Here is a 45,747-nt window from a genome sequence, read left to right on the forward strand (position 1 = left end):
ATTACAATTGTCCACCGTGCATGTATACCTGACTTATCCCTTTGTGTTGAGTTGGAGTTTGCTGGAGGCGATGAGTGCAGGTTGTGCGATTGTGGCGAGTGATACGGCGCCGGTGCGGGAAGTGATTAAGCATAATGAAACGGGTTTGTTGGTGGGTTTTTTTGATGTGAATGTAATTGCTGAGCAAGTGAGTTTCTTATTAACGAGTCAGCTAGAAAGACAACGATTAGGCGAAATTGCTAGAGGGCTTATTTTGCAACAGTATGACCTCAGCTCAATAAGTTTGCTGCGGCAGAAGTGTTGGGTTAATTCTAATTTAATATTTTGAGTAGCAAAGTTCTGATATATGAATGTTATTCATGCATCCTACGTGATTTTATAAAAATTTAATTTAATGGTTATTTTATGCGTATATTTAAATTTCTATTCATTATTTTTGCATTTTTTTTGGCTTATGTTTTTTCTGATAATGTCAAAGGATATTTCAAGTTTAAGGAGTATTGCAAAAAAGAAGCTGGCTTTCATTTTTATAAGCCCATAGTTAAAAAGAGTGCTTGGTTTGTGCCTTCTAGAGCTGATGCTATGGAAATTTCAGCGCTTAAGGATGTTTCATTCGCACGCTATAAAGATGGTGACGAATATTTTGATGTCAAATACAACTCGGGAAAGCCTTATGAACTCACTTCTTTTGAGGTGAGTCCTTCAGATATGAGTATGAAGACAGCATATAAATTGGTGAATATCTCAAAAGCCATTCACGGAGAGCAGAGATTAAGTGTCTCTGGTAGAGAGGTTGTTGACGAGTCAGGAGGTAAAGTTCTCAGTTTTTATATGTTTTCATATGCAAATTTCGATAGGGATTACACCCCCTTAGATATGAATCCATATCTTTTGTGCGACTCACCAGTAGTTAGTGACAGGCTTACATATGATGATTATTGGGCTGCATTCAATTCAGCATTTATTCAACAGGAAGATTAAGGAGATTTTTGATCATGTGGAATATTGAACTATTAATTAAATATATTTCTGCTGCACAGGCTTCATATGGCAATGTGTTGAGCGGTTCATTTGCTGGTTTAGTTGGCACTCAGGAAAGTGGTTTTACTGAAGTCCAGAAAATTGAGTTAGGGAATAAGTTTTCGCTGGTGCCAAAATCCGGCGTACATAATGAATCTGGATTTCAGGCTGTTCTACTTCAGCCATCGGATGGTGGAAATAAAATTCTTGCAATTCGCGGAAGCGAAGAGATATGGAATGATTTTGTAGACGCAGATTTAACGGACATTGGTCCTGAGGGATTTGCTACAGACCAAGCGCTTGATTTGTATCGATATTGGAAAAGAATAACAACACCAGCAGGTGTCGATGTTAGCTATTCTTTGGCTGAAGTTAATGCATTGTGGGGAATATATGAACTGGGTGATTCCTTTTGGGGATTGTTTGGGGATGTCGCTGCTTTTGCAGACATGCTTAGGTCCGACATTGGGCTAGGTGTGCTTGGTGTTAATGAAGTTGTAGATATCACTGGTCACAGTTTGGGTGGAAACCTGGCCTATGCTTTTGCCTCTATGTTTCCAAATAATGTGAATAGAGTTGTTACGATAAATGCTCCAGGTGTTGATAGGGTGTGGATCAATCCACTGGGAGATGGACAGGATGAATTAGTTGATTTGGGTTTTTCTATTGTTGATGGGTCTAAAGTTACATCAATAAATGCTGAGGGTGATCTTGTTCATCTTGTCAGTGGTGCGCAGCCTGGCACTATTGTTGATATCTCTCAGGAGGTTGGCACGATTCCACTTCTCGATGGGCTGAGTATTAATCACAGTGTTGTAAATAGCCTTGATTCTTTAAACTTAATGAAATTGTTTGCGACATTAGATCCGACTCAAAAGGCTGATCCATCTGGCATCTTGATGCGCATCATTCAACGATCATCTAACGAAGGGATAAACACCTTCGAGAATATGCTTGATGGACTGCGTAAGTTATTGATGGGTGAAAACATTCAGTTTACGCCTGTGGGGTCGAAAAGTGACTTGGAAAAGCGCGAAAAGCTATATGAAAATATAAAAGAGCTTAGTGAGAGCGGACATTTTGTTAATTTAAAGGGGCATGTAACTCTCATTGATTCGTCAACAAATTCTAATGCTGCTAAAACTAATTGGAGTCAATTTCTCTCTTTATATCATGGGTTGCCTTATGCGCTGGATGGAAGTGAGGCAATTCTATCTCAGCTAGATTTCACACTTTATTCAATGTGGAAGGCTGACTCTAATCTGACAATTGAGGAGCGTAAAAATGGAAAGGCCAATTTTTCCGATAGTTGGTATGAAGACAGAGCAAGATACTTGCAACTGTTGATAGAGCGCAATGAAGATAACACAGATTCTGATAACAGCACTGATTGGTTTGGCAAAAATGGTGCTTATATCAGCATTGGTAACTCTTATAGTGATTCAGGAAAGATCTATTCGGGTTTTATCGATGGGGACGATTTAAACGAGGAGCCTTATCCTCCTCGGTTCGTGTTTGGCACCAATGAAAGCAACACTCCAGCCAATACCGGCTCCGACGGTTTTGTCGGCGGCAATGGCAACGACCGCATTTATGGTTTAGGTGGTGATGACAAACTCAATGGATTAAAAGGTCACGATGTTCTTGATGGCGGTGCAGGCGTTGATGAATTGACTGGTGGCGAAGGCGCCGATGTATTAAAAGGTGGTCAAGGAAAGGATGTTTATGTTTTTGATGGCAACTTCGGCCGCGACATTGTTATCGATAGCGATGGCAGTGGAACTATTGTAATCGATGGAGTAACCCTGAGTTCAGTCAAACAAACGGTGAAAGATGGCATTGCGCATCGTGACTCAACCAATACCGTAGAAGTTATAAAGTTTGACGAAGGTGGAAGCACATCCTTATTGGTGACGTCCTTAACAAATCGCAACAACAGCATCCATATTAAAAATTGGAAGGAAGGCGAACTCGGCATTAACCTTGCTGAATTTGAACCCGAAGAGGTAGCAAGCGTAAAACACGTTAGTGGAACTGGCGCAAACGATGCACTCTATGCAGAGCGTGGTAAATACCTAGATGATCGTGGTATGGAACAGATCGGCAATTATGTAGCAAGTGAAATTCACGGAGGCGAAGGTAAAGATTACATTGCCGGCAGTTACGGTGCGGATCGTTTATACGGTGATGGCGGTAATGATTGGATAACCGCCGAAAGTATTCATTTTATTATTCCAGAAGATCCATTACCGAGCACCAGAGGTGATGATTACATTGATGGCGGTGAAGGTGATGATGTCATTACTGGCCGTGCCTGGTCAGGTGCAGAATGGCATGGTGGCGATGGTAAAGATATGCTGCTTGCTAATGTACACATGAATATTGGGGAAACCCAAGCGGACATTAATAATGATAACAAATCTGATGATATTGTTCGTTGGAGTGATTTGCTCAATCATCTAATTTCGGGTTTTAAAATATACGAAGAGCTACAAGGCGATATAAATCTCTATACCATGTCTGCTTGGGCAGGTGTAGAGCCTGGAACCTACACGGGTAATTCGGCGCTGGGTAATGGATGGACTTATGAATTTGTGTTCACTGATCCCGAACCATTACATGATCCCGCTGAGACAAAAGGCAGCGGCATCTCACTTTATTCATATATTAAAGCGTCCAAAAACAGCGAATTTAATTACAGTAATCCTAATGTAAATGACGGCGAAAAACTGTTTCTCCCATCTTCACTACAACTATTGCATGTCCCTTTGCCTCAAGGCGTCACAGCAGAAAGTATTGTCAATACAACCTACTCTTATTTATTTGGTGATAAGGGCGATGATTTGCTCGTAGGCTGGTATGGTCGTGATGAGCTGTATGGCGGTGAGGACAATGATGCACTCTATGGTGAGCAAGGTAATGATCTACTTGATGGTGGAATCGGAAACGACACACTAAGCGGCGGAGACGGTGCAGATATATTACTGGGCGGTGATGGCAACGACGTTTTGATTGAAGATCACATGAGCACTGGCGGTGGCAATGATCTGATGCTGGGTGGAAAGGGAGACGATAATCTTAATGGGTGGCAGGGCAATGATTACCTGGAAGGTGGAGCTGGGGCTGATACACTTCTCGGTGGTGACGGCGATGATATCCTTGTTGGCGATGTTGAAGATAGAGGCTGGGGAGGAGGCCAAGATAACGACATTTATATTATTGAAAATCTTGTCTTTACCAACAGCGAGCTGGAAGCTGCTGCTAATGCATCGCCAGTGCAAAATGCGAATATTTTACCTAACATCACTCCAACAGCTGCGCAAAATAACGAACCCGCGAACACCATCAGTCTGTTTGATGACAACGGCAACAACACCTTGGCAATTGCCGGTGCAACGCTGCTCGAACAAATTAGCCTTAATGCACAGGGGCAAGATTTAATCCTGCGTGTGGGCAATGGAGAAATAATTATCGTTAATGGCCTAAACGACACAATCAATCAGATAGTGTTTGGAGATTCAGCAGAAACTCTCATTAGTCAAGCACAAATCGGCAGTATAAACACCAACGCTGTTGCTATGGATGATGTGATTGCCGCGCGCTTAACTAACGATATCGCACGCACAGCCCAAGCTGCGGGCAGCATGCTGGTGGGCGGTTTGGGTAATGACACCTTAACAGCACATGCCGGTGGCTCTACTTTCCTTGGCAGCAAAGGTAATGATGCACTTATCGGCAATGGCGGTGACGATGTTTATGTTATTCGCTCTAACGATGGGCAAGACACCATCACTGAAAGCGGTGGCAATAATAAAATTAAATTTGCAGAAGGTATTGCGCCTGAGCAAATAATTCTACGCCGTAGCAATGGAAATTTATTGGTACTGGTTGCCAGTGGAGAAAGCATCACCGTCAACGGTATGTTCAATACCATCACAGGTGAAGTGATTGACAGCAATGCGATTCAATCTATTGAATTCGCGAATAAAACCCAATGGGATTTAACACGGATTCTGCAAGAAGCGGAAAAAGGCAGCACCTTAACAGGCACTGATTATTTGGATGTGCTCACCGCCTACGAAAGTAATGACACGCTTATCGGTGGCAAGGGCAACGACAAATTGCAAGGCGATAAGGGCGATGACCATTATCACTTTGCCCTCAATCACGGTGCAGACATCGTCACTGATCTAAATGGCCATGATCACATTCATTTAGCGGATGGTATTAGTGAAGCACACGTTAGCCTGCGCAAAGATACCAACAATAATCTCATCATTCGCATTAACAATACCGACAGTATTACCGTTACCGCCATGTTTGATGCGCAAGGTGCATTAACGACAGGTGCTATAGAAGAAATTCATTTTGGCAATACGGGCGTATGGAATGCGGAGCGTATTGCCTCGGAACTTGCACGCAATCAAGCCCATGTATTTATCGGCACAGATAGCAATGATGTGTTGATGGGCGATAACGCCAATCAAACGTTTATGGGGCATGAGGGTGACGACCAACTGAATGGCGGTGCGGCTAATGATACTTATCAATATGCATTAGGTGACGGCAAGGATGTTATTCAGGATGTAAATGGAATAGATCGTTTGCAATTAACCGGTATTGCGGAAAGTGGTGTTCTTGCACGTCGTGTGGGAGCGGATTTACAGTTAACTATTAATACTAGCGACAGTATCACCATCAAAAATGCCTTTGACGTAAAAGCCGCCAATGTTGTCGCGCCTGGGATAGTCGGCATTATTGAGCAATTACAAAATCGTTGGTTATCACAAGCCGAGGCATTGATTGAAACCCATTATGGATTAACCGGTAGCGGTAACATGCTGCTTGAGTTTGAAATGGATGCCGTGGGTGGCCACGCCGCACATGTAGAGACAATCTACACCCAAGGTGTTAATACGAGTACAAGCGTCAAATTGGTGATTGATTTAGCTGATTTTACTGGCCTGCCAAATGGTGATGGTTATTTATATTACGACCGCATTATCGCGCATGAAATGGTGCATGCAGTGATGTCGCGTAACATGAATACTTCGGTGTTGCCTGGCTGGTTTAATGAAGGTGTTGCTGAATTTATTCATGGTGCGGATGAGCGTGTTGCGGCTGATCTTGGCATTATTGGTATCCAACATAATTTCAATGTATTGTTTAAAACCACTGTTGGCTCACCGGGCATCGGGGCTGGATATTCTGTCAGTTATATTGCGGTTAAATTGTTAGATAAAGAAATTCGCGACCAAGGTGGGCTTGGCATTAAAGAGGTGTTTGATCAACTAAAAGCGGGTAAAACATTAGATCAGGCACTTACCACTGTAAGTGCTGCACATGGTGGTATGTCGGGGGTGTGGAATAATCTTGCATCCTTCGAGTCCCATTTTTTAACAGTCGGTTTTTCGCTATACCCAACATTGCTTAATTTCTCTGATACCGATACCGGCTCAATTGCCGGGTCGGATTATGGCAATGCTTCTCTATCGGCTGAGTCTGTACTTCCTGAAATATCCACTGGTCCCACAAAAAATTTCTCGCTCGTTATACCTGAGCAATATATTTCCTCACCGGAAATGAACGGCGCATTGGAATCCATCGGGTTCGATTCGGGTGCGGAATGGGATCTTGCTCGCATTACACAAGAAGTGCTCAAACCCACGAGCGGCAATGACACCATCCATGCTTTTGATACCAACGATATATTGAGCGGTGCGAAAGGCAATGATCAATTAATTGGTTATGCGGGCGATGACATTTATCGCTATGACTTAGGTGATGGCGCTGATGTCATTATTGATAGTGCTGGAACTGACATGATTGAATTGGGCCAAGATATTTTGGAGGCTGATGTCGGGCTGAAACGTGATGCTGAAAATAATTTAGTCATCACATCAAAAGATAACTCTACTATCACTGTAAATGGTGCATTCGATGCGACTGGTAATTTCTTAGCTGGTGCGGTTGAATCTATTAAATTCCTGAGCGGCGGTATATGGGACTTTACCCGCATTATACAAGAGGTGCTCAAACCAACGAATGGCGATGACACTATTCATGCCTTTGACACTAACGATATCTTGAGCGGCGCGAAAGGCAATGATCAATTGTTTGGTTACGCGGGTAATGATGTTTATCGTTATGCATTAGGTGATGGTAGTGATGTCATTGTTGATAGCGCTGGTGCGGACCAGATTGAATTGGGTACAGATATTTTGGAGGCTGATGTCAGGCTGAAACGTGACGCTGAAAATAATTTACTCATCACATTAAAAGATAATTCCACTATCACTGTAAATGGTGCATTCGATGCGACAGGTAATTTCATGGCTGGTGCGGTCGAATCGATTAAATTCCTGAGCGGTGGCATATGGGATAGTGTAAAAATAAAAGCAGAAGTGGACAAGTCGGGTGAGTTCATTTTAACCGGCACGGTTTCCAATGATACGTTAGTTGGCACGAGCTCGAAAGATGTCCTTATTGGAGGGCGTGGTGACGACCTTTTAATTGCAGGTGCAGGTGATGATGTTTACCAATATGGATTAGGTGACGGCAATGACACTATTGAAGATTCAATGGGAATTGACCGCGTTGAATTAGGTCAAGGCATTTCATCGGGTGACATCACCATTTGGCGAATTAATAATGATTTGATAATTTCTCTGGCAGATGGTGGTGGAATTACTGTACGCGATTCTTTCGATTTTGCTGGCAACTTTGTATCAGGTGCTATTGAAAAAATAATTTTCTTTGGCGGTGAAGAATGGGATTCTACAAAAATTAAATCCAAACTTAGAAGGCTTAACGTTATTGATGGAACTAACGCGAATGATAATTTGCAAGGTACCAATGACGATGATTATATCAGTGGTTTCTCAGGGGCGGACGTACTTACAGCCGGTGCTGGTTTTGATACGTTAGATGGAGGTAGTGGTGATGACCAATTAATGGGGGGAATCGGTGCTACTGCTTACGTGTTTTCTGTAGGTTATGGTTCCGACTCTATCAATAATGCATATCGTGACTGGGGGGCTCTTGGGTTGCATGCCGACACGATTCAATTTCATGAGTCGATCACAGTCGAAAATATTTTGCTTACCCGTGCTGGTGAAGATTTGATGATTGCAGTGCAGGGGAGAGTGGATAGGCTTGTTGTGGAGAAATACTTTTCCGAGGACGTATTATCCAATTATGCGGTAGAAAACCTAAAATTCTTTGATGGAACAGTATGGGATATTAATTATGTGAAGCAGCAAGTTTTACTTGGTTCTTCATCTAATGACGTAATTTATGGTTATGTGCAAGCGGAATCGCTGAATGGGTTTGCTGGCAATGATATGGTTGATGGAGCGGGGGGCAACGATACCCTGAGCGGTGGGCACGGGAAAGATAGCTTGGTTGGTGGTGTCGGGGACGATCTATTAGTCGGTGGTGCTGGTGATGACTTGCTTTATGGTGGGCAAGGTTCAGATACCTACTTTTTTGAAATAGGCTTTGGACACGATAGAATCCTGAATGATGATATTGATCCTTTCGGAGTCAATGTCGATATCATTAAATTTGGCGAGGGAATAAACCCTAATGATTTATCCATATCCCAAGTATCACATGCAGGACAAATTTCTCTTTTACTATCCAGCAGTAATGGAGGTAGTTCTCTTTCTATTGATAGGTATTTTGAAAATGACGCAAATAGTAATTACGCGGTTGAAAGAATAAAATTTTTCAACGGCGTGGAGTGGGATGTTGATTACATCAAGTCAAGTGTCCTGAGCTCTACTGGGGCAAATGATTTCCTTCATGGTTTCGCTACAGGCGATGTTGTCAAGGGTGGTGCGGGAAATGATGAAATATATACATATGGTGGAAATGATTTTATAGAAGGTGAATCAGGTAGCGATCTATTGAGGGGCGGCACGGGCATTGACACGCTTAAAGGCGGCACAGGAAATGATAATCTGTCGGGAGACGATGGAGCTGATATCTATCAGTTTGATGTGGGTTCTGGGCAGGATACGATGCATTTTTATCAAAATGACACTTTAAGATTTGGTGCTGGAATATATTCCCATCAGATAGAATTTTTAAATATTAATAATAACTATATTGTGCTTAAGGTAAATAATCAGGGCGATTCAATTGTTATGTTCGATACCCCCTCGTTGGCGGAAATACAATTTGATAATGGCCAAGTGTGGAATAGTCAATCTATAAGAGATCGCATATCCACTGCTTCTTTTGTAGAAGGGGGTATTGTAATTGGTACCGCAAGTGGAGACATTCTGAATGGTGGTTTCGGCGATGACACTGTGTCAGGTAGCGCAGGAAACGATACGATTGATGGCGGTTTTGGTAACGACTCTCTGGATGGGGGCATCGGAAATGACATTTATATTTTTGGAAAGGGATCTGGGCATGATGTCATTAATAGCAATGACAATACTGCAAACAAAATAGATACTATTAAGATTGAAGAGGGATTGTTACCTTCAGATATTTTGGCTCGACGTTCAGGCGCTGATTTGATTCTTATTGCTCATGATTCTATTGCCAGTTTGATGATAAAAAACTACTTCCGGAATGATGGGACATCTGGTTATAAAATAGAGAATATATCTTTTTCATCGGGAGATGTATGGGATATTGCTGCTGTTAAGTCGATGGTTTTGGTTCCTACTGAACGTGACGATACAATTTATGGTTATGCGGTGAATGAAGTCATATCGGCCGGTTTAGGTGCGGATAGTATTTATGCTGGCTCAGGTGACGATATTCTTGATGGTGGTGCGGGATCAGATGTTTTGGATGGAGGTGTTGGTGGCGACATCTTCAATTTTGGCCGAGGTTATGGCTCAGATACAATTGAAGGTGTTTGGGATAAAGTTGGCGTCAAACCAGATGTCTTGCAATTAGGTGATGGTATTGTCATTGATGATCTTTCATTCGTTCATTTTCGCGGTGAGGGATTGATAATATCGATTAAGGGAACGCAAGATAAAATTTCAATTTATAACTATTTTTCTGATGGTGTAATAACTAATCGCGTTGATTTGGTTAGGTTTTTCGATGGTACCACATTAACTTTTGATCAAATAAGGTTGATGACAAATATTGGCACAAATGCAAACGATCTTCTTTACACCAATAGCGATACTTCGTTAATCGGTTTTGACGGTAATGATGATTTGTACTCAGAGGGTGGACTAAGTTCTTTGCTTGGAGGCGATGGTGACGATGCATTGCATACAAATGGAAATAATCTGTTGGATGGTGGTGCAGGTATAGATCTTCTTAAAAATGAGTACACCGATGGCATAGACAACAATATTCATATCGGGGGGCTTGGTGATGATGTAATTTCCGACCAGGGTGGGCATGATACATATCGTTTTAATCTAGGAGATGGATTTGATAAGGTTGTCGATAGTTCTGGAATAGATACTCTTGAATTTGGCATTGGAATTACTCAGGATGACATCATTTTTACTAATGAGCATGGCGGGGTTGTAGTTACTTTTAAGCATTCACCTTATGATAAAATACAGTTTTCCGGATGGAATTTGGATAGTAGGGCGTCATATCTAGATGGAAAAATCGAAACAGTTAAATTTTTTGATGATACATCGATAAGTTTTGATGATGCGCCATTATTGGATGAAACTATTCCATGGGTTACACCGCTTGAAATTAGAAGTGACGCCAGCTGGCTATATGTTGGTGGGCGTGCAGAACAAAGTGCCGCGGTATTTATTCATGATTCTGATGGCTTCCAAGTAGGTGCAGGCAATACCGATACCGTCCATGGATATTTTAATATAACTTTGGATAAAGTTTATTTAACGGGAGAAGATCTGTTTTTGTCTGTCCGTGATGCGGCAGGAAATACATCGGCTCCTCAAATTGTTAAAACTCCCGATAAAACGGCACCAACAGCACCGACCGCGAGTTTCGATGAGGTAGGCAAAGTTATTACCGGTGTAGCGGAGGCAGGCAGTACTGTCAGTGTTAAAAATGCAGGCGGCACCGTATTAAAAACGGCTACAGCAAACGCCACGACCGGTGCTTACACAATTACGCTAACCACGGCCTTAATCAATAAGGAAGCAGTTAGTGTTACCGCAAAAGATGCTGCGGGAAATGTTTCTGCAGTGACACCATTGATTGCACCGGATAAAACCGCACCCTCTATACCAACAGCAAGTTTTGATGCCGCTGGCTTGATAATTAGTGGTGTAGCTGAAATGGGTAGCACGGTGATCGTTAAAAATGCGAGCGGAGTTGAATTAAAAACGGCTATCGCAAACGCAACAACAGGTGCTTATTCGATTACGCTGACCACAGCGTTAATTAATAAGGAAACCGTAAACGTTACCGCAAGAGATGCAGCAGGAAATATTTCGGCAATCAAAGCCATTAATGCCCCTGACAAAACAGCGCCAACAATTCCCACTGCGAGTTTCGATCCAACAGGAAAAATCATTACCGGTGTGGCTGAAGCAGGTAGTACAGTTAGCGTTAAAAATGCGGGTGGCACCGAATTGAAAACAGCCATAGCAAATGCAACCACCGGCGCTTACACGATTACGTTGACTACGGCCTTGATCAATAAAGAAACCGTTAACGTGACTGCAAAAGATTCAGCAGGCAATATCTCTGCCATCAGAGCCATTATTGCACCGGATAAAACAGCGCCAACAATTCCCACTGCGAGTTTCGATCCGACAGGAAAAATCATAACCGGCGTGGCTGAAGCAGGTAGTACAGTTAGTATTAAAAATGCAGCTGGTACTGAGTTAAAAACAGCTATTGCAAACGCAACAACTGGTGCTTACACGATTACGCTGACCACAGCGCTAATCAATAAAGAAACCGTTAACGTTACTGCCAAAGATGCAGCTGGAAATATTTCGGCAATAAAAGCTATCGTTGCACCGGATAAAACAGCGCCCTTAGCGCCGACAGCTAGTATTGATACTTCCCGTAAAATCATTACGGGTACTGCGGAGCCGGGTAGTGTGGTTGAGGTAAAAAACACCGCGGGTACAAAGTTGGGTCAATTCACGGCTCACGCAACAACTGGGGCCTACACCATCACTTTAGGGACCGCACTAGCCATCAATCAAACGGTAAATGTTACAGCGAAAGATGCAGCGGGTAATGTTTCTCCAATTAGACCTGTGGTTGCTCCCGCCATGGCAAATAAAATGTTGGCTAGGCCCCAGTTTGCTAACAATCTTGGAATTCTCGAAACGGTCGCTGCTTACGCAAGTGAAAAGGCATCATTGGCTGCTTTTGGTAGTCATACAGAGACGGTTATTGCCAGTGCCACATCAGATTCCTTTGCTGCAACTCTGCCAGATAATAGAGATCGGTACATATCGGGCAATGTTGATATTAATGCATTGATTCAGGCTATGGCGTCATTCGAGCCAGCCGTTGGAGTGGATATACGTAATCGCATAGCTTCTGTTGATCAGCATCAGGTTATACTTGCTACTAGTAGTTAAATCTTGGTTATTATGTCCGGCGAAAATATCAATTATCGATATGAGTAGCCGGATGTAAGTTCTTATTTTTTAATGTAGTTTCTTCTCAAAAAAGCTTTCTATAGATTGCATCAGTACTATAGCGGTAAATATAAAAGAGTATTTTCAATCATCAACATTTATACTGCATTGGCGCCGACTAATGCCGGTGGGCAGAATACTGTCAATTAATACTCACATTTATAATGAATAATTCCATGTCAGTTTCACGTTATTGCTCTGCAATTGTCAGTGTGTTTGCGTTACTGCTGGTGATCTTTACCTTGATTATCCCCAATCGCCTCACTGATATTCACTTTTCATCCCTCCTGGTTTTTCCACTTGAATTATTGCTTGTCGGTCTATTGCTATTGCCGCCTGGTCGTATCGGCTTGGTTGTGCGTTGGGTGATGGCTGCTCTCCTGGCTTTGGGCGTCATTTTTAAATGTGCGGATATGGCGACTTTCAAGGTGTTTGCGCGACCGTTTAATCCGGTATTTGATGGCTATTTATTTGCTAACGGGATGAATTTGCTCAACGGGGCAATTGGTAAGGCTGGGGCATTGTTAGTGGCAGTGCTGCTGGCGTTGCTGGTGCTGGCAATTATCGCAGGTGCTTTCTGGGTGTTGGGGCGGGCACAAGGAGTGTTGTGTGTTTCAGTGCGCAAGTCTGCGACCTTGTTAGTGGGTGGGTTGGCTCTCTGGTCGGTATTATTTTTTGTTGAATCTCCGCGCGCATCAGTAGCGTTTTATCAACACTTGGCCGCGCATGCGCGCGATATTCTTGTTACTGCAGCGGATATCAAATCATTTAATGCGCAGTTGGCTAAGGTTGATGCGGTTGCCCCCACTGATGCAAATTTATTTGCTCTCTTGCGCAGCAAAAATGTGCTGGTGATATTTGTTGAATCCTATGGCCGCACGGTGTTGGATAATCCTGAATTTGCGCCGCAGATCAGTCCCTTGCTGGAGCGCACCACGGGAGAATTAGCGGAGAAAGGTTTTACAGCGCGCAGCGGTTTTTTAACCTCGCCGACGGTGGGTGGGTTGAGTTGGCTTGCACATGGCACTGCTATGTCGGGCTTGTGGATTGATAACCAGATTCGCTACAACAGTTTAATGATCAGCGAGCGACCATCGCTCAACCGTCTATTTAACAAAGCGGGTTGGCGGACTGTAGCGGTAATGCCTGCAATTACCATGGATTGGCCAGAGGGAAATTATTACGGTTATGAGCATATTTATGATGCGTATAATCTTGGTTACCAGGGCAAACCTTTTAATTGGGTCACCATGCCCGATCAATTCACTCTCGCCGCGTTTCATGCGCGTGAGCTTGCCAAGCCCGCTATTAAATTGGCGCATACACCGGTAATGGCAGAAATTGCGTTGATTTCATCCCATGCCCCCTGGACACCTGTTCCGCAATTAATCGATTGGCATTCTGTTGGCGATGGCTCTGTGTTTAATGAGCAAGCGATAAGTGGTGATAGCCCGGAAGAAGTTTGGAAAGATAGCGTGCGCATTCGTTTGCAATTTCGTTTATCCATTGAATATGCGCTGCAAACCATTGCGTCTTATGTCATGAATTATGGCGATGATAATTTGGTGCTGCTGGTGTTGGGTGATCATCAGCCCGCGCCTATTGTGACGGGTGATAGCGGTCACCTGACAAGCAGCGCGCGCGATGTACCAATCCATTTAATTGCGCGCGATCCGAAGGTGATAGACGCGGTAGCGCATTGGCAATGGACGCCGGGAATGTTGCCCGCGGCCGATGCGCCTGTGTGGCGCATGGATGAGTTGCGCAATAGATTAATAGAGACTTTTTCACTGCCCGCGCATTAGCGCGGCAGCGCCAATAAATCCCAATGTCCAATGGTGCAATTACCCTCTGCAATATTGGTAAGCCGAAATTTTTTCCAATCGTCCAGCTCGCTTTCTGTTAAACCATAATGTTCATTGACTGCTGCGGTAATACCATTAATTAATTCGTTTAGCATAGGCTGGTCTTTTGCTCCCAATTGCCAAGGGCTGGGTTTAAGGCTGACGTTATAGCCTTTGTTTTCCAGTGCTTTTTGCAAGTAGCCAGTGCACTCGGGGCCGAGTGCAGGCCCAAAACCTTTATCGCGGCGTTGGTCCTGATTAAATGCGGCCAACACTTTTTCATCGAGCGGATGTGCCGGTGTCCATGTGGTGGTGCCATCATAATTCAGCGCTGCGTAGACGGCGGTTTTGCGTGCATCGAGTCGATCGATCAATGCATCAATAAATGCAGCTGATGCGAGATCAAATAAGGCCGAGGCAGAAACTATATGTGTACCTGTGAGTGGCAGTTCACCCACAATGTTCAAATCCGCCTGATAATCTTCAATTAAATATTGTTTGCCATGGCGGCGCAGGGCTTCATCCAATAATTTTCCATCCAGGTCCACCAGTCGCCACACAATATTGCTTGCGCCCAATTTATTCAGTGCACGCAAGCTGGAGCCAGTACCTGCACCCAGGTCAACAATAATGCGGTCGGGTGATACAGGGTCAGTTGCCTGGCCAAGCCATTCCAGCGCTTGTGTTGCCAGTGTTTTATCGCGCGCGGCAAAATCGGCGCCTTCACGTAAATCCAGCCATGCGATTGAAAAACTACTCATTGGTTACTCACTTTTTCTGTTCGTTTGATTAATCAGGTGTGCGACTACTGCCGCTGTATCTTTCCAGTTTGGGAGATGGTGTGCAGCAGCTTGTGCGCCGGTTTGGAATTGTTTGCGCAAGGATGTGTCGGCCAATAATTTATGCAGCGCATCTGTGAGCGCAATCAAATCATCTGGTGCAACTAAAATACCGGCGCTATCGGGCACAACCGCAGGTACCGCACCGGTGCGCGCGGCCACAATGGGTAAACCAAAGCTCAGCGCTTCCGCAAACGCCATCCCATAGCCTTCAAATAATGATGGCAGCACAAACAGATCGGCATTGGCATATTCGCTGGCTGAATCGGCCACATTGCCGACAAACAGGATGCGCTCTTTCAACCCGTAAGTGGCCACTTTATTTTTTAACAGTGCAACCCATGCAGGATCAAAATTCATTCCGCCAACAAAACGCGCGCTCCATTCGAGGTGTTTAATTCTGGCGAGTGCATCAATCAATAGATCATGGGCTTTGCGGCGGGTCAGTGTTGCCAGAGTTAACAGTACCGGCGGATTGCCATTGCAGGGCGCAAATGTTTGTGGGTCAGTGCCTGGCAGTGCAACAACAATTTTTGTGGCGGGAATCGCAAATTGTTCGATGAGAATTTTACCGGTCATATGGCTGGTGACTATCACCGCTTTTGCCGCATTAAGCGCGCGTTGCTCTGCTAAAAAAAGTTGCTGCATTTGCGCAGTCGATAAACCTGCTTCCAGCATCAGTGGGTGATGGCAGAGTGCAATAATATTCAAACGTGCTGCATGTTGTATAGCAATAGTGTCCATGACTCCGTAAGCGAGGCCATCAGCAATCACTATGGCTTGGTCGGGCAGGGCAGCAAATTGCGCGGCAGCATCGGCGAGCGCTTCTGCATCGGGTACCGGGAAGCGATTGGATAAGTGGAGATGTTCAATCTTGTGACCCAGTGCTTGCAACTCTGCGATCAATCGTCTGTCATAGGAATAACCACCGGTCAAGGTGTTGATATCGCCAGGGATTGCAAAAAAAAGTTCAGCCATTACCGCAACGCTCGTTGAATTTTTTAGTTAAACAAAGCCGCACAATTCTCTACCAGTGCCGGGTGTATTGCCAGTAAATTAACTGGCTGGATTTGGCCATTTATCAGCAAAAATATACACTTGCCTGTTGAATTATGAGCATAAAAAGCAGTGTTGTGCGCAGATCAATACTAATCGGGAACTTGCCTTGCCTATTGCGATACTGAGCCGTAAGATCGCGGCCTGCGTATAGATATTACCTTTCACATTGAAGATGTTGTGTATGTCAAAACCATCTGTTACTCGCACTGCAGCCGCTCGAATTCCCACTCGGTACGGGGATTTCCAATTGTGTTACTACACCAATACCTCGGACAATAAAGAGCATCTGGCTTTTTATATGGGGGATCTGGCGCAGGCAGAGGCTGTGTTGGCTCGCGTCCATTCAGAATGTTTTACCGGTGATGTGCTGGGTTCATTGCGCTGTGACTGCGGTGAGCAATTGGATCGCGCATTGGCGTTGGTTGCAAGCGAAGGATTGGGCGTGGTGATTTACCTGCGTCAGGAAGGGCGCGGTATTGGCCTTGAGCAAAAGTTGCTGGCGTACAATTTACAAGACCAGGGTTACGATACAGTTGACGCCAACCTGATGTTGGGTCATGGTGCTGACGAGCGAAGCTACTCGCTAGCAGCTTGCATTCTCGACGATTTGGGTGTGCAATCAGTACGCTTGATGACCAATAATCCTGCCAAGATCAACGCCTTGCAGGCCGAAGGCATCAAGGTGGTTGCGCGTGTCCCGCTGGAGATTGCAGTTAACGCTGAAAATCAGGGGTATATGATCACCAAGGCCAAGCGTATGGATCATCTTTTATTTAGCAAGCCGTTTGTTTCATCCCATCACAGTGATTTGCATGAACCTCAACCAACGAATTGAAGACTGGCTGTCCGATAATAAAAACGCTTTTCGTTCGCTCGACCGGCCCTTTGTTACCCTCAGCTATGCACAGAGCCTCGATGGCAGTATTGCGCTGCGCTGCGACGAACCGCTCGCATTGAGTGGTGATGAGTCGCTGCGTTTAACGCACCAATTGCGCAGCATGCACGACGGCATTTTGGTCGGCATAGGCACCGTATTGAGTGACGATCCACAGCTCACCGTGCGCCACTGGATTGGTCACAATCCACAACCAATTGTATTGGATAGCCAATTGCGCATTCCCGCAAAAGCACGTTTGTGTTGCTTGCCGGATAAACGCTGCTGGGTGTTAACCACCGTTGATGACCAGGGCACAGTGATTGAAGGTTTGGAAATTACTGCGCTGGAAGGCAATGCGGATGGTCAAGTATGTTTGCAGCGCGCGCTAAAATTATTGTGGAGCCGCGGTATTAAAAGTTTAATGGTGGAAGGTGGTGCAAGTGTTATCAGCGCTTTTTTAAAAGCCCGTCTGGTTGATGCACTGGTGCTCACCATCACCCCGCAATTTGTTGGCGGTTATAAAGCCGTGAATGATTTGGGTAAAGTATCGCGCTGCGCATTACCCAAACTAAAACCCTTTTTCTCCGAGCGTTTGGGTGATGACCTGATCGTGTGGGGTAATTTGGATTATGGTGATTACGCAGCATGACGAATACGCTTATCAAACAACACTCAGTGCATGCGCAACAACTTTGGTTTACCGGCGTTGAACAAGTTGCCGTGCGCGAACACATTCTTGCTGCACTGTGTGCAGATGAATTACTGGTCGAAGTGGAATGCTCAGCGATCAGCGCCGGGACTGAAATGCTGGTGTATCGCGGGCAAATCCCCAACGATATGGCACTCGATGCGACTATCACCGCGCTACAAGATCAACAGCAATATCCACTGCAATACGGCTACGCCAGTGTCGGAATTGTGAAAACCATTGGCATCAATGTGGATGCCAAATGGCTCGGTCAGCGCGTATTTGCCTTTCAACCCCACGTCAGCCATTTCATCACCACACCTGCAAACCTTATCCCTGTTCCTGCCGATATAGCAGCGGAAGATGCCGTATTTTTGCCCAATATGGAAACCGCCGTGAATTTGATTCAAGACGGCAGCCCTGCGCTGGGCGAACGTGTTGTGGTATTGGGGCAGGGTATAGTGGGTTTATTGCTTGCAAATTTATTGGCGCAATTCCCTCTGGCGCAATTACATGCGGTAGATGCGATGCCATTGCGCCGTGAACGCGCTTTGCAGCTCGGTGTAAACAATGTGTTCGATCCTTTTTCTTCTGCAGATACCCGTGCGCTTAAGCAACAATTAACGGTTGCAGAAAATAACAAAGGCGCTGATCTTATTTATGAAGTCAGTGGCGCTCCTGATGCATTAAATCTTGCGATTGGGTTAAGTGGTTTTGCCAGCCGGATTGTTATTGGCAGCTGGTATGGCAATAAAACGGCAGCGATTGCGTTGGGTGGTGAGGCGCATCGCAATCGGTTAAAAATTACTACCAGCCAGGTCAGCAGCATTGCGCCGGAATTAAGTGGTCGCTGGGATAAGACCCGCCGCTTTGATCTCAGTTGGCAAATGTTGCGCAATTTGCACCCCAGCCAATTAATCACTCATCGCTTCCCACTCAGTGATGCACCAGCGCTTTATCAACGTTTGCATCAATCGCCGGCAGAGATACTGCAGGCTATTTTTTCTTATTCACATTCTTAAATTTCTTCAGATTATCATTTTTTAGTAGGCAGGAATTGTTATGTATACCGTTGCAGTTACCCGCGATTTTATCGCCAACCATTTTCTGATCGGCGGCGATTGGGGCAGTGAAAATTTTCCGCACGCACATCACTATGTAGCGGAAGTCAGTATCGAAAGTAACCAGTTGGACAAACACGGTTATTTAGTGGATATCGTAGAAATAGAAGCAGCGCTGGATAAAGTGGTCGGTTATTTTCGTGATAGCCTGCTAAACGATAAAGAAGAATTTGCCGGGTTAAATCCCAGCATTGAACATTTCAGCCGCATTATTAATGAAAAAATTATCACGCTGATTCATCCGCCCGGTACTGGCTCGCTCAATATTAAATTGTGGGAAAACGCTACTTGCTGGGCGGCGTATCGCAAACAATTTTAACTTTCTCTTATCACTTTGGTTTGCGCGTTGGTGGAATTGCTAGCGCGCAAACAGGCAAGTCCAATTATCAATACGATCGCATCACGTACACGCATTAACGCAATTAAACCCAGTGCGGCGCTGGCAGGTAAATTCAACGCGTGAAATGACCAGAGTACAGACGCCTCAATAGTGCCAACTCCACCGGGCATAGGTAACAAAAGCGCCATCCGCATCGCCACCAGAATAATAAGAAAACTATGCAGGTCTGCTTCAATTCCCACAAAGCGCAAAATCAAATACAGCTCGCCTAATAATACTGCCCAGCCGAGTAGTGATAATAGAATCGCAAGCAGAAAACGTGTTTTTTGTGTGCGCAACGCAATACGTAAATCATCACCCAATGATTGCCAGTGTTGATTGATATTGTTCAAGCGATGATTGTGTTGCCAGCGCGCGGCTATGCGTTCAAGGCGATTGTTTATCCATTGCGGTTGTTTTATTAGCATCCATGCGAGCGAAAACATCAGGCCTAAAAAAATCAGTAGTGGCACCAGCGCAGTTTGCCAATCGCCGATTGTGCTAGTGGTATTGTTGTCGCCGCTATTGTCGCCAATACCGGTAAGTAGTAGCAGCACGGCCAATAGCAGCACTGAAAAATTAATCCACAACTCAAAAAAGCGATCCAAACCAAGCGACAAAAGTGCTTTGGGCAGCGGCAGGCCGTATTTATATAACCAATAGACTTGTAGTGGTTCGCCACCAAATTGTGGGCCAGGTGTAATAAAGCTCACTGCTTGCCCCGCTTGGCGAATCGCTAAAAGCCTTAGCAGTCCTATCGGTGCGCCTAGCGCGATATTTAGCAGTTGCCAGCGCAGGCCGAGCACTAGAATAATCATCCCATTCAACCCTAGCCAAAAAATCCATTGCATTGTGCTAAGTGAACTAATGCTGTTGGAGATTTCTGCAAGTGGTAGTTGTGCTAGTGTCCATGCACCCAAACTCAAAGCGACTAACCACAAGAGTAATGTAAATAATTTGGCGCGCTGCATCAGGATTGCTCCTCGCCATCGCGGCGCTTAACCCAGCGGTCATCCCACTGCCACAAGCTGAAGCGGCCAGTGCCCAATAACATTAACCAAACGCTGCTAAAAATAATCACCGTGATGATGCCATCGATTTGTTTGTCGTCGTGCAAGAGTGTAATCAGTACTAACAGCGCGAGTGCGCATACGCGACCAACCAGCCCCACTAATGTTGCACCGGCAATGATCAGCAAACCCGATGCCCATATGGATGAAAGAGAATTGCCGTTAAATATAAACAGCACTGTCGCGATGAGCACTGATGCGCGCAACAGCGGCTGAAAAATATTATGGCTAAATAGTGCGAGGTGATTGAATACCTGCTGAGTGGTAGCAGTAGCCGGAATTCTGCCGCTCACAATTAACCAATCCACGATAAAACCCAGCAGGATTGGCAGCATAAACGCAATGCCGATAATCATAGTCAGCGGGGCATGGAAACAGGGCAATAAAATAAAGGCGACAAAACCCATTTGGAAGCCCGCCAGCGTGCGGCGCAACATGCTGGGCATTAGTGGATAAACCGGTAAATGATGCATGCGCCGCCAATACAATCCCCATACAAAAACATAATAGGCTGCGCTCACCAATAAAAAACTCCAGTGAAGTTTGCCATAACCTACAGCAAGTAGTGGCGCGACTAATAATCCCAATGCGTCGTATACGGTATCCAGCTCGTTGCCCAATAAACTGGTGTGTTTGCTACGCCGCGCGACATAGCCATCCATGCGGTCGAGAATGGCGGCGATGCAATAGAGCACACCGGGAATCCAGGCCATTAATCCTGTCGCTTGCGGCTGAAACAAAAAACCACCGGTCAATGCAATCAGTCCACCGCGCACTATACTTAAGTGATTGGCCAAGCCCAGTGTTGGATATAATGCATCTTGTGCGCTGACGCGGTTTAAATCGAGCCGTCTCCATAATTGCCACCCGACAAACATCCACAAGGCCATCGCAAACAAATACCACTGCCCTGCATTAAGGTGTGTGAATTGATGGATGCCAATAGCGGCTACGATCAACAGTGCTATGCCGAGAATGCCAATTGCTTGAGTTTCACGTTTGATTGGTTGCAACATGGTTCGGGTATCTGAATAAAATCAAAGAAAGCTATCCTATACAGCCCATTTGGGTTTGGGGAGTAAAAACTGCTTTTCCCTCGGGCTTGTTCGTTGTTTAATTCGCGCCCTGATGATTTCATCCAATTGAGTTTTGCTGATGTTGACCCCTGCACAAATTCTTGAGTTCAGAAATAACGGCTATCTGGTATTGCCTGGATTTTCCACCGTACAATTTTGCGATGCGGTAGTGGCTTTTGCGCGCAATGAATTACAACAGCATAAAATACCAATTGAATATGAGGCTGATGTCCAGTACCCCGGTGCTCCCGCTTCTCGAACTGCGGTGGGCGGTGGAACCGCACGGCGATTGTTGATGGCGTCGGCGCGCGCACCTATGTTGCGTGACTGGGCAACGGGTGATTCGCTTAAAGAAATTTTGCAGGAGTTGTTGGGGTCAACTGTTTTTTTATCCCAGGCGCATCACAATTGCATCATGACCAAACAGCCAGCATTTTCCAGTATGACAGGATGGCATCGCGATAGCCGCTACTGGCATTTTGCGCGCGCTGATTTAATATCGGCCTGGTTGGCTTTGGGGAACGAACAGGCCGAAAATGGTTGCCTGTGGGTCATTCCCGGCTCGCATCGCCTGGAAATTGATGCAGATCAGCTGGATGAAAAACAATTTCTCAAAGCCGACTTGGTAAAGAACAGGCACTTGTTGCAGCAGGCGCTTGCAGTGCCGCTGCAACAGGGTGATTTACTCCTATTTCACAGCAATCTCTTTCACGCTGCTGGCCGCAACACCACTGAAAACCCCAAGTTTTCGATGGTGTTTACCTATCGTTCAGCCGACAATCCTCCCAATTCAGGCTCCCGCTCAACCTCACAGCCAGAAATACTCCTTTAGTTGCCGCCAGCCGCCACAATGCCTTTTCCTGGAGTCTTGTTTTAAATTCTTATTTATCGTATAAATATGTCATGAGGCTGAGATGGCCTTATTAATGTCTATCTGGTTTAGTGGATGGATGAGAGAACTAAATAACAATAACGGTGAATAATATGAGACTTATCAAATGTGTTCTAACCGCTTCTATGGCGGCTGCTTTTATTCTTTCCTCCTATGCAAGCGTTGCCGCACCTATAAAAGGGGCCGATGTGAGTTGGATGTCGGAAATTGAGGCCAATGGCATTAGTTTTTACAACCGCAGTGGTGTGAAAAAAGATATTTTGGCGATTATGAAAGAGCAGGGTATGACCGCAGTCCGCTTGCGGGTATGGGTTAACCCTGCCGATGGTTGGTACAGCAGTACGCAAGACGTAGTCGCCAAAGCGAAACGCGCCAAAGCTGCTGGAATGAAAGTAATGATTGATTTCCACTACAGTGATAGCTGGGCTGACCCTGGTAAGCAAACCAAGCCGGCAGTTTGGAAAAATTATACATTCCAGCAACTGATGGATGCGGTCTGGAACTCAACCATTTATACGTTGCAAGCAGTGAAAGATGCGGGCGTCACAGTGGATTGGGTGCAAGTAGGTAATGAAACGAACAACGGTATGTTGTGGGATGACGGTAAAGCTTCCGTCAATATGAAAAATTATGCATGGCTTACGGCAACGGGTTACAACGCGGCAAAAAGTGTATTTGCTAGCACCAAAGTGGTTGTGCATTTAGCCAACTGTCATGACAACGCCAATTTCCGCTGGATTTTTGATGGGCTTAAGGCTAACGGCGGAAAGTTTGATGTAATTGCCGCATCTTCCTATCCCACCAACGCGGCGGGTTATACCTGGCAGGGGGCCAACACTGCTTGCTTAACTAATCTCAATGATATGGTGTCCCGCTACGGTGTTCCGGTCATGATCGCTGAGATCGGAGTGCCCTGGGATCATGCACAAGCTAAAACTATTGTGGCCGATATGATTACCAAAGTCGGGCAGGTGAGTGGTAGTAAAGGTATTGCCATTTTTTACTGGGAGCCAGAAGCGCGCCCGGGTTGGAAAGGTTATACCTTGGGTGCGATGGATAACAACGGAAAGGCCACCGCAGTGTGGGATGCATTTAAATAATGCTGTTGTTGAAGAATGAGTTGTTTGTAAAAAGCCGCGCAACAATTTTTTATTTGTTGCGCGGCATTTTTTTAGGGAATTTGTATGAAAAAAAAGAGTTTGTGCGGGTGTTGTCATGCTTGCAGCAATACCCATTACTTCATGTGATGGACCGCACAGTAAGAAATTACAATGGGAAACCTACTGCGAATGAGTGTATTTGCTGAAGTGGCGATGAAAATACAGCAGGTGTAGATCGGTATGAGGAGACTAATCACACACTCTGGAAAAAGTGGAGTATGTGACTAGCTTGACTACTTATTGCGCCTTGCGCAGACGTACGCCGGCCAGGCTCAACAAGCCGCCCAATATCAATAAGAGGGTAGATGGTTCCGGCACGGTTGCCAAATTGCGGAAAGCATGGTTGTCGCTTTCAAACGCGAAGCTGGTGCTTGTCAATTTAACGGTATCAAATTTCGCGTTGCCGAAATCAAAATTAATGTAACGGTTGGAGCTGAAGTTCACTTGGTTACCATTAGCAAATTGACCTACCAAGTCAGAACCACTGTAAGTAGAGATCAAGCTGCCATCAAGATAGAAGCTGATGCTGTTGTAAGCGTCGATTGAACCCCAGTAAAGGCCAAAATAATCGGACTCTACATCAAGGGTAAAGGTAGCTGAGCCGCTTGATATCGGATTGGGTACAGTTAGGTATTCGGTATTGGTGCCAGCTGGTTGCGCATAGAGTCCGCTAGCTGAACCGAGGACGATTTGAAAGTCGCCGCTACAAGTTGCGTAACCGCAACCGCTGTTAAAGTCGATAGTAGTTGCACCAGCGACTGAAGTAGTCGTCTCGCCGAGGGCAGACAAGCTAACAATAGGTGCTGATTGTGCAGCTGCGGCTGCCAGAGCAAATGCGCCTGCGCCGGCCAGTTTGATCAATGTATTCATGAAAAATCCTTGGAGTGAGTGTTTTGTCGCTCAAATGTTTATAAGCGTTAAATCTAACACGCAATTTTTATGCCTTATAAAAAATATATAGGCACATCAATCATTTATAAAGTGTGATGCAGTTATCTATTTTTTTGATGTGTAAGCTTTTTCGACGATTTTGGTGCCATTTTTATCCACTAATAGTTCGCATTAAACTCCTTAGCCTCTCGCTGCTTAAAAAATATTCACTATCCTTGCTTGCAATTAGGTACTGTGTGTCGCATAGTATTTACTGTGTGTGGCACAGTAATGGTGAGGTTGTATGTCAGAAGAGCATTTGGAGAAGCTGCGGCAAGAGTTGCGCCGGGGAATTTTGGTGTTGGCAGTGCTGGGTTCGCTGCGTCAACCCCACTACGGTTACTCATTGCGCAAGCAGTTACAAGAAGCGGGTATCGATATAGATGAGGGCACGCTATATCCGCTGGTTCGACGGCTTGCCGATCAGGGGCTATTGAGTAGCGAATGGCAGCAAGGGGAAGGGCGCGAACGCCGCTATTACCAATTGTCTTCTGAAGGTGTTGTGCTGTTGGAAAGCCTTGGCGCCGAATGGCAGCAATTGAATAAACATGTGGGCAAGATCTTGGAGGTGGAAAATGGAAACAATTGATCGTTACATGCATGCAGTTGCGCAAGCGTTGCCGGAGCGTCGTCGCGATGAAATTACCCGCGAACTACGCGCTAATATTCTGGATAGCCTGGAGTCTATTCGCGAGCAGCAGGAGCGTGAACCCACGGCAGGAGAGGTTGCCGCAGTGTTGGTCGCCTTGGGGCATCCACAGCAGGTGGCAGCCAGTTTTCTGCCGCCGCAGCAATTGGTATCGGCCGACTTATTTCCTTTGTATAAGCAGTCGCTGCACTACGGTGTGATTCTGGTATTTATCCTGGGGTTGATCCAGTTTGCAATAAGCTTTCTCAATTCGGGGAGTATGGATTTTATTGATTTGTTTCATGGCTTGGTGATGAAGGGATTAATTACCTTTGCGGTCATTACGGGTCTTTTTTATGTGTTCAGCAATCCTCCCGGTGGTAAACCTTTGTTTAACCCTTATCAATGTTGGTCGCCAGAAAAGTTGCCACCTGTGAGCCGGTCTTGGCAGCGCATTAGCAGTGCTGAGCAGGGGGTGGATTTCGCGAGCGATTTGTTCTTTCTATTGTTGCTCAACTACAGTTTCTGGATGCCGTCGGAGCATGTGTCCCGTTTGGCTGTGATGTTTGCCGATCCGGTCAGGGAATGGATTCCATTGTTATCGGGTGTAATGATTGTGTCCTTGCTCTTTGGATTGTGGAATATGGTTTATCAGTATTGGACGATCCCCAAGTTGGTGATGGAGGCATTAATTAACTTGGGTGCGGCTGTTATCCTGCTCAAAGTAAGTCGCTTTGAGCAGATTCTGGTCCATACCGATAATCCGTCAGTTGAACCGGTAGAAATACTGGAACTAGCTAACCATATATTTAGTGCTGGGGTTTTCTGGGTGGGGATGTGGTTAATGTTTATGGCCGGATGGAATCTGTATCGTATTTGGCAGTTGTCCCGAACATAGCAAGTGGGTGCAGACTAGTGCAAAATGATTATGCTATGATCGGTACAAGAGCAGCGTGCGCGGCCGGAAATGATTTTTTGCGCTCGCTGCAAGGATTCCCTCTCATTTCTACATGTGCCTAATGGCGTAAGGAGCGGCTTAAATGATTCAGCTACAACGCAACTACAATAATAGTAATAACGTGAATGATGGAGAATTCATTCAGCCATACACTCGTACGTACGAAGAGTACTTGTCGCTTGCACGAATCCCCCACTGCGATGGAGTGCCCGCCCGTGTTCTCAACGCGTTACATTTACGTGTAGGTCACACTGATCTATCGATAGAGCAGATTGCTTCTGATCTCAACTTGACCAAGCGTACACTGCAGCGTCGCTTACAAAGCCAAAATACCAACTTTGCCCAATTGCGCGATGACCTTCGGTTTCATTACGCCATAAAATATTTAATTGATGACAATCTCAGTGTTGATCTTGTTTCGCGCGCGCTGGATTTTTCTGATCGTACTAGCTTTACCAATGCATTCAAGCGTTGGACAGGTTTATCTCCAAGTACATTCCGCAAGCTATTCAGGGAATTTTCCTGAGCCGATGGGAAATCAGTCAGAGAGGGATCTCTGCATGTTATTAGTGCAGTACGCCCGTAGGTAATTTGATTGCTGGAACTTCTTTAGCGCCGGCATCTTCGATTATTGCGCAGTAGTAATTTACCGCTCCTGATATATGTACGGCAGGGTAAATGCTAGCTGAGGCATCTTTCATTCCAGGTTCATAAAAGCCATCTGCAGTTTGAAACAAGGGCACGAATTTGTGTGATTCTATTGCGCTATAAAGGGTTTTAGGTGCACTTTCTTCCTGCAATATTTGTAAGTGTTCCGCAATATCCTCCTCGGTGTAAATAACGCAAGAAAAATTACTGCCCTCTCGTGTGCGCAATGCGAAACGTGAAGGGTTGGTTAGATAGTAATACTCAGTCACGCCCAATGATTCGCAGGCTTGTTGAAAGTAACGCGCTAGCTGTGGGTCTGCGAAAAAAGGTGTGCCACTATCGATGGCCTCTGCCTTCAGGGTGCTTGACAGCTCATTGAAATAAGCATGTTGTAATTGGTTGATTGCTGTCTCCAGATCTTGGAGCATATTGGCATCATTCTTTTTAAGATAATAATGAATGGTGTTGTTATTGAAGGCTCTTACCGCATCGGCTGGCGTTGCATAACCTGTCAGCAGGATTTTCTTAATAGATAAATTATTAATTTTTTCACAAAATTCAATGCCATTCATGCTAGGCATGGAGTAGTCAACTACCAATACGGACACTTCTTTGATTCTCAGCTCATCAAAGCGTTTTACATTTTGATGTGTAAGCACTCGCTTTACCCAAGCATCTGAGTCACCTTGGAGTTTCGGTTTTTCATCATTCGCTACAAGCTCGGCTTCACGTTGATATTCATTGATATATCGCAGGGCAGCATCCGTATTGTCAAATGTCTGCACATTAAACTGTTTGGAAAATGCCACTGATAGCGCATCTAAAAAGTCAGGGTTATCATCGACAAATACAATTTGTGTCGGATAAAAACAAAGAGGAATTTTTGATTTCACGCTAGGAATCCCGAGTATGTGTAAAGGCCTTATGGCTCATCTGCGCACTATGCCGTCTCAAGCATGTGTTAGATATTGTAAGCCAATTTAGCGCAGAGAGGGTAACCAAAATGAAGGGGGTAGATGGCGCCACACTTGCTGTGGCGCCTAGTTTAGCTTAGTACTTGATCTATAGAATGTGTTGTCAATTAACACCTGAATCATTGGATATTTCGCTTTTCTAGTTGATTCGCTGCCCGTCTTTCTGCCAATTCATCTTTGGTTTTGCCCTCGTCCTCGTTTTCATGGACTATTTGGGATGCAAAAAAACACAGTGTAAATTCTGAGCCTTTCGCTACCTCGCTTTTAACCGCTATGCGCGCATTGTGTTCATCGACTATGCGTTTAATGGCCTGCATACCAATACCATTACCGAATTTTTTTACACTAAAGCCCGGTTCCCATAAGCTGGCTAACTGCTTTTCCGTCATGCCGGTGCCATTGTCTGAAATGCAAAAGTATGCATTGCCATTTTCAACCCAAGACTTTATTTTAATGGTTAAGTCTTCATTATCGCGACGCGCCTCAGCGGCATTTTTAATTAAATTGATAAAGAGGATCTTAAGGTCTTCCGCATCGCCTTTGATATCGGGGATGCCGCCCAGCTCATATTCAACCTTGTCAAACGACTTTTCAAAAAGATAGAGGCAGTCCTGCACCAGTGACTCCAGAGCACAGGATTGGATACGTCGTTTGTGGTGACCACCCAAAATACTGGCCATGGTGGCAATAAGTTTTGAACCGCGCTCCACTTGTGCCAGCACAATATCCCGCTGTTTGTCGCGGTCATAGATATCGTTCGACAATATTCCGTCGATAATGGCAAAAGGTGCCTTTATATCGTGATGATAGTGGTTCATCAGGCTGAGCATGGACAGTGTTTTCTTAGCTTCACCTAATTGATCATGCATGCTGTTCAGCCTAATAAGGCGATTAAGTACTTGCTCTAATTCGGTTTGTAACCATTCGAATATTTTCATATCGTCGTAGCGATAGTAGGAAAACTGGGTGGGCTCTCCGACCAGTACAATCGCTAATATCTCGTTTTCTGACAAAACTGGAAAACACAGGCCGGAATGATGCTTTTCCATTTCATTCCGAATAGTTTCCGGCATTTCGTCTGCCAAGAGTACTTGGTGTTGTCGCGTGCAATAATTGACTAAAGAGTTGTCTTCGTCGATTAAATCAAACGGGAGGCTGGTTGATCGGGTGTTTGCATCATTACCTATTTGCTCTCTCTGTTGATTCACCATCAGGATTTTATAGTTGTTTAATTTGAGAATTTTTACAAACAGATAATCTAGCACCTCAAACATCATAGAGAAGCTTATGGAGTTTCTGAGCGCGCTTTCCGTATCGGCTCTCACCTGATCGAATTCATAGCCGTGTTTTGCAAGAATTTTCTTGGCGTTCGGTAAAATCCATTTCAATAATCTTGGATAGGCTTCGAGAATTAGCGCGACAAAAAGCAATAGAATCAATACCCCACCAACGGATTCGGTATGGTCGCCAACTACAGATGTCACTACGAAATATAGCCAGATGAAAAAGCCCAGTAAGATAGCTTTCGATAAGCCCACACTCAAGGCCAATCTGAAGTCCATGAGGTTATGTTGAATTGTCGAGTAAAATAATAAAACAACAAAAACAATGTTGGTAATTGATCCTAAAAATCTTGACAGATAGAATTCACTTGGCATCGATGAAATGCCCAGAACACCGCCAATAAAACTAACGCAAAGTGTTATAAATAACCATTTTAAGCGCTGTTTTTCCCGGTTTGATGATGAATTATAGGAGGCAAATACTATTCCTATGGATCCTACGAAGCACCAAACAAAGGTAAGCAAAAACAAATAGAAAATGATATCTGTATTTGGCAAAAAACCCCCATCAACCTCTCTTAATGTAGAAGGGAGGATGAATGTGTTAACCAAAGAGAGTAGCCCGCTCGCGATAAAGCTTGGGATAACAACTAAGTTTTTAAAGTTATGAGAGCGGCTGCCTATCAATCTCCACGTTAAGAACGCAAATGTCGATGGAATAAAAAACATACCCCAGCGAGTAATGTGGAAAAGAATGTTCAAAACATCAACATTCTTAACCACTGTCAGTAAGTAAAGCTCTAGCGACCAAGCTCCTAAACTAAATACAGTGAGCGCAAGAGCTTTAGCAGCGGGATTGCCTTTTTTGGAAAAGGCAAGAATCCCGACGACGATATCAATAACTGCCGTAATTAAGTACTGGATCATCGCATTTCTCTACTACATCGACTTTGCTTCTGATGAAATTTCTTGACCATTGAATGTCTGTACATGCCATAAGCACAGTTTTAAAGGTTAAGTGTGGATACGATTTTGCCTCTGATATCTGGTTGCAACCCAACATTTTATAAAACCGCACGTGTGCTGGCCTTACTGCGATTACAATACTTGATGAACCTCTACGAATCGCTTCCTCTACAACCGTTCCAACAAGCAGCATTCGCGCTTCTACTCCACCTTTCCTTTGAAATGATGGGTCGATAACAAATTTATTGACCTCTACAAATGTACTATCGTAACCAATATTACTTCTGATCTCCTTGTCGAATACTTCCATAACTGGAACGCTCAATCGATCGTGGCTATCAAATACACAAGTACGCATAGATCCTACTGCCTTATTTTGATGATACAAAAGAAAACAAGTGCTGTTTGGTTTGTTGTCATACTCATCAATAAATTTTTGCGAAGAGTTTTCCGCTATGTACCCTTCAGCACTATAGCTTCTATAGCGCATTGAATACACCCTATCTAGCATCGGACCTTTCGCTATGACGCTATAATAATCATTGTGTTGGATTTGTTGAGTTTGTTGGGTTTGAATAGCAGTAGTTAACATCGGATACCTCTCGTTTAAGTTCACATTTGATTACGACAGTAAGAGCGCTGAAAAAATCAGTTACGATGTTTTATGCGCCAAATAGGTGTATTGACGACATGTCCGACTTGGACTTGGCGTCAAACTCCATTATGCTCAAAATTTATGCGACCTAAAACAACACTTTAAAACTTCATAGCTAAGTGATTGAATGGTGCGATTGGGTTGGCATTCGTAAACCGTTTGGCGTGTCCCTTTGCGTTGACTTACTTGCCAGCCGTGTATTGATGTGACAATAAAGCTTGAATTTTTGCTGTTTGGTTTATAACAATGGAGAAAATAATTTAAGGAAGTAGCTTTTAGTGAACCCAGGGTCAGCGAGTGATGACAGATAAATCCAAAAACCACTATGAGTCGGACAGTGCTGAAACGCTATTTCATGACATAGCGACTCCATTATTAGTCGCCAAAATGAAAGCCGGGTTATTGGTATCCTATTTACCGCAATTAATTAAGTCACTGGCTGAATCGCCGGATCTTCAGCATTTATTACCTGAAGATAAAAAAGTGATTGAGGCGCTGCTGAGTGCGCCAGAGATCATGGTGTCCAATCTGGATGTGGTGCAAAAGAAAATAAACCTACTGTCGGAATCTGTCCTGCACCAAGCGAATAATTTTAGCGCCTGCCCGCTTGGGGATAATGCGACTGCCAATATCCATAACGGAAGTATGGATGCGTCAACAAGTGCGGTCTTAAGAACGGTATCCATAAAAACAATTCTGCTTGTCGATGATGAAGTGGTTCACCGTGACATAGGGGGAAGTTTGTTATCGCCGCATTATCAGGTGGATTTTGCCGAAAATGGTTTGGAGGCCATTCGTAAGTGCGAGCAAAAGCATTACGACTTGATCTTGATGGATTTACATATGCCCAAGATGAATGGTGAGCAGGCAACCATGGCGCTGCGGGCATGTATCAGTAATGAAACGATTATTATTGGATTGACTAGCCTGCCATTGGGGGCTAATCAATCAGGATTACTTGCCAGAGGTTTTACGGATTTTCTCGAAAAACCGCTGACAATGAAGGGACTGCAAAATGTATTGCGAGCTTACGCCCGCCATGCGTGATAACGACTATTTACTAATCCCTTTCAAAGAGCCGGTTATTCATGGGAATAATGAGTAAAAAAATACAGCCCCCCCATTTTTTTTGTTTGACCAGCTTGGTTGTCGGCGCTACTTATGGCTCGTTCGCTTGGTCGCAAAATGCCAAAAGCCCTGCGCTGGAAGAGGTGATTGTCACTGCGCAAATGCGCGACGAAAGTGTTCAGTCCATTCCTGTTGCCATTGGTGCCTATGACAAAAAATTTATCGATAAGGTAGGCGCCAGCTCATTAACCGACATGGAATCAGCGATTCCCAATATCAATTTCGGGCGCGGTGATAGGAATACCCGCGGTGAGATAGCGATCCGCGGTGTGGGCGATTACTCACGGAATATAGGCACCAATGCTCGCGTCGCTGTTTATATCGATGGTGTATTGACCGGGCGTTCATCCAGTTTTGACCAAAGTTTGTTGGATGTTGCGCACCTTGAAGTGTTGCGCGGCCCGCAAGGCACTTTAGCTGGCACCAATGCCTTAGCGGGAGCCATTAATATTGTTACGCAAAAACCGGAGGATCATTTTAGCGCAGGGTTGCTCACTAATATCGGCAACTACAATTTACAGTCGCTGACCGGAAAAATTAATCTACCGCTCACAGCCGAATTATTTGCCAGCTTGTTAGTTGGTACCACCCAGCAAGATGGTTACATAGATAACATTGCGCTCCAACGTGATCTTCAAGGCGTTAATAGAGATGTAGCAAAACTGAAGTTCCGCTATGTGGGTGTTGAAAATCTACTGTTGGATATTGGCTTTGATTATTTAAAGGATGATGATAAATCCACTAATGCTGAAGCACTCGCCAATGGTGGATTCAACGGCTTTACTCTGGCTCCTGAGCCCTTTGTCGTTGCGCACAATGCCGATGAGTTTGAGCAGCGGGAATTAAAAGGCGCTACTGTAGAAGCGAGTTACGAAACTCCCGGCGCTTTTCGCTGGACATCAATTAGCGGCATTCGCTCCAATGAATTTACCGAACTAAGCGAAGAGGATTATTCCCCCTTTGATGTTGCCGTCAGTATTTTTGATGAAAAGAGCGATCAGGTCAGCCAGGAATTACGATTGGCATCACCCAAAGGTGAAAAGTTCGATTACGTTATTGGCGCCTATTTTTTAGAGCAGGATATTTCAACCCAGCGTAGTGCCATCACCGGCGCCCTGTTTCGCCCAGCGCCAAACGCATCAATACAGACACCCGCCTCGGCTGAAGTACAATCCACATCCTTATTTATGCATGGCAATTATCAGCTCGATTCCCGCTGGAGCCTGACGGGTGGCCTGCGCTATGTGCATGAAACCAAAAATATTGATTACTCCAGTGTGGATAACATAGGTTCATTTATCGATGTTGATCATCTGCGCGATCAAAAGACTTTTGACGAGCCGCTGCCCAAATTCGGTATTAATCTGCAGGTAACGCCGGATGTATTGTTTTATACCAGTGTTGGGCGCGGTTACAAGAGTGGGGGATGGAATGCCGACTTCATAACCACCTTGGAGCATTTCCAATTTGAGCCTGAGTACGCCATTAATTATGAGTTGGGCGCTAAGTCGGCGTTTTTGGACAAACGCGTTACTGCCAACTTCGCAGGTTTTATCACTAAATTTGACGATTTCCAGGTATTCCAATTCGTTCCCACACAGTCAGCTGGTGCAGTATTGTCATTGACGAATGTCGGAAAAGTCACCACCCAAGGTGTTGAGCTGGATATCACCGCATTAGTCACTGACAGCCTGAGTGTCAGCTTCAATACTGCGTTTACCCAGGCGCGTTTCGACGAGTTTAAAAACGGCGGCGGGCTAGGGGTGAATTACGATAACAACCATCTTCCTTACGCCCCTGAGCATACCTATTTTGTTGCCATCGACTACAGCCGGCCGCTGTTTCGGCAAGCAGAGGTCTACGGTCATATCGATTACGGCTATACCGGCGATTATTTTTCCAATCCAAATAACACGCAGGACAATGCCATCCCCAAATACTTTTCTGCCAATGCCCGTGTGGGTCTGAACATCGATTCACACTGGGATATTTCACTGTGGATGAAAAACATCACCGATGAAACAAATCTCCGGCAGCGCTCAGTGTCCTTTCTCGGAGTGCCCCGGGGGCTGTACAACCCTCCACGCAGCTATGGGCTGGCAATTAATTACACAATTGATTGATATAGCGCTGGAGTTGCGGATGCAGGCAAATCCAGCGAACGATTATGAATAATCCAACCAAAACTTAAAGTGGGACGGATTCCGGAATAAGCGGAAAGCCTTGGTGTGCGCTGGTTCGCAACGTTCGGATAGCGCACACCAGCCAAACCAAAATATTTTTATCAGTGTTACCAAGCGAACGCATGCTTCGTTATTTCTGTGGAAACTAACTCTGTCTTAATCGGCCACCGCGCCAGCGGGAATAAGACGAGAGAACCAGTAATCGACTAATAACAATAGTTAGTTGTGACCACAGAACGTAAATCAATAACCATAACGATGCAGGTAACACCATGAAAACTCGCTTGCGGTACATTACCCAAGGCGCTTTGGCGCTGGGTGTTGGTCTCACCATGACTGCCCCCGCTTTTGCGCAAACCACACCTATCTGGTCGGACGAATTCAACGGGACGCGAATCGACAATACCATTTGGTCCTACAAAGTTGGCGGCGACGGTAACGGCAATGGCGAATTGCAGTACTACACCGCCCGCAGTGAAAATGCCTATATAGAAGATGGCAAACTCGTCATCGAAGCCAAACGCGAAGCCTATGAGGGTAAACAATTCACCTCGGCGCGTTTGCATACCAATGGCCGTATGTCATTCAAATACGGCACCCTTGAAGCGCGTATTAAATTGCCCCGCGTAGACAACGGCCTCTGGCCAGCCTTCTGGATGCTGGGCACCAACTTCGGTTTGGACGGTTGGCCTAAATCCGGCGAGTGGGACATCCTCGAAGCAGGTTACAAATCGGCATTGGCCGATGGCACCGGCAACAAATCAGTCTCGGCAGCCCTGCACTGGTGGCATGAAACTGGAACCTGGAGCGATTGGTTGCAGGCAGATCACGCGGTATCTACCCAGTTGCCCACCAATTTTTATGAGGATTACCACACCTATAAACTTGACTGGACACCGACCAATATCACCATCAGCGTGGATGGCAATCCTTACTTCAACATGGATATCACCGACCCGAACATGTCGGAATTCCGCGATAATCCCGCGTCAATCATTTTGAACCTCGCTGTCGGCGGTTGGAATTTTGTTGAGATTACTGATCCGGCAATGATCACCGCACCTTTCCCCGGCAAAATGTATGTGGATTACGTGCGCCTCTACGCCAACCCAAGCACGCAAGTGCAGGTTGCCAATGCCGAATTACCAAGCGGTAATTTTGGTATCAGCACCGAAACGACTCCGGTATTGAACGAATTGAATTGGGGCGATCGCACCAGTTTGTATGTATGGAATAACATGACCAGCATTGCGACTACGCCTTCTGAAGGTAGTGGCGCTTTGGCTTATTCGATTGCGCCCGGTAATTGGTGGGGCATGGGCTTGGTGCACAAAGACCAAAACCTGCGCAACTACAAACACGGCTACCTGCATTTGGATATCAAAACCAATTCCACCAGCAGTTTCAGTATTGGTCTCGCCAGTACCTCCGGTGGTGATGGAAAAGTTGATTTCAATGACGGTGGCGATCAATACGGCCTCGTGCGCGATGGCGAATGGCATCACGTTGCTATTCCGTTAAGCAAATTCGGCAACCTCGATTTTGAAACCATGAAAACCCTGTTCAGTGTGTTTGGCCCAGGCCCCGCTGCACCTATGGAAATTGCGTTCGACAATATTTATTTAACTGAAAGTATTGCGTTGCAAGCGCCGGAATTTGGCAGCTTTGGTATTTATACTGAAACGCCCGCACACAAAAATGCCGGTGAGTTTGCATTTGGTGTGAGCGGTGATTTATTCCTGTGGGATGAAACACTCACGCTGGAAACCGGCACCAATAAAGAAGGCAATTCGGCGCTGCATTTAAAATCAACCGGTAAAGGTTGGTATGGTATGGGCTTGACGGCGCGCGATGGTTTTAACCTGACGGCGTTTGAAAATGCCGATGCAAAATTGCATTTCTCCATGAAGACTTCGCACACTGGCGATTTCCAAATCGGTTTCAAAAGCGGCCCGCTCAATAACATTGGCCAGAAGTGGATTAATTTCAAAGCGGGTAATGATCCCTACGGTTTTGTACGCGATGGCCAATGGCATGACATCGTTATCCCGATGAGCGAAATTGCAAAAGATCTGGATTTATTTGATGTGCGCCAATTGTTGCAAGTGCTTGGCACCGGCGAAACCGCAGGTATCAGCATCGATGATGTTTATCTCTCTGGTGGCCAAGCGGCAAAAGATCCAGGTACCGATGGCACTGTCGTTAATCGTGCGCCTTTTGCGGCGATTAAAACCTCCATCATGGGCGGGATTGCCCCAGCGATCATTACATTCGACGGTACCAAGTCTGTCGATGTAAATGGCGATGCGCTGACCTACACCTGGAATTTTGGTGATGGCACTACCGCTACCGGTGCAACGGTAAATCACACTTACGTCAACGAAGGTTCGTATCACGTTTCACTCACCGTGAGCGATGGCGAACTCAACGCTATTGCAAAAACAGTCGTGTTTGTTGATAAAGATTTCAACAATGCAAAAAGTAAAAAACGCGGCCTGGGTTACGGTACCCATTCTGTTGATGATATGGCTGTAATGTCCAAAGGCATTAGCTGGTGGTACAACTGGAGTATCAAACCGGATCTGTCGATTCAAAATGTCTATCAGCAATACGGCGTAGAGTTTGTACCTATGGCGTGGAACGGCAATTTTAATGATGCAGAACTGCGCGCGTATATCGCATCACATCCCGATGTGAAATATATCCTCGCGTTTAACGAACCTAACTTTATTGACCAAGCGAACATGACGCCATCACAAGCTGTTGCACAGTGGCCGCGTCTGGAAGCAATCGCCAATGAGTTTGGTTTGAAAATTGTCAGCGTGGCGATGAATTACTGCGGTAACTGCGTGACTGAAAACGGCACGACCTACTACAGCCCCTTCGATTATTTTGACGATTTCTTTGAGCTCTGCCCAACCTGTAAAGTGGATGCACTTTCTATCCACGCGTATATGCCCGATGTTAATGGCATTGAGTGGTACGTGAATGAATTCAAAAAATACGGCAAGCCAATCTGGATGACGGAATTCTCAGCCTGGGAAACCGTTAAGACTCTGGACGATCAAAAAAGCATGCTGATCCAAGTAGTCGATTCATTTGAAAACAATGCCGATATGCAGCGTTACGCCTGGTTCACGGGTCGTCGTAATGGCCATCCATTCAATGGTCTGTTCGACTATCGTCAATCCGGTGTTTTGTCGGAACTCGGTAATATTTATGTGAACATGCCGCTGCATGGCGATGCAAGTAAACACACACTGCCAAAATTGGTACAAGCCGAAAATTACGCAAGCCGTAACGGCCTGCGTGTGCAAGAAACCAAAGACGTTTCCGGTTTCCTTAACTTGAGCGATGTGGCTGCAGGTGCATGGGTGGAGTACAACGTAAACGGCGCTGCTAATGCTTACGATATTAATTTGCGCGTAGCGAGCGAAGCGGCAGGCACTATTAATGTGTTAGTGGATGGTGTGCAACGTGCAACAATCAATGTGCCCTCAACCGGCGGTTTACAAAACTGGAGCAATGTTAATTCGCAATTGGCATTAACTGCTGGCGCGCATAAATTGCGTTTGGTATTTAATCAGGCGATTAACCTGAACTGGATGAAGTTTTCTATCGCCGGTACTGGAAGCTCAAGCGTAGGTAGCTCATCGTCAAGAAGTTCAAGCGGTATTGCACTTTCATCTTCATCAGTAAGAAGTTCGAGCAGTGTTGCAACAACCTCGTCGATAGCACCGTCTTCATCAATTGCACCCTCGTCTTCAAAATCTTCTGCATCAAGTGCAAGCAGTGTGGTTGTGAATCCAGTAGGCAATTTGGCATTGAATCGCCCTGCAGTTGCATCAACAACAGAAGGCGAGGCATGGGCTGCAAACAATGCAGTAGATGCAAGCACAACAACTCGTTGGGCAAGTGCAGCAGTTGATCCAACCTGGATTATGGTGGACTTGGGAGCTGTCTACAGTTTCAATCAGGTTGTTCTGCAATGGGAAGCTGCTTACGGCAAAAACTATGCAATCCAAACCTCTACCAATGGCATGAGCTGGACAACTATTTATGAAACCACTAGCGGTGTTGGCGGTAAAGAAACGCTCGCCGTAAATGGCAATGGCCGCTATGTGCGCATGTATGGCACAGCGCGCGGTACAGGTTATGGTTATTCACTGTTTGATTTCCAGGTGAATAATAATCCGGTTGCCTCTAGTTCAAGTCTTGGCAGCTCAAGTGTTGCGGTCATCTCTTCATCAAAAAGTTCTTCGAAGAGTTCATCCAGTAGTTCTGTGCCTAGCTCCGTAGCAAGTTCGAGCAGAAGTTCTGTTGCAAGCTCGATAGCAAGTTCAGTCGCTAGTTCGTCAGCGAATCTCGCCCTGAATCGTCCTGCCGTTGCATCCACCACGCAAGATGGTTTGCCAGTCGTAAATGCATTTGATGGCAACGCCAATACTCGCTGGGGCAGTGCGTGGAATAATGCCGAATGGATTTACGTTGATTTGGGTGCGAGCTACGACATTAACAAAGTAGTTTTAAGTTGGGAGGGCGCTTACGGTAAAAGTTATGAAATCCAAACTTCTGCCGATGCGATTACCTGGACAAAAATCTACGGCACAACTAACGGCAACGGCGGTGTAGAAACATTAAACATTGCGGGCACCGGTCGCTATGTACGTATGTTTGGCATAGAGCGCGGCACAGGTTACGGTTATTCATTGTATGAATTTGTTGTACAGGGCACTCCGGCAATTGTGGGCAATAAAGCGTTAAACAAACTTGCTGTTGCATCCACCAGTGAAGGTGCGGGCACCGCTGCCAATTTTGCAGTGGATGGCAACACCAACACCCGTTGGAGTAGTCAGTTCAGTGACGGTCAATGGATCTATGTGGATCTGGGCAGCACCATGAGCGTTAACGGTGTAACCCTGAAGTGGGAAGGAGCTTACGCTAAGGCTTACAATATCCAGGTCTCCAATGATGCAACTACCTGGACTACTGTAAAAGCCGAAACCAATAGCAACGGTGGATTTGATGATCACCTGTTGTCTACCAGTGGCCGTTATGTGCGTATCCTCAGCGTAACCCGCGCAACTGGCTACGGTATTTCCTTGTGGGATTTTGAAGTTTACTAATACAAAAAAGCTCTAGAGAAACTTCAACCGTGCGCAAGCAATTGCGCGCGGTTTTTTGTTATATTGCATCGTAATGATTTACGAATCTTAAATTATTAATTATCAGCGGAGAGTGGAATGGAAGCGATTAACAAAATATCACCAGAGCAATGCATCAGTATGGCTGATATTCGCGATGAAATTGACCTATTGGACAGTACGATCATTCAACTTATCGGCAAGCGTTATCAATATGTGCAAGCTGCTGCCAAGTTTAAAACTTCTGAAACAGCAGTCCGTGCGCCTGAACGTTTCAAGGCAATGCTGTTGCGGCGTCGTGAATGGGCGCAGGAGCAGGGTCTAAATCCGGATGTGATTCAAAAATTGTATTCGGATTTGGTGAATTATTTTATTCGGGAGGAAATGGAGCGCTGGCAAGCGGAAAAAGCCTAGTTGTAAAAAAGCCAAAACCTATCCGCTCCCAAAAGCTAAATACCCAAAGTTGCTTTAATTTTTAACAATTGCAGGATTGGCTTCCATCATTATTTTTACAATCTTTCCATCAGGTAGTTTATGAATTTTTGGCACTTTAAAGCTTTTGCCAGAATCAGTCACAAAAAAGTAGTCGATCCTAGAGGTTTCTCCGCCAATGGTACGGGAGGTCTCAATTCGTAGAATGCTGGCTAGTGGTAGTTGGTATCCTTCACTATTCGTTTTATATTCTACAACCTCATGGGTAATTTTAAATTCGTAAAAATTTGGATGGCGAAAATACCAAAACGCTATACCTTGCAGTATCAGAAAGACGATGGAAATCATCCCGCCAACCACGTACAAAGTAGCTGGCTCGTTTTGTTTCCCATAATGATTAATTAGTCCACCCACCAGCGCGAAGCTTAGTGGAATGACTATACCCAGCTTTAAAAACTCCCAGGCGATATCTTCACTTGTGATTTGATAGTCCAGATAGGTTTTTGCCATTTATTGACCCTGCAAATGTTCCTGCCGATATTCCGAAGGCGTTTGCCCCACGTGTTTCTTAAAGAAAGTGTTAAATACCGATTTGCTGTTAAAGCCCACATCCAGATAAATATGCGTGATGGTTTTGGATTTTTGTTTGGGGTCAGAGAGCATGGTTTTCGCTTCTTCGATACGATAGCGGTTGATGAATTCGTAGAAGTTGCTATCGAAGTGACGATTGAATACCAGCGATAAATCCCGCGACGGAATCCCCAATGTCTCTGCCAGCATATCCAGAGTAATATCAGGTTGTAGATAGGGTTTATGCTCGCGCATTGACGCGTCGATTTTCTCGGCAAAACCAGCATTGAGTAATTTTTCCTCTACGGGTTTCTTCTGCTGATCTTTTTGTTTGACGGCGACAAAACCAGAGAAGTATCGAATGCTGCTGAACACTAACGCGAGTACCAATACAAACACCACGTAGTATCCTGTTAACCCAATCACTTCAAACCAGTGCGGGTGGAAACCAATAAACAAGTGCAGCAATTTCGCGCAGGCGAGGGCGGCTTCAGTAACGGTGATAATCAAGAAGCCAACTACCAACGAGATCAACCAGCGTATATCAATGCGCTCGATATTTGAGTGAGTGGTTTTTAATTGGTTGCGATATTTGGAAATTAATAATAAGCAGGCGACGCAATAACCTATGCGAGTTGCTTTGCATAAAAAATCAACGATGAGATACATAGGGCTGTAGACATAAATATCGTCATCAATCAGCAGTACCCGCTCTTCCAACGTATGAGTATAAAAGGTCAAGCTTAAAAATAAGGCAAATAAGCCGAGCGGAATCAAGTGGAGACTATCGCGTTTATGCAGGCTGAAATCGTGATAGACCAGTGATTTCACGTAAAAGTACAGCAGTATTGCATCCAGATAATAGCCAAAGCCTATCCATAAAAATAAACGCGGATAATTATCCAGTGCGATCATTTTAAAATCAGCACCCCACAAAATCAGTTCGTGGATAGGGATAAATGCATGTGCGAGCAGAAATGCAGCAAGGAAATAGTTGCTTTTGTTGGTGGGTGGATTAGTCACCAATAGGAGTATTGCAAAACAGGCGCATTGCACGGCGGTCATCATAAGGACGAGGTCGTGAATATTGAAAATAGTTTCGTTCATGGTGAGTGGCAATCGGGTTGGTTATCGTTATAGTTTAAATTTTGTACTTATCGTCCTTGCTGAGTATAGAGCAGCGATTCTCGTTCTTGTAAAAAACCTATGCTAATTAGTGTACATACCTTGCCGATCTATCTTCAATGCAGACAATTCTTTACATCCATGATTGTGGCAAGGCGATGTGCCTAACTTGTTGTTTATTCGTTTCTTTTTCTGGCTTGTTCCATATTTTGCTCCCAATGATTACAAAACTGGGATCTGGTGTCGTTCGTGATTACTTTACTCGAACGCCAATTTACGGGATTGGATCTACATTATTGGAATAACAATCCTAACAGAGGTTTTTATTGTGAATTGTGTGAAGTCTATTGCTAATTTATGCCTTTTACTGATAGTGGGTTTCGCTTGCGTCAATGCGCATTCCCAAAGTTTCTTGCGTGCTCAAGATCAATTTATTGTCAACGAGCAGGGCGAAAAAGTCTTGTTGCGCGGAATGGGGTTGGGCGGTTGGATGTTGCAAGAAGGTTACATGCTCAAGCTCGGCAACCTTGGCCAGCAACATGCGATGCGGGCAAAAATAGAAGAATTAATTGGCGCCGAAGCCACGCAAGAATTTTATAACGCCTGGCTCGCTAACCACACCACCAAAGCCGATATAGATGCGATGGCGAAATGGGGTTTCAACTCTGTGCGTCTGCCTATGCATTTCAATCTCTATACCTTACCGATTGAACAGGAACCGGTGAAAGGCCAAAACACTTGGCTGGAGCAAGGCTTTGCCATGACCGATGCGCTTATCGCCTGGGCTAAAGCCAATAATATGTACGTGATTCTGGATTTGCACGCGGCACCGGGCGGGCAGGGCAATGATTTTGCGATTTCTGATCGCAACCCCAACACTCCATCGCTCTGGCAGAGTGAAGCCAACCAGCAAAAAATGATCGAGCTCTGGCGCAAACTGGCACAGCGTTATGCCAATGAACCAGCAGTGGGTGCTTACGACATTATCAATGAACCCAACTGGGGTTTTGAAAATGCGGATGACAAAAATGGTTGCAAAGAAACCAAAAACGAGCCGTTGAAGAAATTGATGATGGATGTCACCAAGGCGATTCGTTCGGTTGATACCAAACACATGATTATTATCGAAGGTAACTGCTGGGGTAATAATTACGCTGGCGTATTACCGCAGTGGGACAACAACATGGTGTTGAGTTTCCATAAATATTGGAACAACAACACGGTAGGCGATATTAAAACCCATTTGGATTTGCGCGCAAAATACAACATGCCTATTTGGCTGGGTGAATCTGGCGAAAACTCCAACCTCTGGTTTACCGATGCGATTGCATTGGTAGAATCGCAAGGCATTGGTTGGGCCTGGTGGCCGCTGAAAAAACTCGGTTTCAATAATCCCTTGGAAGTAAAACCCAACGCGGGCTATCTCGCACTGGTGGATTATTGGAATGGCAAAGGCGCAAAACCTTCTGCAAAAGACGCGAAAAAAGCGCTGCTGCAATTAGCTAATCATGATATCCGTTTTGAAAATACTCAATTCCATCCGGAAGTGATTGATGCCATGTTCCGCCAACCATACTCCAAACTGAATTTGCCGTTTAAAACCCACCGCATTAGTAAGTCTGGTGGCACCATTGCAGCGGTAGATTACGACATGGGGCGCAGCGGCATTGCTTATCATGATAAAGACTCGGCGAATTATCACATCTCGGCCGGCAGCGAACGTATGCCCTGGAATCGCGGTACAACTTATCGCAATGAAGGTGTGGATATTGAATTTGATCCAGCAAAAAAATCCCACTTCATAAATCACATAGAGGCAGGCGAGTGGACTGAATACACGCTGGAGGCCGATCAGGCTGGCGTATACGGATTATCGGCAGAAGCTAAGGCTACAGTAGCGACTGGCCGTCTTGGCGTGAGTGTAAATAATGAATTGCTCGCGGTAGACGCAGCGGTCGCCCAATCAGAAAAATGGCAGCAGGTGAAACTGGCAAATGTAAAATTATTGAAAGGTACCAATAAAATCCGTATCTACGCCAACGCTGGTGGCTACAATTTGGTATCACTACAGCTGAAAAACTAAGCTCATCTTTCTCCAGCAAAATCGTTTATCGATTGAGCTATCCCCTTGGGAGCCTTTTGGCTCCCTTTTTTGTGTTGGTATTTATCTCACCTGCAAAATCAGGATATTTGTTTTGCAGGTTTTTGGGTTACTCTATGATTTCCGAAAAAATGGACACCGTACGCATGGAAACTCTCATGACTCGATTTATCATTATCTTTATAATATTTACATCCAACAGCTGTTTTGCTGAAGAGCTGACAGCGGTCTTGGATTTGAAATTTATTAAAGATACCGGTTTTACGTCTGGTGTTATGTGCTATGGAGATGAAGGCGAAGATTGTCATACATGGTCAACTTTTTATCTGTATGACGCCAAGGTCAGAAAAGTGATAAGTGGTGAGCTTAGCCAAAAGAAAATAACAGTGATTTATGGCCGCCATGCTTTACTGAAAAATAACCGGAAGAACGTTGTTGTTAGGCTAAAACAGCTGCGACCTGATGCTGAGGCTCAGTATCAAATTATCGAGTTTGGCGTAGCAAAAGAAATTGTCTGCTTTGAGTCGGTTGATAGTCGGCAGTTTTCCGTTAAGTTAGAGGTTGCTGATGTGAAGTTCCAGTGTATGGAGAAACTTAAGGAATAGCCTATGGTTCTCCTGATGTGTCGAAGTTGACATTAGAACTCCCCCAAAAAAATCACCTTCTGACAGCTTTGATTGTACCAACTAGAAGAATTGTTTTGAACATTACAAAAACTGAGCTACACGACATCCTTCTGCGTTGCCTGGCGACTACTTCCGGTCCATGGAAGTTTTATGTGGAAGGGCCAGATCACACGGTGGGTTCAAGCTTTATCCAAACAGCTGGTAATGATATTGAGTTAACTGGCGCATCAATAAATGACCAGGATTTCATAGCGTCTGCCAATCAGGACATTCCTCGGTTAATCTCTGTTATCGCCAATCTGAAGGGATGGGTCCTGTGATTTTCTGAGAATTGATATCACATGCTCTATTTTTAAATCATCAAACCAAAATAACACTGTGCCGATATGAGGAAGACACAACATGGCACATGTGCTGACTCACATTTCCCACCGATTGACGCATCGCTCACCCTTCATCGATTCCTGCTGTAAAACTGTTACCCAAATCCGCAAATAAAGTGGATGGGTTAACAGATTGTGTAACCTTAATTAGCAATAAAGTAAAAAAACCGTTTCAGGTTGATGCAAATAAAGTGGGAATCCTGTGGTGAGGGTAGGTGCGAGGTTCGACTTTTTTATTTGCTCGTCAAAAAAATAAACATTGCCTATTTGCGGCGGTTTTTGGCTCCTTTTCGCTGTTTGAGTTTTGATTGGTATTTTTTATACTCCCGCTCGTGCGACAACGGCAGTAACAAATAATAACAAGGGCAGTTGGCATTTTTCCGGTCTGGTCATTGGATACACGACACCTGCGTATCAATGTTTACTCTATTTCCATCCTTACACAAACGGAACCTAACGATGAAGAATAAAAAATCAGTTAGATGGACACTGCTATCGGCAATGTTATTTGCTTGTATTGGTGTTTCATCGGCAACCAATGCTGTCGTTTTTCAAGCAGAAAATTACAACGCATTTTCCGATACTACCCCGGGCAACACCGGTGGTGTTTTTCGCGGTGATGCAGTTGATATAGAAGCAACTACCGATACCGGTGGCGGCTACAATGTCGGCTGGATTGAAGCCAATGAATGGCTCGCGTTTAATAATTTATCCATCCCTACTGCCGGCAGTTACACCATCCGTATGCGTGTGGCATCGGCTAATGGCGCTACAGCATCTGTCGATTTAAATGGCGGTTCGATTGTGCTGGGTGACTTTATTATTCCCGCAACCGGTGGTTGGCAAAACTGGACAACTGTAACCCGCACTGTCAATTTAAATGCAGGCAATTACAGCCTGGGTGTATTTGCTAAAACCAACGGCTGGAATTTTAACTGGATTGAAGTTGTGGCTAACGGTTCTGGTACTGCAAGGGCAACCGTTTACCAACACTGTCCGTTCACCGGTTGGGCTGCTGGCTTGGATGTTGGCTCGTACAATTTAGCGGCGCTGCAAGCGCGTGGCTTTGTTGACAACGATGCGTCATCCATTCGTGTGACTGCCGGTTATGAAGCAGTGCTTTATCAGGGCGATAATTTTACCGGTACTTCGCGTGTAGTAACGGCAGATGATGATTGCCTGAACAATGAAGGCTTTAACGATAACGTTAGTTCAGTCATTGTGCGTGCAGCAGCTACCGGTCGCCCATTGGTATTTGCTGATGAGTTCAACAGCATCAACACCGCTAACTGGACGTTTGAAACCGGTGGTGGCGGATGGGGTAACAACGAGCGTCAATACTACACCGGCGGACAAAATGCCTTTATCCAAAACGACCCTGCTGCGGGCAGTAACGAAACTGTAGAAAAACGCGT

General features: G+C 45.1%; 30 protein-coding genes. 20 read left to right on the forward strand and 10 right to left on the reverse strand.

Features of this window, described 5'->3' with window-relative positions:
- The 4 genes from B4E62_RS07860 to B4E62_RS07875 form a co-directional block, all read left to right on the forward strand.
- Positions 1 to 328, forward strand: a 328-nt coding sequence (locus B4E62_RS07860) for a glycosyltransferase (RefSeq protein ID WP_331351680.1), incomplete at its 5' end; no start/stop codon positions are given.
- A 77-nt stretch (positions 329 to 405) separates the two neighbouring features.
- A complete protein-coding gene (locus B4E62_RS07865) occupies positions 406 to 981 on the forward strand; it encodes a hypothetical protein (protein WP_331351681.1) in 576 nt (191 codons plus the stop codon).
- 14 nt (positions 982 to 995) lie between these two features.
- Positions 996 to 12,533 carry a flagellinolysin gene (locus tag B4E62_RS07870; protein ID WP_331351682.1) on the forward strand — a complete coding sequence of 3,846 codons (11,538 nt, stop codon included), beginning with the start codon at positions 996 to 998 and terminating at the stop codon, positions 12,531 to 12,533.
- 236 nt (positions 12,534 to 12,769) lie between these two features.
- The gene (locus tag B4E62_RS07875; RefSeq protein WP_331351683.1) at positions 12,770 to 14,398 is read left to right on the forward strand and encodes a hypothetical protein; all 1,629 of its coding nucleotides are present in this window, start codon (positions 12,770 to 12,772) and stop codon (positions 14,396 to 14,398) included.
- Here the strand turns inward: B4E62_RS07875 and B4E62_RS07880 are convergent.
- Entirely contained in the window at positions 14,395 to 15,198 is an 804-nt protein-coding gene (locus tag B4E62_RS07880; protein WP_331351684.1) for a class I SAM-dependent methyltransferase, read from the reverse strand. The two genes, B4E62_RS07875 and B4E62_RS07880, sit on opposite strands and share 4 nt — an antisense overlap.
- Positions 15,199 to 15,201: 3 nt before the next feature.
- Entirely contained in the window at positions 15,202 to 16,254 is a 1,053-nt protein-coding gene (locus B4E62_RS07885; RefSeq protein WP_331351685.1) for a glycosyltransferase family 4 protein, read from the reverse strand.
- 262 nt (positions 16,255 to 16,516) lie between these two features.
- Here B4E62_RS07885 and ribA point away from each other — a divergent pair, with 262 nt between their 5' ends.
- Genes ribA through B4E62_RS07905 form a run of 4 tightly spaced genes read left to right on the forward strand, consistent with a single transcriptional unit; the run spans position 16,517 to position 19,340 of the window.
- Positions 16,517 to 17,170, forward strand: a complete 654-nt coding sequence (gene ribA, locus B4E62_RS07890) for a GTP cyclohydrolase II (protein WP_331351686.1) — start codon at positions 16,517 to 16,519, stop codon at positions 17,168 to 17,170.
- Complete coding sequence (locus B4E62_RS07895) at positions 17,148 to 17,861, forward strand: RibD family protein (protein WP_331351687.1); 714 nt, start codon at positions 17,148 to 17,150, stop codon at positions 17,859 to 17,861. The genes ribA and B4E62_RS07895 overlap by 23 nt, the downstream gene beginning before the upstream one ends.
- Positions 17,858 to 18,922 carry a zinc-binding alcohol dehydrogenase gene (locus B4E62_RS07900; protein WP_331351688.1) on the forward strand — a complete coding sequence of 355 codons (1,065 nt, stop codon included), beginning with the start codon at positions 17,858 to 17,860 and terminating at the stop codon, positions 18,920 to 18,922. Before B4E62_RS07895 ends, B4E62_RS07900 begins: the two co-directional genes overlap by 4 nt.
- A 40-nt stretch (positions 18,923 to 18,962) precedes the next feature.
- A complete protein-coding gene (locus B4E62_RS07905; protein ID WP_331351689.1) occupies positions 18,963 to 19,340 on the forward strand; it encodes a 6-carboxytetrahydropterin synthase in 378 nt (125 codons plus the stop codon).
- Here B4E62_RS07905 and B4E62_RS07910 read toward each other — a convergent pair.
- Together B4E62_RS07910 and B4E62_RS07915 are read right to left on the reverse strand one after the other, a co-directional pair.
- The gene (locus B4E62_RS07910; protein WP_331351690.1) at positions 19,337 to 20,371 is read right to left on the reverse strand and encodes a lysylphosphatidylglycerol synthase transmembrane domain-containing protein; all 1,035 of its coding nucleotides are present in this window, start codon (positions 20,369 to 20,371) and stop codon (positions 19,337 to 19,339) included. The two genes, B4E62_RS07905 and B4E62_RS07910, sit on opposite strands and share 4 nt — an antisense overlap.
- Positions 20,371 to 21,486, reverse strand: coding sequence for a CDP-alcohol phosphatidyltransferase family protein (locus B4E62_RS07915; protein ID WP_331351691.1), 1,116 nt, complete (start codon positions 21,484 to 21,486; stop codon positions 20,371 to 20,373). Before B4E62_RS07915 ends, B4E62_RS07910 begins: the two co-directional genes overlap by 1 nt.
- 139 nt (positions 21,487 to 21,625) lie before the next feature.
- On the opposite strand from B4E62_RS07915, the gene B4E62_RS07920 reads away from it, so the two are divergent.
- Positions 21,626 to 22,378, forward strand: a complete 753-nt coding sequence (locus B4E62_RS07920; RefSeq protein ID WP_331351692.1) for a phytanoyl-CoA dioxygenase family protein — start codon at positions 21,626 to 21,628, stop codon at positions 22,376 to 22,378.
- Positions 22,379 to 22,530: 152 nt separating this feature from the next.
- Positions 22,531 to 23,538, forward strand: a complete 1,008-nt coding sequence (locus tag B4E62_RS07925) for a glycoside hydrolase family 53 protein (RefSeq protein ID WP_331351693.1) — start codon at positions 22,531 to 22,533, stop codon at positions 23,536 to 23,538.
- Positions 23,539 to 23,835: 297 nt separating this feature from the next.
- Here B4E62_RS07925 and B4E62_RS07930 read toward each other — a convergent pair whose 3' ends face one another.
- The gene (locus B4E62_RS07930) at positions 23,836 to 24,468 is read right to left on the reverse strand and encodes a PEP-CTERM sorting domain-containing protein (protein ID WP_331351694.1); all 633 of its coding nucleotides are present in this window, start codon (positions 24,466 to 24,468) and stop codon (positions 23,836 to 23,838) included.
- Positions 24,469 to 24,772: 304 nt separating this feature from the next.
- On the opposite strand from B4E62_RS07930, the gene B4E62_RS07935 reads away from it, so the two are divergent.
- The 3 genes from B4E62_RS07935 to B4E62_RS07945 all read left to right on the forward strand — a co-directional run bounded on the left by B4E62_RS07935 (position 24,773) and on the right by B4E62_RS07945 (position 26,640).
- Positions 24,773 to 25,117, forward strand: coding sequence for a PadR family transcriptional regulator (locus B4E62_RS07935; RefSeq protein ID WP_310072381.1), 345 nt, complete (start codon positions 24,773 to 24,775; stop codon positions 25,115 to 25,117).
- Positions 25,104 to 26,054, forward strand: a complete 951-nt coding sequence (locus tag B4E62_RS07940; protein WP_331351695.1) for an HAAS signaling domain-containing protein — start codon at positions 25,104 to 25,106, stop codon at positions 26,052 to 26,054. The genes B4E62_RS07935 and B4E62_RS07940 overlap by 14 nt, the downstream gene beginning before the upstream one ends.
- Before the next feature lie 142 nt (positions 26,055 to 26,196).
- The gene (locus tag B4E62_RS07945) at positions 26,197 to 26,640 is read left to right on the forward strand and encodes an AraC family transcriptional regulator (protein WP_310072384.1); all 444 of its coding nucleotides are present in this window, start codon (positions 26,197 to 26,199) and stop codon (positions 26,638 to 26,640) included.
- 40 nt (positions 26,641 to 26,680) lie between these two features.
- Here B4E62_RS07945 and B4E62_RS07950 read toward each other — a convergent pair whose 3' ends face one another.
- The 3 genes from B4E62_RS07950 to B4E62_RS07960 all read right to left on the reverse strand — a co-directional run bounded on the left by B4E62_RS07950 (position 26,681) and on the right by B4E62_RS07960 (position 30,577).
- A complete protein-coding gene (locus tag B4E62_RS07950) occupies positions 26,681 to 27,655 on the reverse strand; it encodes a response regulator (protein ID WP_310072386.1) in 975 nt (324 codons plus the stop codon).
- 200 nt (positions 27,656 to 27,855) lie between these two features.
- Positions 27,856 to 29,946, reverse strand: coding sequence for an ATP-binding protein (locus B4E62_RS07955; protein ID WP_331351696.1), 2,091 nt, complete (start codon positions 29,944 to 29,946; stop codon positions 27,856 to 27,858).
- On the reverse strand, positions 29,915 to 30,577 hold the full coding sequence (locus tag B4E62_RS07960; protein WP_331351697.1) for a GNAT family N-acetyltransferase: 663 nt from the start codon (positions 30,575 to 30,577) through the stop codon (positions 29,915 to 29,917). Before B4E62_RS07960 ends, B4E62_RS07955 begins: the two co-directional genes overlap by 32 nt.
- A 363-nt stretch (positions 30,578 to 30,940) precedes the next feature.
- Here B4E62_RS07960 and B4E62_RS07965 point away from each other — a divergent pair, with 363 nt between their 5' ends.
- From B4E62_RS07965 to B4E62_RS07980, 4 genes are all read left to right on the forward strand, one after another.
- A complete protein-coding gene (locus tag B4E62_RS07965) occupies positions 30,941 to 31,687 on the forward strand; it encodes a response regulator (RefSeq protein ID WP_331351698.1) in 747 nt (248 codons plus the stop codon).
- Between the two features lie 50 nt (positions 31,688 to 31,737).
- Positions 31,738 to 33,891 (forward strand): TonB-dependent receptor, encoded by a 2,154-nt coding sequence (locus B4E62_RS07970; RefSeq protein ID WP_331351699.1) that lies wholly within the window; start codon positions 31,738 to 31,740, stop codon positions 33,889 to 33,891.
- 332 nt (positions 33,892 to 34,223) lie between these two features.
- Positions 34,224 to 39,077, forward strand: coding sequence for a discoidin domain-containing protein (locus B4E62_RS07975; protein ID WP_331351700.1), 4,854 nt, complete (start codon positions 34,224 to 34,226; stop codon positions 39,075 to 39,077).
- 117 nt (positions 39,078 to 39,194) lie between these two features.
- Positions 39,195 to 39,509: an isochorismate lyase gene (locus tag B4E62_RS07980; RefSeq protein WP_331351701.1), complete on the forward strand. Its 315-nt coding sequence runs from the start codon at positions 39,195 to 39,197 to the stop codon at positions 39,507 to 39,509.
- Between the two features lie 54 nt (positions 39,510 to 39,563).
- Here the strand turns inward: B4E62_RS07980 and B4E62_RS07985 are convergent, their stop codons facing one another.
- On the reverse strand, positions 39,564 to 40,037 hold the full coding sequence (locus B4E62_RS07985; RefSeq protein ID WP_310072397.1) for a hypothetical protein: 474 nt from the start codon (positions 40,035 to 40,037) through the stop codon (positions 39,564 to 39,566).
- Positions 40,038 to 41,204, reverse strand: a complete 1,167-nt coding sequence (locus tag B4E62_RS07990; protein WP_331351702.1) for a helix-turn-helix domain-containing protein — start codon at positions 41,202 to 41,204, stop codon at positions 40,038 to 40,040. It lies immediately after the preceding gene.
- A 355-nt stretch (positions 41,205 to 41,559) separates the two neighbouring features.
- Here B4E62_RS07990 and B4E62_RS07995 point away from each other — a divergent pair, with 355 nt between their 5' ends.
- The 3 genes from B4E62_RS07995 to B4E62_RS08005 all read left to right on the forward strand — a co-directional run.
- Complete coding sequence (locus tag B4E62_RS07995; RefSeq protein WP_331351703.1) at positions 41,560 to 43,305, forward strand: cellulase family glycosylhydrolase; 1,746 nt, start codon at positions 41,560 to 41,562, stop codon at positions 43,303 to 43,305.
- Between the two features lie 176 nt (positions 43,306 to 43,481).
- Positions 43,482 to 43,928 (forward strand): hypothetical protein, encoded by a 447-nt coding sequence (locus B4E62_RS08000; RefSeq protein WP_331351704.1) that lies wholly within the window; start codon positions 43,482 to 43,484, stop codon positions 43,926 to 43,928.
- Between the two features lie 863 nt (positions 43,929 to 44,791).
- The coding region (locus tag B4E62_RS08005) for a carbohydrate-binding protein (protein ID WP_331351705.1) at positions 44,792 to 45,747 on the forward strand (956 nt) is incomplete at its 3' end.

This window comes from Cellvibrio sp. UBA7671 (assembly GCA_002483145.1).
GTDB lineage: Bacteria > Pseudomonadota > Gammaproteobacteria > Pseudomonadales > Cellvibrionaceae > Cellvibrio > Cellvibrio fibrivorans.

What these genes read in the sequence shown, in the direction of transcription:
- B4E62_RS07865 (WP_331351681.1), top strand. Translation starts at nt 406, where the DNA reads ATGCGTATATTTAAATTTCTATTCATTATTTTTGCATTTTTTTTGGCT.
- B4E62_RS07870 (WP_331351682.1), top strand. Translation starts at nt 996, where the DNA reads ATGTGGAATATTGAACTATTAATTAAATATATTTCTGCTGCACAGGCT.
- B4E62_RS07875 (WP_331351683.1), top strand. Translation starts at nt 12,770, where the DNA reads ATGTCAGTTTCACGTTATTGCTCTGCAATTGTCAGTGTGTTTGCGTTA.
- B4E62_RS07880 (WP_331351684.1), bottom strand. Translation starts at nt 15,198, where the DNA reads ATGAGTAGTTTTTCAATCGCATGGCTGGATTTACGTGAAGGCGCCGAT.
- B4E62_RS07885 (WP_331351685.1), bottom strand. Translation starts at nt 16,254, where the DNA reads ATGGCTGAACTTTTTTTTGCAATCCCTGGCGATATCAACACCTTGACC.
- ribA (WP_331351686.1), top strand. Translation starts at nt 16,517, where the DNA reads ATGTCAAAACCATCTGTTACTCGCACTGCAGCCGCTCGAATTCCCACT.
- B4E62_RS07895 (WP_331351687.1), top strand. Translation starts at nt 17,148, where the DNA reads ATGAACCTCAACCAACGAATTGAAGACTGGCTGTCCGATAATAAAAAC.
- B4E62_RS07900 (WP_331351688.1), top strand. Translation starts at nt 17,858, where the DNA reads ATGACGAATACGCTTATCAAACAACACTCAGTGCATGCGCAACAACTT.
- B4E62_RS07905 (WP_331351689.1), top strand. Translation starts at nt 18,963, where the DNA reads ATGTATACCGTTGCAGTTACCCGCGATTTTATCGCCAACCATTTTCTG.
- B4E62_RS07910 (WP_331351690.1), bottom strand. Translation starts at nt 20,371, where the DNA reads ATGCAGCGCGCCAAATTATTTACATTACTCTTGTGGTTAGTCGCTTTG.
- B4E62_RS07915 (WP_331351691.1), bottom strand. Translation starts at nt 21,486, where the DNA reads ATGTTGCAACCAATCAAACGTGAAACTCAAGCAATTGGCATTCTCGGC.
- B4E62_RS07920 (WP_331351692.1), top strand. Translation starts at nt 21,626, where the DNA reads ATGTTGACCCCTGCACAAATTCTTGAGTTCAGAAATAACGGCTATCTG.
- B4E62_RS07925 (WP_331351693.1), top strand. Translation starts at nt 22,531, where the DNA reads ATGAGACTTATCAAATGTGTTCTAACCGCTTCTATGGCGGCTGCTTTT.
- B4E62_RS07930 (WP_331351694.1), bottom strand. Translation starts at nt 24,468, where the DNA reads ATGAATACATTGATCAAACTGGCCGGCGCAGGCGCATTTGCTCTGGCA.
- B4E62_RS07935 (WP_310072381.1), top strand. Translation starts at nt 24,773, where the DNA reads ATGTCAGAAGAGCATTTGGAGAAGCTGCGGCAAGAGTTGCGCCGGGGA.
- B4E62_RS07940 (WP_331351695.1), top strand. Translation starts at nt 25,104, where the DNA reads ATGGAAACAATTGATCGTTACATGCATGCAGTTGCGCAAGCGTTGCCG.
- B4E62_RS07945 (WP_310072384.1), top strand. Translation starts at nt 26,197, where the DNA reads ATGATTCAGCTACAACGCAACTACAATAATAGTAATAACGTGAATGAT.
- B4E62_RS07955 (WP_331351696.1), bottom strand. Translation starts at nt 29,946, where the DNA reads ATGATCCAGTACTTAATTACGGCAGTTATTGATATCGTCGTCGGGATT.
- B4E62_RS07960 (WP_331351697.1), bottom strand. Translation starts at nt 30,577, where the DNA reads ATGTTAACTACTGCTATTCAAACCCAACAAACTCAACAAATCCAACAC.
- B4E62_RS07965 (WP_331351698.1), top strand. Translation starts at nt 30,941, where the DNA reads ATGACAGATAAATCCAAAAACCACTATGAGTCGGACAGTGCTGAAACG.
- B4E62_RS07970 (WP_331351699.1), top strand. Translation starts at nt 31,738, where the DNA reads ATGAGTAAAAAAATACAGCCCCCCCATTTTTTTTGTTTGACCAGCTTG.
- B4E62_RS07975 (WP_331351700.1), top strand. Translation starts at nt 34,224, where the DNA reads ATGAAAACTCGCTTGCGGTACATTACCCAAGGCGCTTTGGCGCTGGGT.
- B4E62_RS07980 (WP_331351701.1), top strand. Translation starts at nt 39,195, where the DNA reads ATGGAAGCGATTAACAAAATATCACCAGAGCAATGCATCAGTATGGCT.
- B4E62_RS07985 (WP_310072397.1), bottom strand. Translation starts at nt 40,037, where the DNA reads ATGGCAAAAACCTATCTGGACTATCAAATCACAAGTGAAGATATCGCC.
- B4E62_RS07990 (WP_331351702.1), bottom strand. Translation starts at nt 41,204, where the DNA reads ATGAACGAAACTATTTTCAATATTCACGACCTCGTCCTTATGATGACC.
- B4E62_RS08000 (WP_331351704.1), top strand. Translation starts at nt 43,482, where the DNA reads ATGACTCGATTTATCATTATCTTTATAATATTTACATCCAACAGCTGT.